Source organism: Paenibacillus sp. 2TAB19, from assembly GCF_052115185.1.
Lineage (GTDB): Bacteria > Bacillota > Bacilli > Paenibacillales > Paenibacillaceae > Pristimantibacillus.
Map to the genome: position 1 here is coordinate 1 of NZ_JBFRGE010000017.1, position 57,221 is coordinate 57,221.

Annotated in this window: 59 protein-coding genes (1 of these 59 running past the window's edge); 24 read left to right on the forward strand and 35 right to left on the reverse strand. The window is 48.6% G+C overall.

All coding sequences use genetic code 11. The features are described 5' to 3' along the window. Nucleotides 1-89: 89 nt before the first annotated feature. Together AB4Z33_RS09955 and nspC are read left to right on the forward strand one after the other, a co-directional pair. Nucleotides 90-1,328 (forward strand): saccharopine dehydrogenase family protein, encoded by a 1,239-nt coding sequence (locus AB4Z33_RS09955; protein ID WP_442049790.1) that lies wholly within the window; start codon nt 90-92, stop codon nt 1,326-1,328. A 1-nt stretch (nt 1,329) separates the two neighbouring features. After that, entirely contained in the window at nt 1,330-2,457 is a 1,128-nt protein-coding gene (gene nspC, locus AB4Z33_RS09960; RefSeq protein WP_442049791.1) for a carboxynorspermidine decarboxylase, read from the forward strand. A 75-nt stretch (nt 2,458-2,532) separates the two neighbouring features. Here the strand turns inward: nspC and AB4Z33_RS09965 are convergent, their stop codons facing one another. The 6 genes from AB4Z33_RS09965 to AB4Z33_RS09990 all read right to left on the reverse strand — a co-directional run bounded on the left by AB4Z33_RS09965 (nt 2,533) and on the right by AB4Z33_RS09990 (nt 8,047). Next, complete coding sequence (locus tag AB4Z33_RS09965; protein WP_442049792.1) at nt 2,533-2,967, reverse strand: SRPBCC family protein; 435 nt, start codon at nt 2,965-2,967, stop codon at nt 2,533-2,535. After that, nucleotides 2,964-3,470, reverse strand: a complete 507-nt coding sequence (locus AB4Z33_RS09970; RefSeq protein ID WP_442049793.1) for a MerR family transcriptional regulator — start codon at nt 3,468-3,470, stop codon at nt 2,964-2,966. Before AB4Z33_RS09970 ends, AB4Z33_RS09965 begins: the two co-directional genes overlap by 4 nt. 121 nt (nt 3,471-3,591) lie before the next feature. Then, the gene (locus AB4Z33_RS09975; RefSeq protein WP_442049794.1) at nt 3,592-4,053 is read right to left on the reverse strand and encodes a phage tail protein; all 462 of its coding nucleotides are present in this window, start codon (nt 4,051-4,053) and stop codon (nt 3,592-3,594) included. Between the two features lie 212 nt (nt 4,054-4,265). After that, nucleotides 4,266-5,690 carry an L-arabinose isomerase gene (gene araA / locus AB4Z33_RS09980; RefSeq protein ID WP_442049795.1) on the reverse strand — a complete coding sequence of 475 codons (1,425 nt, stop codon included), beginning with the start codon at nt 5,688-5,690 and terminating at the stop codon, nt 4,266-4,268. A gap of 42 nt (nt 5,691-5,732) precedes the next feature. Continuing rightward, on the reverse strand, nt 5,733-6,428 hold the full coding sequence (locus tag AB4Z33_RS09985; RefSeq protein ID WP_442049796.1) for an L-ribulose-5-phosphate 4-epimerase: 696 nt from the start codon (nt 6,426-6,428) through the stop codon (nt 5,733-5,735). A gap of 2 nt (nt 6,429-6,430) precedes the next feature. Further along, entirely contained in the window at nt 6,431-8,047 is a 1,617-nt protein-coding gene (locus AB4Z33_RS09990; RefSeq protein ID WP_442049797.1) for a xylulokinase, read from the reverse strand. 324 nt (nt 8,048-8,371) lie between these two features. Between AB4Z33_RS09990 and AB4Z33_RS09995 the strand changes: the two genes are divergently transcribed. After that, nucleotides 8,372-9,463, forward strand: coding sequence for a GntR family transcriptional regulator (locus AB4Z33_RS09995; RefSeq protein WP_442049798.1), 1,092 nt, complete (start codon nt 8,372-8,374; stop codon nt 9,461-9,463). 69 nt (nt 9,464-9,532) lie between these two features. On the opposite strand, the gene AB4Z33_RS10000 is transcribed toward AB4Z33_RS09995, so the two are convergent. Then, nucleotides 9,533-10,348, reverse strand: coding sequence for an alpha/beta fold hydrolase (locus AB4Z33_RS10000; RefSeq protein ID WP_442049799.1), 816 nt, complete (start codon nt 10,346-10,348; stop codon nt 9,533-9,535). Further along, complete coding sequence (locus AB4Z33_RS10005; protein ID WP_442049800.1) at nt 10,342-11,607, reverse strand: YbfB/YjiJ family MFS transporter; 1,266 nt, start codon at nt 11,605-11,607, stop codon at nt 10,342-10,344. Before AB4Z33_RS10005 ends, AB4Z33_RS10000 begins: the two co-directional genes overlap by 7 nt. An 80-nt stretch (nt 11,608-11,687) precedes the next feature. Here AB4Z33_RS10005 and AB4Z33_RS10010 point away from each other — a divergent pair, with 80 nt between their 5' ends. Next, nucleotides 11,688-12,623, forward strand: a complete 936-nt coding sequence (locus AB4Z33_RS10010) for a LysR family transcriptional regulator (protein ID WP_442049801.1) — start codon at nt 11,688-11,690, stop codon at nt 12,621-12,623. A gap of 48 nt (nt 12,624-12,671) precedes the next feature. Here the strand turns inward: AB4Z33_RS10010 and AB4Z33_RS10015 are convergent, their stop codons facing one another. Beyond that, nucleotides 12,672-13,475 carry a potassium transporter TrkG gene (locus AB4Z33_RS10015; RefSeq protein WP_442049802.1) on the reverse strand — a complete coding sequence of 268 codons (804 nt, stop codon included), beginning with the start codon at nt 13,473-13,475 and terminating at the stop codon, nt 12,672-12,674. A 230-nt stretch (nt 13,476-13,705) separates the two neighbouring features. Beyond that, the gene (locus AB4Z33_RS10020; protein WP_442049803.1) at nt 13,706-14,059 is read right to left on the reverse strand and encodes a DoxX family protein; all 354 of its coding nucleotides are present in this window, start codon (nt 14,057-14,059) and stop codon (nt 13,706-13,708) included. A 161-nt stretch (nt 14,060-14,220) separates the two neighbouring features. Here AB4Z33_RS10020 and AB4Z33_RS10025 point away from each other — a divergent pair, with 161 nt between their 5' ends. Next, entirely contained in the window at nt 14,221-14,832 is a 612-nt protein-coding gene (locus tag AB4Z33_RS10025) for a TetR/AcrR family transcriptional regulator (RefSeq protein ID WP_442049804.1), read from the forward strand. Between the two features lie 160 nt (nt 14,833-14,992). Here AB4Z33_RS10025 and AB4Z33_RS10030 read toward each other — a convergent pair whose 3' ends face one another. The 3 genes from AB4Z33_RS10030 to AB4Z33_RS10040 form a co-directional block, all read right to left on the reverse strand. Beyond that, complete coding sequence (locus tag AB4Z33_RS10030; RefSeq protein WP_442049805.1) at nt 14,993-15,460, reverse strand: phage tail protein; 468 nt, start codon at nt 15,458-15,460, stop codon at nt 14,993-14,995. A gap of 40 nt (nt 15,461-15,500) precedes the next feature. After that, nucleotides 15,501-15,980, reverse strand: coding sequence for a GyrI-like domain-containing protein (locus AB4Z33_RS10035; RefSeq protein WP_442049806.1), 480 nt, complete (start codon nt 15,978-15,980; stop codon nt 15,501-15,503). A 125-nt stretch (nt 15,981-16,105) separates the two neighbouring features. Further along, a complete protein-coding gene (locus tag AB4Z33_RS10040) occupies nt 16,106-16,528 on the reverse strand; it encodes a DoxX family protein (protein ID WP_442049807.1) in 423 nt (140 codons plus the stop codon). A 90-nt stretch (nt 16,529-16,618) separates the two neighbouring features. On the opposite strand from AB4Z33_RS10040, the gene AB4Z33_RS10045 reads away from it, so the two are divergent. After that, nucleotides 16,619-17,584: a helix-turn-helix transcriptional regulator gene (locus tag AB4Z33_RS10045; protein WP_442049808.1), complete on the forward strand. Its 966-nt coding sequence runs from the start codon at nt 16,619-16,621 to the stop codon at nt 17,582-17,584. A gap of 37 nt (nt 17,585-17,621) precedes the next feature. On the opposite strand, the gene AB4Z33_RS10050 is transcribed toward AB4Z33_RS10045, so the two are convergent. Further along, nucleotides 17,622-18,182, reverse strand: a complete 561-nt coding sequence (locus tag AB4Z33_RS10050) for a TetR/AcrR family transcriptional regulator (protein ID WP_442049809.1) — start codon at nt 18,180-18,182, stop codon at nt 17,622-17,624. 167 nt (nt 18,183-18,349) lie between these two features. Between AB4Z33_RS10050 and AB4Z33_RS10055 the strand changes: the two genes are divergently transcribed. Next, on the forward strand, nt 18,350-19,303 hold the full coding sequence (locus AB4Z33_RS10055) for a DsbA family protein (protein ID WP_442049872.1): 954 nt from the start codon (nt 18,350-18,352) through the stop codon (nt 19,301-19,303). A gap of 108 nt (nt 19,304-19,411) precedes the next feature. On the opposite strand, the gene AB4Z33_RS10060 is transcribed toward AB4Z33_RS10055, so the two are convergent. From AB4Z33_RS10060 to AB4Z33_RS10085, 6 genes are all read right to left on the reverse strand, one after another. After that, nucleotides 19,412-21,721, reverse strand: a complete 2,310-nt coding sequence (locus AB4Z33_RS10060; protein ID WP_442049810.1) for an S-layer homology domain-containing protein — start codon at nt 21,719-21,721, stop codon at nt 19,412-19,414. A 172-nt stretch (nt 21,722-21,893) separates the two neighbouring features. Beyond that, nucleotides 21,894-24,974, reverse strand: coding sequence for a BTAD domain-containing putative transcriptional regulator (locus AB4Z33_RS10065; RefSeq protein WP_442049811.1), 3,081 nt, complete (start codon nt 24,972-24,974; stop codon nt 21,894-21,896). A gap of 120 nt (nt 24,975-25,094) precedes the next feature. Further along, complete coding sequence (locus tag AB4Z33_RS10070; RefSeq protein ID WP_442049812.1) at nt 25,095-25,793, reverse strand: SDR family oxidoreductase; 699 nt, start codon at nt 25,791-25,793, stop codon at nt 25,095-25,097. Nucleotides 25,794-25,833: 40 nt separating this feature from the next. After that, a complete protein-coding gene (locus AB4Z33_RS10075; protein WP_442049873.1) occupies nt 25,834-26,826 on the reverse strand; it encodes an NADP-dependent oxidoreductase in 993 nt (330 codons plus the stop codon). An 86-nt stretch (nt 26,827-26,912) separates the two neighbouring features. After that, a complete protein-coding gene (locus tag AB4Z33_RS10080; RefSeq protein ID WP_442049813.1) occupies nt 26,913-27,491 on the reverse strand; it encodes a TetR/AcrR family transcriptional regulator in 579 nt (192 codons plus the stop codon). 447 nt (nt 27,492-27,938) lie between these two features. Then, the gene (locus AB4Z33_RS10085; protein WP_442049814.1) at nt 27,939-28,250 is read right to left on the reverse strand and encodes a hypothetical protein; all 312 of its coding nucleotides are present in this window, start codon (nt 28,248-28,250) and stop codon (nt 27,939-27,941) included. 161 nt (nt 28,251-28,411) lie between these two features. On the opposite strand from AB4Z33_RS10085, the gene AB4Z33_RS10090 reads away from it, so the two are divergent. The 5 genes from AB4Z33_RS10090 to AB4Z33_RS10110 are packed head-to-tail and all read left to right on the forward strand — an operon-like array spanning nt 28,412 to nt 30,726. Beyond that, nucleotides 28,412-28,654, forward strand: a complete 243-nt coding sequence (locus AB4Z33_RS10090) for a spore gernimation protein GerQ (protein ID WP_171644152.1) — start codon at nt 28,412-28,414, stop codon at nt 28,652-28,654. Nucleotides 28,655-28,666: 12 nt separating this feature from the next. Further along, the gene (locus AB4Z33_RS10095; RefSeq protein ID WP_442049815.1) at nt 28,667-29,053 is read left to right on the forward strand and encodes a spore coat protein; all 387 of its coding nucleotides are present in this window, start codon (nt 28,667-28,669) and stop codon (nt 29,051-29,053) included. After that, nucleotides 29,050-30,186, forward strand: a complete 1,137-nt coding sequence (locus AB4Z33_RS10100; protein WP_442049816.1) for a zinc-dependent alcohol dehydrogenase — start codon at nt 29,050-29,052, stop codon at nt 30,184-30,186. The genes AB4Z33_RS10095 and AB4Z33_RS10100 overlap by 4 nt, the downstream gene beginning before the upstream one ends. A 31-nt stretch (nt 30,187-30,217) precedes the next feature. After that, on the forward strand, nt 30,218-30,418 hold the full coding sequence (locus tag AB4Z33_RS10105) for a hypothetical protein (RefSeq protein ID WP_442049817.1): 201 nt from the start codon (nt 30,218-30,220) through the stop codon (nt 30,416-30,418). Nucleotides 30,419-30,429: 11 nt separating this feature from the next. Further along, complete coding sequence (locus tag AB4Z33_RS10110; protein ID WP_442049818.1) at nt 30,430-30,726, forward strand: spore coat protein; 297 nt, start codon at nt 30,430-30,432, stop codon at nt 30,724-30,726. A 618-nt stretch (nt 30,727-31,344) separates the two neighbouring features. Here the strand turns inward: AB4Z33_RS10110 and AB4Z33_RS10115 are convergent. Next, complete coding sequence (locus tag AB4Z33_RS10115) at nt 31,345-31,977, reverse strand: NAD(P)H-dependent oxidoreductase (protein WP_442049819.1); 633 nt, start codon at nt 31,975-31,977, stop codon at nt 31,345-31,347. A gap of 137 nt (nt 31,978-32,114) precedes the next feature. Here AB4Z33_RS10115 and AB4Z33_RS10120 point away from each other — a divergent pair, with 137 nt between their 5' ends. The 4 genes from AB4Z33_RS10120 (at nt 32,115) to AB4Z33_RS10135 (ending at nt 35,539) form a co-directional block, all read left to right on the forward strand. After that, nucleotides 32,115-32,474, forward strand: a complete 360-nt coding sequence (locus AB4Z33_RS10120) for a winged helix-turn-helix transcriptional regulator (RefSeq protein WP_442049820.1) — start codon at nt 32,115-32,117, stop codon at nt 32,472-32,474. A 134-nt stretch (nt 32,475-32,608) separates the two neighbouring features. Next, the gene (locus tag AB4Z33_RS10125) at nt 32,609-33,778 is read left to right on the forward strand and encodes a sensor histidine kinase (RefSeq protein WP_442049821.1); all 1,170 of its coding nucleotides are present in this window, start codon (nt 32,609-32,611) and stop codon (nt 33,776-33,778) included. Beyond that, nucleotides 33,765-34,451: a response regulator gene (locus tag AB4Z33_RS10130; protein WP_442049822.1), complete on the forward strand. Its 687-nt coding sequence runs from the start codon at nt 33,765-33,767 to the stop codon at nt 34,449-34,451. Before AB4Z33_RS10125 ends, AB4Z33_RS10130 begins: the two co-directional genes overlap by 14 nt. 200 nt (nt 34,452-34,651) lie before the next feature. Further along, nucleotides 34,652-35,539 (forward strand): CPBP family intramembrane glutamic endopeptidase, encoded by an 888-nt coding sequence (locus tag AB4Z33_RS10135; protein ID WP_442049823.1) that lies wholly within the window; start codon nt 34,652-34,654, stop codon nt 35,537-35,539. A 169-nt stretch (nt 35,540-35,708) separates the two neighbouring features. Here the strand turns inward: AB4Z33_RS10135 and rlmH are convergent, their stop codons facing one another. Next, nucleotides 35,709-36,188, reverse strand: a complete 480-nt coding sequence (rlmH, locus tag AB4Z33_RS10140) for a 23S rRNA (pseudouridine(1915)-N(3))-methyltransferase RlmH (protein ID WP_337103875.1) — start codon at nt 36,186-36,188, stop codon at nt 35,709-35,711. A 165-nt stretch (nt 36,189-36,353) separates the two neighbouring features. Between rlmH and AB4Z33_RS10145 the strand changes: the two genes are divergently transcribed. Beyond that, nucleotides 36,354-36,740, forward strand: coding sequence for a DnaJ family domain-containing protein (locus tag AB4Z33_RS10145; protein WP_442049824.1), 387 nt, complete (start codon nt 36,354-36,356; stop codon nt 36,738-36,740). A gap of 63 nt (nt 36,741-36,803) precedes the next feature. On the opposite strand, the gene AB4Z33_RS10150 is transcribed toward AB4Z33_RS10145, so the two are convergent. Together AB4Z33_RS10150 and AB4Z33_RS10155 are read right to left on the reverse strand one after the other, a co-directional pair. Continuing rightward, nucleotides 36,804-36,971: a CxxH/CxxC protein gene (locus tag AB4Z33_RS10150; RefSeq protein WP_307204279.1), complete on the reverse strand. Its 168-nt coding sequence runs from the start codon at nt 36,969-36,971 to the stop codon at nt 36,804-36,806. 445 nt (nt 36,972-37,416) lie between these two features. Further along, nucleotides 37,417-38,769 (reverse strand): S1C family serine protease, encoded by a 1,353-nt coding sequence (locus AB4Z33_RS10155; RefSeq protein WP_442049825.1) that lies wholly within the window; start codon nt 38,767-38,769, stop codon nt 37,417-37,419. A gap of 191 nt (nt 38,770-38,960) precedes the next feature. Between AB4Z33_RS10155 and AB4Z33_RS10160 the strand changes: the two genes are divergently transcribed. After that, entirely contained in the window at nt 38,961-39,182 is a 222-nt protein-coding gene (locus AB4Z33_RS10160; protein WP_337103872.1) for a hypothetical protein, read from the forward strand. Here AB4Z33_RS10160 and AB4Z33_RS10165 read toward each other — a convergent pair. From AB4Z33_RS10165 to AB4Z33_RS10195, 7 genes are all read right to left on the reverse strand, one after another. Beyond that, the gene (locus tag AB4Z33_RS10165) at nt 39,151-39,957 is read right to left on the reverse strand and encodes an MBL fold metallo-hydrolase (protein WP_337103882.1); all 807 of its coding nucleotides are present in this window, start codon (nt 39,955-39,957) and stop codon (nt 39,151-39,153) included. The two genes, AB4Z33_RS10160 and AB4Z33_RS10165, sit on opposite strands and share 32 nt — an antisense overlap. A gap of 245 nt (nt 39,958-40,202) precedes the next feature. Continuing rightward, complete coding sequence (gene yycI, locus AB4Z33_RS10170; protein ID WP_442049826.1) at nt 40,203-40,952, reverse strand: two-component system regulatory protein YycI; 750 nt, start codon at nt 40,950-40,952, stop codon at nt 40,203-40,205. A gap of 42 nt (nt 40,953-40,994) precedes the next feature. After that, entirely contained in the window at nt 40,995-42,458 is a 1,464-nt protein-coding gene (locus tag AB4Z33_RS10175) for a YycH family regulatory protein (RefSeq protein WP_442049827.1), read from the reverse strand. Continuing rightward, a complete protein-coding gene (gene walK, locus AB4Z33_RS10180; RefSeq protein WP_442049828.1) occupies nt 42,455-44,302 on the reverse strand; it encodes a cell wall metabolism sensor histidine kinase WalK in 1,848 nt (615 codons plus the stop codon). Before walK ends, AB4Z33_RS10175 begins: the two co-directional genes overlap by 4 nt. Next, on the reverse strand, nt 44,299-45,069 hold the full coding sequence (gene yycF, locus AB4Z33_RS10185) for a response regulator YycF (protein ID WP_337103881.1): 771 nt from the start codon (nt 45,067-45,069) through the stop codon (nt 44,299-44,301). Before yycF ends, walK begins: the two co-directional genes overlap by 4 nt. A gap of 209 nt (nt 45,070-45,278) precedes the next feature. Further along, the gene (locus tag AB4Z33_RS10190) at nt 45,279-46,856 is read right to left on the reverse strand and encodes a peptidoglycan DD-metalloendopeptidase family protein (RefSeq protein ID WP_442049829.1); all 1,578 of its coding nucleotides are present in this window, start codon (nt 46,854-46,856) and stop codon (nt 45,279-45,281) included. Nucleotides 46,857-46,994: 138 nt separating this feature from the next. Continuing rightward, on the reverse strand, nt 46,995-47,678 hold the full coding sequence (locus AB4Z33_RS10195; RefSeq protein WP_442049830.1) for a hypothetical protein: 684 nt from the start codon (nt 47,676-47,678) through the stop codon (nt 46,995-46,997). Between the two features lie 167 nt (nt 47,679-47,845). On the opposite strand from AB4Z33_RS10195, the gene AB4Z33_RS10200 reads away from it, so the two are divergent. Genes AB4Z33_RS10200 through AB4Z33_RS10225 form a run of 6 tightly spaced genes read left to right on the forward strand, consistent with a single transcriptional unit; the run spans nt 47,846 to nt 53,372 of the window. Then, nucleotides 47,846-49,420, forward strand: a complete 1,575-nt coding sequence (locus tag AB4Z33_RS10200; RefSeq protein WP_442049831.1) for a spore germination protein — start codon at nt 47,846-47,848, stop codon at nt 49,418-49,420. Then, nucleotides 49,417-50,613, forward strand: a complete 1,197-nt coding sequence (locus tag AB4Z33_RS10205) for a Ger(x)C family spore germination protein (RefSeq protein WP_442049832.1) — start codon at nt 49,417-49,419, stop codon at nt 50,611-50,613. Before AB4Z33_RS10200 ends, AB4Z33_RS10205 begins: the two co-directional genes overlap by 4 nt. Then, entirely contained in the window at nt 50,610-50,828 is a 219-nt protein-coding gene (locus AB4Z33_RS10210) for a hypothetical protein (protein WP_442049833.1), read from the forward strand. The genes AB4Z33_RS10205 and AB4Z33_RS10210 overlap by 4 nt, the downstream gene beginning before the upstream one ends. Before the next feature lie 34 nt (nt 50,829-50,862). Then, on the forward strand, nt 50,863-51,996 hold the full coding sequence (locus AB4Z33_RS10215; protein ID WP_442049834.1) for a GerAB/ArcD/ProY family transporter: 1,134 nt from the start codon (nt 50,863-50,865) through the stop codon (nt 51,994-51,996). Further along, complete coding sequence (locus AB4Z33_RS10220; RefSeq protein WP_442049835.1) at nt 51,993-52,214, forward strand: hypothetical protein; 222 nt, start codon at nt 51,993-51,995, stop codon at nt 52,212-52,214. The genes AB4Z33_RS10215 and AB4Z33_RS10220 overlap by 4 nt, the downstream gene beginning before the upstream one ends. A gap of 36 nt (nt 52,215-52,250) precedes the next feature. After that, entirely contained in the window at nt 52,251-53,372 is a 1,122-nt protein-coding gene (locus tag AB4Z33_RS10225; protein WP_442049836.1) for a GerAB/ArcD/ProY family transporter, read from the forward strand. Nucleotides 53,373-53,432: 60 nt separating this feature from the next. Here AB4Z33_RS10225 and AB4Z33_RS10230 read toward each other — a convergent pair whose 3' ends face one another. From AB4Z33_RS10230 to AB4Z33_RS10245, 4 genes are all read right to left on the reverse strand, one after another. After that, nucleotides 53,433-54,716 carry an adenylosuccinate synthase gene (locus AB4Z33_RS10230; protein ID WP_442049837.1) on the reverse strand — a complete coding sequence of 428 codons (1,284 nt, stop codon included), beginning with the start codon at nt 54,714-54,716 and terminating at the stop codon, nt 53,433-53,435. A 190-nt stretch (nt 54,717-54,906) separates the two neighbouring features. Beyond that, nucleotides 54,907-56,268, reverse strand: a complete 1,362-nt coding sequence (gene dnaB, locus AB4Z33_RS10235; RefSeq protein WP_337103859.1) for a replicative DNA helicase — start codon at nt 56,266-56,268, stop codon at nt 54,907-54,909. Between the two features lie 37 nt (nt 56,269-56,305). Continuing rightward, a complete protein-coding gene (rplI, locus tag AB4Z33_RS10240; RefSeq protein WP_442049838.1) occupies nt 56,306-56,749 on the reverse strand; it encodes a 50S ribosomal protein L9 in 444 nt (147 codons plus the stop codon). Beyond that, nucleotides 56,746-57,221: the 3' portion of a DHH family phosphoesterase gene (locus tag AB4Z33_RS10245; RefSeq protein WP_442049839.1), read on the reverse strand. It continues 1,486 nt past the right edge of the window; the window shows 476 of its 1,962 coding nt (coding positions 1,487-1,962); the start codon falls outside the window, past its right edge; its stop codon occupies nt 56,746-56,748. Before AB4Z33_RS10245 ends, rplI begins: the two co-directional genes overlap by 4 nt.

Genomic DNA, 57,221 nt, shown 5'->3' on the forward strand with positions numbered 1-57,221 from the left:
GTGTGATGCGCATGGGTGCGTGTTTCGCTTGCTTTTTTTTGTTGGTTTATTTTGAATTAAAAAATTCACTTGGGTCAGGAGATCGAGAAATGGGAAAAGCACTAGTCATTGGCGCCGGCGGCGTAGCAGCAGTAGCAATTCATAAATGCGTTCAAAACAGCGAAGTATTCGAAGAAATTTGTATTGCCAGCCGTACGAAGTCCAAATGCGATGAACTGAAGGCGAAATTGGACGGCGGCAAAACCAAAATTACGACAGCACAGGTCGATGCAAACAACGTAGACGAGTTGATCGCTCTGATTAACGAAGTCAAACCGGATATCGTCATGAACTTAGCTCTGCCTTACCAAGATTTGACGATCATGGATGCTTGCCTGGCTACTAAGACTCACTATATGGATACAGCTAACTATGAGCCGGAAGATACGGCGAAGTTCGAATATAAATGGCAATGGGATTACCGCGAGCGCTTTGAACAAGCTGGAATCACAGCTCTGCTCGGCAGCGGCTTCGACCCAGGCGTAACTGGCGTATTCTCCGCTTATGCGCTGAAGCACTATTTTGACGAAATCGAATATATCGATATTCTAGATTGCAACGGCGGCGACCACGGCTATCCGTTCGCGACGAACTTCAACCCGGAGATCAACATCCGTGAAGTATCCGCTAACGGACGTTATTGGGAAAACGGAGAATGGATCGAAACGAAACCGATGGAAATCAAACGCAGCTATAACTTTGCTGAAGTCGGCGAGAAAGATATGTATTTGCTTTACCATGAAGAGCTTGAATCTCTTGCGCAAAACATGCCTGGACTGAAACGTATCCGTTTCTTCATGACATTCGGCCAAAGCTATCTCATGCACTTGAAGGCGCTTGAGAACGTAGGAATGACTTCCATCGAGCCGATCGAATACGAAGGAAAACAAATCATTCCGCTTCAATTCCTTAAGGCTATCCTGCCGGACCCAGCTTCCCTGGGACCACGTACGGTTGGCAAAACGAACATCGGCTGCATCTTCAAAGGCAAAAAAGACGGCCAAGACAAAACTTATTATGTCTACAATATTTGTGATCACCAAGAGTGCTATAGAGAAGTGGGCTCCCAAGCTATCTCCTATACAACTGGCGTACCTGCCATGATCGGCGCGGCGATGGTCTTGACTGGCAAATGGAATAAACCAGGCGTATACAATGTTGAAGAGTTCAATCCTGATCCATTCATGGAAGAGCTGAACAAATGGGGACTTCCATGGGTAGAAGACTTTAACCCGGTGCTAGTTGACGCATTGCCTGAAGATACAAAAAAACCGGAGCTCGTTCGTTAATATGCGGTTCGAGGAATTACCGACACCCTGTTTCGTAGTCGATGAAGCGCTCATCGAGAAGAATCTAACCATTTTGAACGGCGTCATGCAGCGTACGGGAGCTAAGATCATACTGGCGCAAAAAGCTTTTTCAATGACCGCGATGTATCCCCTAATCGGACGATATTTATGCGGCACGACCGCGAGCGGATTATACGAAGCGCGGCTTGGTCACGAGGAAATGGGCAAAGAAAATCACGTCTTTGCCCCTGCCTATCGTGAAGACGAGATCGACGAAATTATAGCCATTTGCGACCATATTATTTTCAACTCCTTCTCGCAGCTGGAGAAGTATAAAGCCAAAGCTCTTGCAGCCGGCAGAAAAGTGGGCCTTCGCATCAATCCGGAGTGCTCGACTCAAGAAGGACATGAAATGTATGACCCTTGCTCGCCAGGATCCAGATTCGGCGTGAATCTTGAGAATTTCCGGCCAGAACTGCTGGAAGGCGTATCGGGACTGCACTTCCATACCCTCTGCCAACAAAACTCGGATGCTTTGGAGACTACGCTGAATGCGGTCGAAGAAAAATTCGGGCAATGGTTGCCGCAGATGGAATGGATCAACTTTGGCGGCGGTCACCATATTACAAGAGAAGACTACGATATCCCGCGACTCGAGGCTTGCATTCGGCGAATGCAAGATAAGTACGGCTTAAAGGTCTACCTTGAACCCGGAGAAGCCATCGCGCTTAACGCGGGTTATATGGTCACCTCCGTTCTGGATATCCATAAGAACGGCATTGAGATCGCTATCGTGGACACATCGGCGACATGTCACATGCCGGATGTTCTGGAAATGCCGTACCGTCCGCCGCTCTTCGGTTCGGGCGAAGCAGGCGAGAAGCCTTACACTTATCGACTTGGCGGTCCAACCTGCCTGACGGGCGATGTCATTGGAGACTATTCCTTCGATCAGCCTCTAAAGAACGGCGACAGACTCGTGTTTGGAGATATGGCGATTTACTCCATGGTCAAGACCAACACCTTCAACGGCATGCCGCTGCCGGCCATCGCCGTGCAGGACAAAGACGGCAATTGCCGCGTCGTTCGCGAGTTTGGCTATGATGACTTTAAGACAAGACTAGCTTAATGAATAACGAAAGCCTTAACCCTGCTGCATAAGAAGGGTTAAGGCTTTTTGCGTTCCACTCACGTATGTTTATAATCAGGCCACTGCTTTACCCAGTGCGTCCAACATGATATTTGTACCGTGCTCCCGCACTTCCGCCGTATCGTGTCCGTCAAAGAACGCCCCTTGCTCCGTGAAAATCAGCTTCGTACCGCTCTCCACCTTAATAAGCTCGACCGTTGTAATCGAGACGGAGATACGCGTGTCCCCCGAATCCAAGCTGTATGTGTAAACAATGCGCTGCTCGGGAACAATCTCCTGGTAGTAGGCGTCGAAGGTAAAGATCGGCCCTTCGGGCGGCCCTCCGCTGCTGTACTCGCGCCCGCCAACCCGGAAATCGAAGATATCCGGCTTCGAGAACCACTTGGCTTTGGCAATCGGATCGGCCCAGGCCTGATAAACCTTCTCCGGCGAAGCGGCATAAGTTCGCTCGACGACGAAAGTGCCATGCTTGACGAATCGTTCGTTCATTGATTTTCCTCCTCATGTTTCGGAATTCCGCTTTCCTGAACTAGAAAATCTCCCAATAGATCCAAATGCCGTGTCCAACTCGTTTGCCGTTCTATGATCGGTTTGTCAAATCCCGTCTTCATCGCTTGCAGAAGGCCGGTGAAATCTTCAACCGTTAATTCCGCCTTGCCCTGCATCAGCTTGGATACATGTCTGAGCTGCTCCAAAAGTTTTTGCTGCTGTTTGATTTGTTCGTTGATTTGGTTGATCTGCAGGCCCACGATCTCAAGCGGACTGTACTGCCCGCCAACCAAAACCGACTTAATCTCCTCGAGCGACAGGCCCAGCTCCTTCAATGATAAGATCTGGTGCAAGCGCGACAAGTCCCGTTCATTGTACAGTCTGTGGCCGGATTCCGTTTGCCCGGACGGAGAGAACAGCCCGATTTGATCATAAAACCGCAAGGTTCGTACGGTAAGACCCGTCAACTTGGCGAGATCTCCGACCTTCCAATTTCTCTTCATGAACCATCTCCACTCTTTGGCGCTAGCTAAGTCCCGGTAGCTCCATTGTAAAACATGACGTAACGTAAGGTGCAAGCACAAAAAACGGTTGGCAGTGAAAACATTGAAAGAAGGCGGCTATCTAATACTCCCCTTTAATTACAAAAAACGAGCCCCGAATCGTTCCGGCTAATTTAGACTTCTGCCTTGCAAACTTAAACTTCCCTTCCAACTCCTGCGGTACCTCCATGCCTTCAGAAAGCTTAAAACCAATCGCCCGCTTCTTAGGGTCATCCACCGTATACATGACATTGACCGAAAGCCCGTCCTCATAAAAGACGTAGGTAAATTGGATATTTTCCACTTGAAAACGCGACGTTTCTAAAGGCTTGGCCGCAAACGTAATATTACGTTCCTTCAAAACTCGGTTCACATAGTCAAGGCTATCCTGACTTTCGCTAGCCGGTACTACCGTAAATTCATGCTTGTATTTGGTCATAAAGTAACGGGCTTCATTGGCACGTAAACCAGCAAGCGCTTCTACAACAGGCGAAGACTCTAAACCAACCGTAGACACATTTTTAAAATCAACGATATAGGACATTTCCATCCTCCAGCTTCAAATTAATCCACTTATCTACAAATAATATAACAAATACGATTCAAATAGAAAATTTTTACTGGTGAAATACAAGTAAGAATAATCCGAATACCCTTCTTGCATATGAGAATATTCTAAAAAAAACCGTTTCTTTGCAAATAGGCATACAATCGCCCATTTACGAAAGAAACGGTTTTTCAACCTTTATTTATAGATTACTTAATGACGACGTATTCCAAGTTAACCAGCTTGGCGTAAGTCACGATCTGGTCTGTCGTCAGGTTCAAGGAAACGACGGTATGGTGGCCGCCGCCATTCTCGATCCAAGCTCTTACGCCATCCTGGAAGTTCGGCTTCACCGTCCACAGGACGCGAGCGACAGGAAGGTTAGGAGCCGGAACCGTCGGCTCGAATGCGGWAACCTCGTTGATCAATAATTTATAATGAGTGCCGAAGTCAGCCATGGATACAACGACGCCTTCGCCGGCTTTACCGTCGAATACGAGACGTGCCGGATCTTCGCGATCGCCGATTCCGAGCGGGGAAACGATGATTTTCGGCTTGTTGCTTGCCAGACACGGATCTACCTCGAGCATATGGGATTGCAGAATGGCTTCTTGACCGGCTGCCATCTCGTACGTGTAATCCTCCATAAAGCCCGTGTTTTGATTGCGGCTCATCACTTTCATTAAGCGATCAAGCGCAGCCGTCTTCCAGTCGCCCTCGCCGGCGAAGCCGTAGCCTTGCGCCATCAAACGTTGGACAGCAAGACCAGGAAGCTGTTTCATGCCATGCAAGTCTTCGAAGTTTGTCGTGAAGGCATTATAACCTTTCTCCTCGAAGAAACGTTTAAGGGCGATTTCATAGCTTGCTTGGACTCTGACGCTTGCTTCCCAAGCTTCTTTGCTGTTCGTGCCGTAATCGAAGTCGTAGAGCTCCGCATATTGGCCCATCAGATCATCGATTTCCTGCTCCGTAACGCCATTCACGTATTGTACGAGGTCGCCGATGCCGTAGTAGTCGACAGTCCATCCGAATTGAATTTGAGCCTCGACCTTGTCGCCTTCCGTTACGCCAACGTTGCGCATGTTGTCGCCGAAACGGGCTACTCTGATGTTGAAGCTTTCGTTATAGGCAACCGCTACGTCCATCCAATCCGCAATTTGCTGCTGCACTTCCGCACGTTCCCAGTAGCCTACAACGATTTTGTTTTGTTTCTTCAGACGGGCATTGATGAAGCCGTATTCGCGGTCGCCGTGAGCGGCTTGGTTCAGGTTCATGAAGTCCATGTCGATCGTTGCCCAAGGAATGCTCTCATTGAACTGCGTTGCCAAGTGAAGCAGAGGCTTCTGCAGCAATTTCGTACCGCGAATCCACATTTTTGCAGGCGAGAACGTATGCATCCACGTGATGACACCCGCCACTTCGTCGCGATAGTTGACCTCTTTCATAATGCTTGTAATTTTATCCGCGCTTACCGCCAGATCTTGCAAGACAAGCGGATATGGGAGCACCCCGCTATTATTCAAGGCATCCGTCATCGTCTGCGCATGAGCTTTTACTTCAGCGAGCGCTTCTTCTCCGTACAGATGCTGCGAACCTACGACGAACCAAAATTGTTTAGCTGCTGTTGTTGACATCTTAATCATCCTCTTTTCTGTATTTTATAATGGCTAAAGCTATTACTTCTGCCCGTAGTAGGCATCTTTTCCGTGTTTGCGAAGGTAGTGCTTATCCAGAATGCCTTGCGGAAGCTCTTTGGCAAAATGGTTCAATTGCCGCGMGTACAGATTCATTTTGCACACTTCCTCCAGCACGACGCTGTTCACGACCGCCGACTTCACGTCTTTTCCCCAAGTGAAAGGCGCATGACCTTGCAGCAGAACAGCCGGAATCGCCATGACATCCAATCCGCGCTTCTCGAACGTTTCGATAATAACGTGACCCGTCTCCGCTTCGTATCCACGGTCAACTTCCTCTTGGTTCAAGAAGCGTGCGCATGGCACAGCGCCATAGAAGGTGTCCGCATGCGTCGTTCCCATGACGGGTACATCGAGTCCCGCTTGCGCCCAGATGGTTGCCCAAGTCGAGTGGGTATGCACGATACCGCCAATTTGCGGATAATGCTTATACAACACGGCGTGAGTCGCAGTATCGGAGGAAGGTCTCATATCACCCTCGACCACCTTGCCGTCTAGATCTACAACGACCATGTCGCTCGGCTTCATCTTTTCATAGCTGACTCCGCTCGGTTTGATGACGAACAGGCCGCTATCCCGATCGACGGCGCTCGCATTGCCCCAAGTGAATTTCACGAGTTCGTGCTTCGGCAAGTCAAGATTCGCTTGGTATACCTCTTCTTTCAGTTGTTCTAACAACGTTAGTCCCTCCCGTTCTCTAGCAGATGGTCTACAGCGGCTTGTTCAATGGCAAGGCCTGCTTGATATCGTTTGATAAAGGTTTGGAAACCTTGTACATCGGTGGCGTCAGGAGCTATCTCCTGTCCTTCGGCATCTTTGAACACTTTCTGCTCGAGGAAGTCCGACAAGCTCTCTCCTTGATCCTTGCCCGTCATGTACGAAGCTAGAAGCGCCATGCCCCATGCCCCGCCTTCTCCGGCCGTGGACATAACCGAGATCGGAACGTTCAGCGCAGCGGCCAACGCTTTTTGTCCAACGACTGGAGTTTTGAAGAGTCCGCCGTGAGCCAAGATGCTGTCGATAGCCACCTGTTCGTTTTCCGTCAAAATATCCATGCCCAGCTTGAGCGCTCCGAAAGCCGTGAATAGATGCGTTCTCATGAAGTTGGCTAGATTAAAGTTGCTTTCAGGCGAACGAACGAACAACGGGCGGCCTTTATCCAATCCCGTAATATTTTCGCCAGAGAGATAGCCGTAGCTAAGCAAACCGCCGCCGTCCGGATCGGCTTCGAGAGATTTGCCCAACAGCACGCTGAACAATTTGCCCGAATCCACATTGAAACCCATCGCTTCTGAGAATTCACGGAACAGTCCCATCCAAGCGTTCAGATCACTGGAGCAGTTGTTCGCATGCACCATGCCGACCGGACTGCCGTCCGGCGTCGTGACCATATCGATCTCCGGATACACCTTGGACAATTCTTTCTCGAGTACGATCATTGCAAAAACCGAAGTTCCCACGGAAATGTTGCCCGTACGCTTCTTGACGCTATTCGTCGCTACCATGCCTGTACCGGCATCGCCTTCAGGAGGACAGAACGGAATGCCGGACTGCAGATCCCCGGCCGGGTCCAGAATGGCAGCTCCCGCCGCCGTGAGCTCGCCAGCTTGCTCGCCGGATAGATTCACTTTCGGAAGAAGGTCGTTAAGCTGCCACGGATAACCTTTCGCCGCGATTAACTCATCGAATTGCTTAACCATCGTTGGATGGTAATTATGGGTTGACTCATCTATAGGGAAGACGCCGGAAGCATCTCCAATGCCAATTACTTTATTGCCAGTCAGCAGCCAGTGGATATAACCAGCCAGCGTCGTTACGAAATCAATGCGAGGCACATGCTCCTCTTGGTTTAATATCGCTTGATACAAATGGGCGATACTCCATCGCTCGGGAACATTGAATTGGAACAACTCCGTTAGTTCTCTTGCTGCCGCGCCGGTCGTTGCATTGCGCCAAGTCCGGAATGGTACCAGCAGTTCACCTGTGCTATCGAAGGCCATATAGCCGTGCATCATAGCGGAAAACCCGATTGATCCGACGGTTTGAAGGGTAACTCCGTATTTTTGTTGTACTTCCTGCTTCATTTCGCGATATGCGGTTTGGAGGCCTGTAATAATATCCTCCTGATTGTATGTCCAATATCCGTCTTTCAAACGATTTTCCCACTCAAAGCTTCCCGATGCGATCGTCTCGAAACGACGATCGATTAGAACCGCTTTAATCCGCGTAGATCCGAATTCGATACCGAGCGAAGTTTCACCCTTGGTTATCGCTTCTTTCAAGTCTACATGATTCATGATCACATATATCCCCTCTCTGTTCGCGGTTTGCATGATATGAACCCGCTCCTATCGCTATCTTCGACCGGAAGAAGGCGCTTTCTCTCGCTGACAGCCTTAGTATATTTTCTGTACGTACATTTGTCAATATAGTCTAATAGTTATACTAACATGAGTCACTGTCCCGTCTTTACTCGCCTAATCATGGTCGATTCCTAAGATCAAGCACGGAACTTGTACCATTAAAATCGCAATTGAGGCCAGTGTATTTGCATTCTAGGCAATTCATGCTAGAATATGTACGTACAACTTTTTCAGCCAATAATGAAAGAAGTGAAATAGATGAAGCCAAAGTACCAGCTCATTATTGAAGATATCAAAAGTGATATCCTCTCTGGAACGTACAAAGCAGGGGAGAAAATCCCTTCGGAGCTTGCTTTGCAGGAGAGCTATAACGTTAGCCGGCAGACGGTTCGAAAAGCTTTACTGGAGTTGCAAAACGAGGGTTTTCTGCGAAGCGAGAGGGGTTCCGGCACGTACGTCAGCAGCCAGTACCGTTCTAGAACCGGTGCGAAGGCCACAAATAAAACGATCGGCGTCATCACGACTTATATCTCGGATTACATCTTTCCCTCCATTATCCGCGGCATTGAAAGCCGATTAAATGAAGATAACTATTCCTTGCTGTTAGCCAGTACGAATAATAATATCACCCAAGAAAAAAAAGCGTTGGAAATGATGTTGTCCTACGGCGTGGATGGACTGATTATTGAACCTACCAGAAGCAATGTATATAACCCTAATATCGCATACTACCTGTCTTTTAAGGAACAAGAGGTTCCTTTCACAATGATCAATGCCTATTATGAAGAATTGGAAGTTCCTTTCTTCTGCCTGGATGACGTGCAGTCCAGCTATCTCGCAACCCGGGAGCTGATTGCCAAAGGACATACCCAGATCGGCATCATTGCGAAAATGGATGATTTGCAAGGGAAGTTTAGAATGAAGGGATTTATTAAAGCTCTTGGAGAAGCCAAATTACGGTTCCAGCAAGAGCATGTGCTTTCTTTCGATACGGAGACGAAGCCGGACTTGTCCGCTAACTTGGAAGTGTATCTGAACGACAATCGGGAGGAATTGACTGCGCTTGTGTGTTACAACGACGAAGTAGGCTTGGAAGTCGTACATGTCTGCAGAAAACTGGGCATTTCCATTCCGGACGAGCTATCCATCATTGGCCAAGACAATTCCTATATCGCCAAAAACGCAAATATCCAGCTCACGACGTTAACGCACCCCCAAGAACAAATGGGACGTGACGCAGCGGACTGGGTCATTAAAAATTTACAAGGCAAAAAGGACTTGCCCACCACCACCTACTACCAGCCCGTATTAATCGAGGGCGAAACGGTAAAAGCCATCGAAGTGGAATAGTAGTTGTTCCAAGCAGGGGCGTCACTCCAAAGGGTGACCTCCCCCTCCTTGGAAGGACCATATCCTCCCTTATTTTAATTCCATTAGAAAATCGTTCACTGCGTGATAATAACCGTTCAAATCCTCGGAGTGGACACCGTGTCCGCATTGTTCGAACACGATAAGCTTAGTGCCAGGTCTTCGCTCTTCCATTCGTCTTGCTTGCTCGGTATCCAGAATGAAGCTCTTACCGCCATGAATAAGCATGATTGGGCATCTCGAGCCGAGCCAATCATCCCACCACACCCCGTTGGACTGAGGAACGGATACTTGCAGTCCCTTCAGATCCGTTCGGAATCCCCAACCGTGTTCATCCTCCAACACGCTTTCGGCGAAATAGTCGATCGCCCTGAGCCCTACGCTTGCAAGCGATTCTCTCAGCTCCTTTAAGGAAGCGCAGCGGAAGGGAAGCTTGTCGGCAAAGGAAAAGTTGGCATTAATCTCCGCTCCGATATCCTCCACGATAACGGCTTTGACCAATTCCGGATAACGAGCCGCGAACTGATAACCATTCAACCCGCCCAAGGAGTGCCCCAGAATCGTGACCGGCTGCCCTCCAAGCTCTGACTGAATCAGATTCAGAATGTCATCCACGTAATCCTCTCTTGCGTATTCCTTCCCAGGAGGATGGTCGCTCCAACCGTGTCCTCGTTGATCCATAGCAATAACCCGCCAATCTTTAAAGCGCACAGCCAGCTCCGAGAATGATCTTGCATTAGCCATATACCCATGCAACATCACGAGCACTCGCTCGCTATCCCCGCCAAAATCTAGATAAGACAGCCGAATATGATCGGAGTAAAAAAATTTCCTTATTGCCGAGCCGTTTTGACTAGAATTCACCATTTTGTCGTCTCTCCTCTTTGTTCAACTTTAATCTCCCGAGTAACACCTTGGCTATTAAGCTTTCGTTGTCGATATCCATATACACCAGCCAGCGCTGCGGCTATCGCCATAAAGATCGCACTGGATGCGACGCCGATTTGCAAGCCGTACCTTCCAACCGCAACACCGCCAACGATGGGACCCATAATCTGACCGGAAGCAAAAAAGGCAGTGGCTAAGCTGAGGCATGCCGCATAAGCGTGTTGAGGGACATGACGCCGAAGAAGCGCGGTCGTCATCAGCGGAGGGGTAATAAAGGAGACCAGCCCGATCGTAACAGCGCCCAATGCCGTAAAAACCATATTGTTGGTGGTTACGCCAATCACACCGATCGTCCCCAATGTTAATCCCGCAGCAAGCGTATATCCACTCGGCCAGCGGTCKATGGCCTTCCCTCCGATCCATCCGTTAAATAAGCCCGCAAAGCCTATACCAGACCAGATCAATCCGGCATAGAGAGACGGAATGCCTTTGCTCACCAAGTAGGGAATCAAATACGTGAAATAGATGATGTATCCAGCGCCAAAGAAGAAATAAGAACCGATTAAGAACAAATGCTTCTTCGGATTCAACAAGAGACGGTACACATTCACGCGTTCTTGGTCTTGCGGATCCGATTCCGCACTCGAGCGTATTGATGCGTATCCCCGCTTCCCTGTAACGAACTCAAAACCGAATGCGGCAATGACGCCAAACACGCCCATGGCCATCCAAGCATACCTCCAGCCCTCCAAGTGTGAAGGGTCTATGGTGAAGGGGGCGCATAAGCCCGTCGCTAGAATGCCGGCGGAACCGCCCAGCCATATTAGACCCGACGCCACTCCTCTTTCCTCCGGTCGAACGGTTTCCATTGCAATAGACAGGACTAACACTGTGGCGATAGCCGATAATAAGCCAATAACGAACCGCCATAGCCCGAGCTGAGCGAAATGATCACTAAATGCCGAGCCAATCATGGCCAATCCGAGCAGGTAACAAGTCACCCGATTAATGACATGCTTTCGATGCGGGAACCGCGAGATCAAAGGCGATAGACCTATTGTTCCGATCAAATAACCAATAAAGTTGACCGTGCCTAATATACCCAGTTGACTGTAGCTTCCTCCGATCTCCCTCTGAATCCCCGGCAAAAACATGCCATAGGAGAGTCGAGAAAAACCAAGAATGACGACAAATAAAAGTGATGCCCACAAAGTAATCCAGTTGAATGCCGACCTCATCCCCATTGCTCCATTCTCTCAACAAATAACTTGTTGTCCCAAGTGTACATTTGAGGGAATGTTTTGTAAAATTGAATTATATGAATGAATTATTCATAATTATTAAACCAAAGGTGATGAAAATGGATCTTCGAGCTTTAAAAACCTTCGAAGCTTGCGTGCGTCTTGGCCATTTTCAGAAAGCTGCCGAGGAACTCCAATATGCTCCTTCTACGGTAACTCTCCAGATTCAGCGCCTCGAGGCTGATCTGGGCGTTTCATTATTCGTGCGCGACGGCAAGCGCGTGAGCGTGACTGAAGCAGGCCGATGGCTCCATCATGAGGCCTCGGCTTTACTGAAGTCGGTCGGATCCATGAGACAGACCGTCTCCGATATCGCGGCCGGTGATGACGGATCCGTTCGTTTCGCCGCCATCGAGCCTATCGCAAGCCAGAAGCTGGCGACCGTTATAGCCGACTTTTGCAAGACACGTCCGAAAGTGGACTTAACCATGGAAGTGGGCGGCAGCAAATCGATCATGGACAGGGTTCGAGCCGGCGAGCTGGACTTCGGCATATGCTCGGCTCCGCCCGCCAATCTCATGCTGGAGTTTGAGCCTCTGATCGAGGAACGATTAGGTGTTATGTTACATGTGAATCATCCCCTAGCCGAACGAGATAGCATCACAGCGAGCGACCTCGCGGGGCTAACCGTTCTGGTCAAAGAACCGACTTGTGTCTATCGAGAGCTTTGGGAAAGGGCGTTTTGTCCAACCGGTCAGAACGTTTTCCCGTGCATCGAGGTTGGAAGTTTCTTTGTGATTCAACAAATGGTTAAAGCAGAGTTTGGTGTAGGCATTGTTCCGATTTACAGCGGTCTGGAGCTCGAGGGCTCCTCGGTCATCAGACCCTTCGTCGACCTGAACCCCGTCCTCGGCGTAGGCATCGTTTATAAAGATAAAAACCTTTTGGGGAAGGCAACGTTATTATTAATGAACGCCATAAGAGACGTCTGCGTACCCCATCCTACCGCATAAGTCTGTAACGACAAGCTTAAGGCCATCCTTTGGGGGATGGCCTTTTCTTTAACCCGTCATTACCCTCTCTACAGGATAGTGGAATTTTGCATCGTTTAAGCCGCCGCCAATGAAATATAAGCAGGTCGTTAAGCCGATTCTTCCGAGAAACATCAGAATCATGAGTATACATTGCGCAATAATGCTAAGGTCCGGAGTAATCCCCGTAGACAAGCCAACCGTGCCGAAGGCGGAGCAAACCTCGAGCACAATAGCAATAAGCGGATGCTGCCTGTCGGTAATGCAAATCGAGATAACCGATAAGCAACATAAGACAATCGCGAGTAACGAGATCGCTAGCGACTTCAATATATCGTCCGGATGAAGCTCACGGTTAAATACTCTGATGGAGCGGTTTCCTTTTGCAAAGTGATAAATAAACAATATGTTCAAAGCGAAAGTGGTCGTCCGGATACCGCCGCCTACGGAATTAGGGGATCCCGATATAGCGAACTGATTATTATCCACCATGATCAGACGGCGCTCGCGCAATCCGATTTTCCTACCAAACAGGAGCCAAAAAAACGTGCTCATCGCCATAATGCCGATACCCCCGAATTGCAATACAAGTATAATGACGAAATATCCGAATACGCTGTAGGTTTCCGTAACATTAAATACGCCGAGCCCTGTGTCGCTTACAATACTGACGGCCGTAAAGACGGTGTCGAAAAAAGTAACGGTAACGCCAGGTTTACGAACAGCCGGGATACTGAACAATAGAATCGATACGATAACTGCCCCTAAATAATACCCAGTAATCACTTGGGCAGGCGAACGCTTATTGACCCAATCCCTCATTTGACTCCACATAGACAACCTATTCCTTTCGTATTCCCATCGCATCTCATGGTGAATTTTCCAAGTCTATTGTTCGCCCTTGTTGCGGAATGAATACGCCTAGAGAATAAATTGTTCGTAAGTCGCTGGTCATCATTCATAAAAAAACCGCCGGATTGCCTCGGCGGCTTAAGCATACACATAATGACGCCCGATCGGTACGATCAGCGGAGAATCGGATACGGGTTAGATATACTACTCAGTCAGCCATTCTCCGCATTCATGATGGTTAAAACAATGATTAACAGAAGAAACACAACCGGAGGCATTGTTTTGCCAATCGAATCTTTGACCCTTAGGTGCGCGAGAAGTGCCCCGATCATCGTAATTCCAAGCCAAATAGCTCCCCAAGCGATTACATCTTCAGCCCAATAGCCCCAAACAAGTACTACAGCTCCGACTAACTGAACGATTCCCGTGACAACGCGAAACCATTGTGGAATTCTCAGATTGTTGAATATATCAACCCAGTACTTGGCCCCAGCAATCTTAGCAGAACCCGAAAAGACATAGTACAAAATTAACATGCTTTGAATCACGATCGAAAATATGGTCATATGAATTACCTCCCTTTAATAACTACTGACCAAATGGTAAGTTATAACTTTACATATGTCAAGTTATAATTTGATATCTGTAAAGTTATAACTTGACGCCCTTTCAATAATGGACTACGATGGCTTTAACTTTAATAGATCAGGTATGGAGGCTCAGCCGTATGGGAGAAGTACGTAATGCGGAACGCACGCAAAAAAATATTCTTGAAGCTGCACAAAAAGAGTTTTTCGCCAAGGGGTTTAAGGGGGCGCGGATCGAGTCGATCGCGGAAAACGCTGGGGTAAAGAAACAATTGATCTATCATTACTTCAAGGGAAAAGCAGAATTGCTTGAAGCCGTTCTGGCTAACTCTGCAACTAGCGAGCCAGAGTGGGTTTCGCAAATCCCTGATAACCCCGTTAATATTGCCGAGCATCGTTACAGGGTCAACAGCCAGGCGAGAGCAGACTTTATTAGGTTCGCTGCTTGGGAAGCACTTGAATCTTGGGCAGAGCCAACGTCTTGGAATAAAGGAGGGGAACTTGCCCTTCAATCTTACGTCGAGTACTGGAAAGTTCAAAAGGAAAAAGGGATTGTTCCGTCGGAGATCGAACCTGAACTTTTGACGCTGGCAATAACCTCTTTAACTATTTATCCCATTATATTCAGCAATATCACCAAGTTCATTACCGGATGCGATGCGACCGATCACGATTTTCAAGCTAGGTGGTCAACATTTCTAACCCAAGTAAGCGATCGCCTCTTGAACAAGCAGCAAGACTCTAATAGTTAATGCTACTTGTTGATCCGTTAGTAAAAAAACGCATTTGAAGTAATCCGTTCAACCTGAGTCCTATCTTATACTTTCATATATTTCAATAAGCCCCTGCTCATGGAGCAAGGGCTATATCGAACGCACAGAAGTGGTCGCTTCATTCTAAGTGTTGCTTGCTTCAGTATTCTCTTTTGATGACAAAAAACGAACCTCGAATTGTCCCAGCCAGCTTGGACTTCTGTCTAGCAAATTTAAACTTCTTCTCTTCCAACTCCTTAGGCACTTCCATCCCCTCGGATAGCTTAAAGCCAACTGCCCGTTTCTTAGGGTCATCAACCGTATACAAGACGTTAACCGCTAGACCATCCTCATAAAAGACGAAGGTCCATTTAATATTTTCCACTTGAAGCTGCGACGTCTCTAAAGGTTTAGCCGCAAACTCGATATCACGTTCTTCTTTCAAAATTCGATGTACGTATTCAAGCGTCTCATGGCTCTCGCTGGCTGGTACAACCGTAAATTCATGCTTATATTTGTTCATAAAGTAACGGCCTTCATTCGCACGCAGTCCCGCAAGCGCTTCTGCTACCGGTGAAGATTCCAGACCAACCGTAGACACATTTTTAAAGTCAACGATATAGGACATTCTCATCCCTCCTAAAATTTTTGTGAGCTTTACATCTCGTTTACTTTTTAACAACGGGAATCCACATTTCCCCATATACGATGCCGTCTCGCTGTCCCATCTCAACCGTTGCATTGGGTCCGCCAACATAGGCGAAATTCTGGGCTTCCGGTAAGGCTTGGCCAAAGGCAATGCCGGTAAGCTTATTGCTCATCTCTTCGGCCGTATTTCCTTCGCCTTTAACGACTAGATATTGACCCTTCGGGAATTGAATAACTCTGTGTTCTTCCGGTACCGATCCTTCTGTCATGACGCCGGCATAATACATCATCTTGTGATTTACAGCTTCATTCACGGCAAAAATGTAGTCATTCGTGGCAATGGCCTTCAAAGCGCCAAGCCTTCCATCCTGCTCCACTGCCTGCCAAAAGTTTTCCTTCTCCTTGTTCATACCGGCATAATCCGTGTAATCGCTCTTCAGCTCCGTGCCGATTCCTAGAACGATAAAACTGTCTTTTTCCTCAAGGGTATACGCTGCCATAATCAAACACTCCTTTTTTTGAATTGATTCATCGATTTGTTTTTCACTTGATAAATCTATAATAACTATAAATCATGTCAAAATGTGATACTGTTTATTAGATTCTTTGAAAAAATCGCTGCCCATTAAAGTTTGCGGCTTTTTGGACGCAGCGCCCAGGAGGCGATGCCAAGCGCAGCATAGAAAAGCGGAAGAATAACGTGGAATCCACCATCACCGTAATCATGAGCGAACGCGTGAGATAAGGCCGCACCCGTCATTAGAAAAAAGATACCGCTATAAGCCCATTCCTTAAGGCGGGGAAAACCTGGCATGACGATCGCAATGACGCCAAGCAATTTCCAAGCTCCGAGAATGTTCGTGATATATAACGGGAAACCAATATCGGTCACTAAATCGACATTGCCGCCATATCGCATCAATTGTCCGATCCCGCTTAATGCAATAGAGAATGCGAGAATGATCGTGACGGTCCAATAGGCTGCCGTCCTTCCAATAGTGCGTGATTCAACCTTCGCCATTTTTTCATTACCAATGATCGTACTCATTTTCATTCCTCCAAGTGATTTGTTTTTTTACTTGATGGGTTTATAATAACGATAAACCATGTCAAAATATGATACTGTTTAGAGGTCGCGATGAAAAAAGTAGAACGGATTAACATCATCATGCGGTACATCAACAACCGCGCCCATTTTACCATCTCGGAAATCATGCATGAGTTTAATATCTCCCGTTCGACGGCAATTAGAGATATTAGGGAAATTGAAGCAATGGGAATGCCTCTAGTCGCCGAAGTCGGGAGGGACGGGGGATATTTTGTGATGAAAAACTCCGTGCTGCCCACTGTCCGCTTTACCGACAATGAGATTAAGGCTCTTTTTATCGCCTTCATGGCCACACGAAATCTGCAACTCCCGTATCTCAAGAGTCGCCACTCTTTAGCTGAAAAATTGCTCGGTCTCATCTCTCAGAACCAGCAAGATGATCTTGTTCTGTTAAATCAAATCTTGCTCTTCGAAGGTACCAACCCCCACAATCCTGACCTGCTTGATCTATCGGATCTGCCCCATCCCATGCTGGAACAACTCATCCAAAACCTTCTTACTGACTGCTACTTAGTGGTTGCCGTTGAAGAAGGTAGGGAAATAAAATCTTATCCTATCTATCTCATGCGCCTATATCGTGAAAAAAACTCTTGGCAAATTGAAGGCTTCGATCTAGTGGATGAAAAGAGGCGGATTATTCCAGTCGACAACCTCACCGATGTCAAACCATACCCCGTGAAAAAAAGAATAAGCAAGAAAAAGATTGTAGAACAACTAAGCAAGCAGGAAGAAACGATTAACCTCATCCTCGAACTTGGTCCAAAGGCGATTGCCCAGTTTAAAAAGTACCATCCTTTAAAAATTTCCATTTCCTATACGAATCCTTATCAAACGACGGCTATTCTAAAAACTTTCGTAAATGTTCATCATGCGGAGGAATTGACTGAAATAACAAATTGGATGCTTTTTCTAGGTGAAGATATCAAGGTTAGGGAGGTGCCAAAAAAGGTTTTGGAAGGTTTGCAGGAGAGGATGGATGTTTTGAGGAATAGTTGAATGCCATCGCTGCATTTCATCCCCAGGCTTCAAGGTCTCATACGTGTTTGATCCCAGACATCAGAAAAGGAATGGCCGGCTTAATAAATTCCTCCGGCAGTAATTCCTTACTATTTCTCCTCCACTCGACAGAAGCACCATAAACGCCCCAACTTAAAATGATAGCAGTAATTCTCTGAGATTTATCCTCTTCTACGGAATGTTGCTTTTGCAACATTCCGTAGAAAATGATTTCAAGCTGTTCCCTAATAATACGGGCTATGGTCTCATCGTATCCTCTATGACACCGACTAGATAACGATTTCTGAAAATCCGTTACGGCCACAAAGATATCAATAATTGATGTTTCATTTAATTCGCTTTTCTCAAAGTCTATGGCATTCAAATTAATCAATAAAACTTCCGACAATACCTTGTTCAACAAGTCATATATATCTTCAAAGTGGTAATAGAACGTTGCACGATTAATCTTAGCCTCTGTTGTAATATCCTTAACGGTAATATCCTTGAATTCTTTTTTCCCTGAAAGTTCAATAAAAGAGTCCATAATTAACTTGCGAGTTCGTAAAACTCGGGGATCTGTCTTTGATTGTGTCATATCATGTCCCTCCAACTATTTAAACAATTGTATCCATGTGTTGCATAAACGACAAATGGAATGATCTATTGGTGTTCCGATACATTTTTAATAGCTAGAATATGATTGTAAAACAAAGAGATGTTACTAACAACGATTGTTTATGACACTTTAGGGAGGCAGCAATGATGGGAAATGGGGATAAACGAATGATAAATGATAATCCTATGATTTGTGATTTAGAAACAGGTATATGCGGAACAGCCGGGGAGGAAGAGTTGGAGATTATCGATTTTAATCACCCTCAAAAATCCATTGAAGTTTATTATGTAACGGATCCCATTTGCTCTCACTGCTGGGCGCTTGAGCCTGTTCTTCGTCGTTTTAAAGAGCAATATGGGCATTATTTCAACTTTCATACGGTTATGGGTGGATTGCTGGAAAAATGGAGTGATGAGCCTGTCGACCCACGTAACGGTATATCGGGACCTGCTGACGTCTTCGGCCACTGGAGAGAGGTTGGAGAATATTCGCGCATGCCGATTGACGGTTCTCTGATGCTCGACAATCCGGTTCAATCCTCCTTCCCGCCTTCTCGTGTATTTAAAGTGATTCAAAAAATTTATAACGATGAATTAGCCTATGATTACTTAAGACGATCGCGAGAAGCTCTATTCGCATTTAATCGAAACATTGCCGATGAAACCATCATGATAGACATCTTAAATCAGCTTGGACTTGATGGAGAAGCTATTGTTCAAGATGCCGAACAACAGACCGGCCAACAATTATTGAATAAAGATTTTAGTCTCGCTAGAAGCCTTGGAGTTAGAGGTTTCCCGACGATTATTATAATGAACGAGGAAAATAAAGGAATGAAAATCACGGGCAGCCGTCCGTTAGAGTCCTATGTTGAGGGCTTAAAGCAAATTCTAAATACGGAAGAAATACTACCAAAAAAACAGCCATCCCTTTCTAACTTGCTTGAAAAAGAAAAGCTGTTATTTTCTAAAGAAATTGAGGTTATGTATGATATTGAAAAGTCGGAAATCAAAGCTTTTATGGAAAGAGAGCTTTCACCAAGCAGTTATCAAGCGAAGGAACTTCTAGGGGAATCCTATTTTACAACCACCAAATCATAATGGAGAAATTTTAGATAGGAGAACCCATTTATACAACAAAGAAGGTATTGCTCTCAATAGAATTGAGCAACAATACCTTCTTTAGCTTGGCTCAAATGTAAGCTAAAATCAGAATGCGGTAACGGTTGTCTCGAATACCGTTGTCGTTAGAGGGACATTATTCGAATCTATCAAGGCCCCTGGAGCGAACGTAACCTTTATCGTATCACCGGGTTGAAGGAAAGTTGATGGATTATTCAGTGTAATGATGAGCTGCGGCATACCTGGCATTAATGTATTCCATTGAACTTGAGTAACCGTTAGCGTTGTACTTGAGCTGCCACTATCTACAGCCACTAAACTAATAAGAGTCGATATATTCTGAAGTGTTGTTTGACTCAGTTCAGGTGAATTAAATGTTAATGATAGTGACGTTACAGGTCCAGCTTGCACCGGCGTAAATGTCACATTTGCATCTTCCGGCTGAGGTTCAGGTTGCTGTAGCGTGCCGCTCATTGGCGGCGTCGTTGCGAATGCTACCACTTGACCAGAAGCATCCGTTGCTGCGAATGCAACATAATACGTTTCACTGCTATAGCTATAGTTACAATATCCTTGTAGCACGTTTCCTGACATGGTACAAGACGTGTATCCGGACATGACCTCACCGACCGTTGGAGTCGCAAATGGCGAACTGCTCGTGCTAATCATCAACTGGGTAGCCCCCGCTGGCAACGTAATGACTCCCGCAATATTTCCGAAGCCTGGCCCATTAGATCCAAAAGAGATGTTACTAATATTCAACAATGGTGCTGGCTCCGAAGCCGGAGGTGTTGGTGTTGGTGTTGGTGTTGGTGTTGGTGTTGGTGTCGGTCTTGGTGTTGAAGTTGGTGCCGGTGTTGGTTGTGGCGGCTCAGTCACAACATGGAATTTCAGTGTGACAGACGAAAAGCCTCCGTAAAGATTAATGGCGTATTCCCCGACTTTACCCTCTCTCGGCATTGTGAAAGGTACCGAGAAGGTGCCTGGTTCACCAGTGGGCGCCGTATTTATCGTTCCAATGGAAGCTGGAAGATTCGGGACGACTGCGGCGTTAACCCCAGACAACAAGTTAGACGATGGCAGCAATATTAAATAACCATATTGATCAAACGCATCGAAGTTCACATGATAATTACGAGACCATTCAGCTTGCGTTACTTCTTGACCGTTCAAGTCACGAAGCGAGCCTCTCAATTCCAATTTTGTAATAAGTTGCGCATCCCCAACTTTAAAGTTTTTAGTGACAGTAACCTGGTTGTCTGTAGCAATTAAAGTTATAGGTACAACCGAACCCCGCTCGATCCCCGGTTCCGTGGTATCCGCTATGACTGCCATACGATCGAGATCAATCTTGGCAGTGACATTAGTATATAGATCTAGTTTGGGAGCTTGAACCGTTTCGCCATACTGATTGATAGCCTTAAACGGAATAGCGACCGCTTTGGAGTTGGCAAGCGTGTCGGACGCAGAGGCAAATTCAATCTTGGTGACTGTCTCGGCTTCTACTGTCAAACTTGCGGTAACCTTGTCCACATCCGCAGCATCAAGACCAGACAAAGTAACGGTATACTCCCCTGCCACCAAACTGTCCTCAAAGGTCAAGGTAGTACTCTTCTTATCATCCGACCACGTGACCGAGGCACTCCCCTTCGAGACAGTGAGTTTCGCCTTTTGTGTGTCGACAGGCTTATTGAAGGTCACGTTGATCTTCTTTGCTCCGACCGCTTTCGCTCCCGTGAGGCTCACTTTCCCAGGTGCAACGTACTGTTGCTTGGCTTCGTATGCGCCTGTAAGGAGCAGATCGCGCGTTGCGTTGGCTTGGCCGCCGAACGTTCCGTCTGTGCCATTTGGCAATAGTTTTAGTTGCAACGCCTCGGCGACATAACCCTGCGCCCAGTCGGATACCGTACTATCGTCGCCAGTCTTCGCTTTTGCTTCCGCGTCCTTGCCTAACACTCGGACCAAGAACGCGGCCAACTGCTCTTTGGTTACTTTTCCGGCCGGATTGTATGTGCCTTCGCCATAACCAGCCGTAATGCCGGCCGTTTTGAGCGCTTCAATGTAAGGCAACGCATAACCGTTGGCATCATCTGCCTTGACGTCGCTGAAACTGGACGTCTTCAGATCTTTATTGACTTCAATGCCCGTAATCAATGCCGCAACCTTTGCGAACTGTGCGCGGTTCATCTCCTCTTTGAGCCCGAACGTCGTATCGCTGACGCCATCGAAAATCCCAGCGCTGATCATGGCATCGAACTTCGCTTTCGTTGCCGCATCCAGATCCTTTAGATCGGTAAAGTCGGCAGAAGTCTTGGTTGCCGCGTTAGCGGGAAAGCCAAAGGCAACATTTAATCCCAGTAGAGCCGCTATCGAGAAACTCAAAATTCTTTTTTTCATCGGATTCATCCCTTCTGATGTTCACACAATCTTTTCGGCAAAAATATTGTCGATTTCTGCTACACCATATCACAGCCAGTCTAAACAAATCCTAAACAAGTGCTAGTGAAAAGGAGTATCCCTCCGTTATTTTTCATAACTTTGGGATACTCCCTATATGGAGCAAAACGATTCAATTCGTTTCCAGCAATCTCCTGGCCGTTTCTTTCGGCTCAATCCCGAACTCCGTCAGCAGCAGCATCCTTAACGCCTCATATTGCTTGATCGCCGCAATGCGGTCATCCGACAAAACCAGCACGCGAATGAGCCGTTCATGAATGGACTCATTCAGCGGATCATGGACAAGCGCCTTCCTCAGCAGATCCGTAGCCGCAGCATATTGCCCCTTCTTCTCCTCACGTTCATGAAGGCGTAGCAAGCTCGCGACATACTCGCTTTCCAGGCGAACTCGCGCCGGCTCTGCCCATTCGTACGAAGTGCTTGCCATATAGCCCTCTCCGTATAATTGAACGAGCTCAGCGGCATAGTCACGCAGCTTTAGGTCGTCAATTTGCGCATGCGTGGCCAGCATACGATCCCACTCATTAAGATCACAGTGCAATTGGCTCATATCGATTCGGTAACCGCCTTCCACGTGCTGAACGATACCTTCAAGCCCGATTTGACTTAAAGCTTTGCGCAAATAGTGAGTCGTTGTATTAAACTGCGCCCCTGCCCGATCTACCTCTACCTCTCCCCACAAACGATCGAGAATTTGGTCTCTGCTCACCACCTCGCCGCGATGGTGAATGAGAAATGCCATCAATTCCTCGGTTTTGGACGTTCGCCATTTGATCGCAGTGCCGTTCTCTGTCTCCACGCGCAGACGCCCGAAGCATCGGATTTTCATTCGCGGATGTGCTTTATGAACATGGAACGCTTGCAGCAAGAGACTCGCATAACTTGATGCATCCATCGATCCCGCATCTTTGTCTCCATACGACTGCACATAAATAGACAACAGCTCTGCCATAGCGGAACCCTCTTCTACGAAGCTGCGAATGAACCCTTGAGGTTTGGCCAGACGCAAAGCCGCACCCAGCTTCGCAAGCGCCGACTCCAGCTGGTTGTCGCGATAGTACGTCATGCTTTGTACGATCAGAATGTGAATGCGGTCCCTCAGACGGTCTTCCTTCTTTAACAGATGATAGATTCGCTCTGCGAGAGATAACGCCGATTCGAATTGTTCGCATGCAGCCAGCACGCGAACAAGCGCCAATTGTTCAGAAACTTGGTCCAGCGTTGCTTCGTCCGAGTGCGACATCCCGCATTGCTTCAACCATAGCTGAGCAGACGTGATATCGCCTTCACGCACCGCCAAGCTCACCTGCTCCGCTTCGATTTTGCGTATGAAGATTTCATAGTCGGGTGAATCAATCTTCAGCTTCAGTTGTTCTAGCAGCGCCGCTGCCTCTAGTGAGTTCCCCTTTGCATGCTGAATTCTAGAAGCAGCCACAACGAGCTGATACCGATTGCGGGGAACCGGATCGAATCCGTCTGCATGCATAACGCGGCTCAGCCATTCCTCCGCTTCCTTCAGCCGATTCCACTCGTACAATACCTTGGCATAGGAAGCATACATCGGCGTCGCATACGGATGGTTAACGTGTTCCCGCCAATACTCGATCATTCTTATGAAAAATTGTGCCGCACCCTGGTAATCGTTAATGTAACTCAGATGGTCTTCAAACTCTTCAACCGAATAATGCTTATTGTTTCCGCCTTGAATAAACAAGCTTTGTTCATGTGCGGGCGCAAACGTATCTCCACGGATAAAATAGTCAGCCGTGCTCTGAAGATCTTTTTTCACATAGGCAGCCGTACCGCAGACATAATAGATGTCCCCCATGGTCTTACGCCATACGTCAGCATCCATTTGATCCTTCAAAGCTTCGAAACGAATACGAAGCCGTTCCGCTCGATCCGGAATGTGATGAAACTGCCGAACGCCGACCATCACGAACAAATAAAAAAGCTCAACAAGCGGTCTACTCGCTATATATTGCTCAGGCACTTGCATCACCCAACGAGCAACGACGGTGTTCTTGCCTCCAAGAAGCTCGTACAGATGCAATTCGATTAGGCGAGCGACATCCTCATATTGCCGTCCCACCAAAAAATGTTCCGCCGCTTCTACAATATACCCGTTATGTTCGAGCCATTGCGCAGCACGCGTATTCGACTGAACCCATAGCTCGGGTTGTTTTCGAGCAAGCATCGACTGCAGGAAATCAGACAACAGATGGTGATAACGATACCAGTTGCGCCCATCGTCCAGAGGAATGATGAATAGCTGAAGCTGCTCCAGCTGTTCCAACTGCTRCTGACCTCTCGCTTGACCGGTTACCGCCTCGCACAATGCATAATTCATCTGGCTTAACACGGAAGTTTGCAGCAAAAAATCGCGCATCGCCTCCGGCAGATCGCGAATGACTTCCTCCAGCAAGTAATCGGATATGTGCTGCTGATGGCCGCTGAATTGACGGATGGATTCCGTCATATTTCCGCTTCGTTTCAGTGAAATGGCCGCAAGCCGCAAGCCGCAAATCCAACCCTCGGTTTGGTCATACAGCATATGGAGCTGCTCAGCCGACAGTCGCAACTCCGTCGTCTCTCGGAAGAAATCGTTGGCTTCTTCTAGTCGGAACCGCAGCTGCTCGATCGTAATCCTCCGCATCTCGCCTTTCGCAAATAATCTTGCTGTCGGGAAGGGGAGGTCGTTGCGGCTTGCAATATATAAATGAATATGGTTTGGGAGGTGTTCCAGCAAGTAGCTCATCGACTTCTGGATTGCCGGCATTGTCGCCAGATGATAATCGTCGAACATGACGACCAGCTCGTCCGGCAATTGGTTCAACTCGTTGATCAGCGCAGTCATCGCCGGCTCCATCGATGCGGAAGATGCAGAAGGCCCCTCCGCCAGCAGAGGCAACACGGTCAGGCCAAAGGCGTCGACATGATTCTGGATCGAAACGATGACCATGTTCCAGAAGGTGATCCAATCATCGTCCTGCTTGCTCAGTGACACCCAAGCGACAAGCTTGCCGCTTTGTTTAGCCCATTCGCTTAGAGCCGTCGTTTTCCCATAACCAGATGGAGCAAATAAGAGCGTCAGCTTCGCGTCCATGCCCTCGTCAAGCAGACGAAGCAGATCGGCACGGGCAAGCAAGGTATGCCGTTCATAAGGGATGTGTATCTTCGTTGCGGCAATCATCGAAAGCCCCCCATAATACAGAAAATGAGTAATTAGGAGTAACTTCGACATTCAAGTCATAAATTCCTGTGCTTAGGCCGTGCAGAATATGCCCCGTAGACGCATGTGCATGGTGTTGTGTTATGCCAAATTCGGATAAATCGCAGCTACACCGCCGGCCAACGCGCTTTGGATCATGCGGCTTAAATCATCGGCAAGAATCTCAAAGCTTCCGGATTCGATTCCATCAATAGCGATTTTTGCGATCTCCGCAGGGTTTGACTTAGGAGCATTAACGCCTGAGGTCATATCTGTCTCCATGTATCCAACATGCAGGCCGGCTATTCGAATTTTTTGAGGATACAGACTGATGCGCAGATCGTTCGTCAGTGCCCACTCTGCCGCCTTCGCAGCCGAATATGCTCCTATGCTTCCCGTGCTTAACCAAGATAAGGCGGAGAGAATATTCAGTATGGACCCTCCCCCGTTATTCGCAAGGATAGGTGCGAAAGAACGAATCATGGACAGGGTGCCGAAAAAGTGCGTATTGAATTCTAGATGGATGTGATCGAGATCGCCGTCAAGCAAGGAAGCGCCTGTAGATACGCCTGCATTGTTGATCAGAATCGTTACATCTTTCGCGGTAGCAGCAGCTTCAGCTACTTCTTGTGGGTTAGTGATATCCAATTTAACTGGAATTACGCCTGGGATGTCAATGGACTCCAGATTTCTAGCCGCGGCATACACCTTAGCTCCTCTGGATACAAGCTCAATAGCCAGATGGCGGCCAAAACCTCGGTTCGCGCCTGTAACAAAGGCAACTTGTTCAGAAATTTTCATAATTATTCGCTCCTTAGCATGGTTTGTTTTAAAGCGGAGGTTACCTGATTTTTACGATGATCTTCCCTTTTGCTCTGCCTGATTCGGAGTGCTCAATCGCTTTCTGGGTGTCTTCAAAAGGATAAATTCGATCAATAACGGGCTTTATTTCATCGTTTTCGATCCATTTGGTGAGGATCTCTAATTGTTTGCCGTTTGGTTTCATAAACAGGAAGCTGTACTTGACCTTATATTTTTTCTCTAATTTAGTAATCTTCCGGGCAACCAATCGAAATAGATTCGTTTTGACGAAGCCGGCCCGCTCCTCTTCTCCGAAGCGCGCATTGGGCGGTCCTACGACGGATACGATTTGACCTTGCTTTTTGACCATTTTAAAAGCCTTCTCTAAAGTCTCTCCGCCTTTGGTATCGAAGACGGCATCATAATCTTGTAACAGCACATCGAATTGTTCTGTTTTGTAATTGATGATGCGATCAGCTCCAAGCGATTCGACCAATTTGGCTCCAGCTTCGCTCGTCGTTGTTGCGACATAAAGTCCCATCACTTTGGCAAGTTGGATAGCAAAAGTACCGACTCCGCCGGAACCCGCTTGAATCAATACCTTCTGTCCGGCCTTTAATTTCAATTTTTCATGCAATACTTGATAGGAGGTAAGCCCAACCAATGGAATGGACGCCGCTTCCTCGAAGGTAAGGTTGCGAGGCTTTAGGGCAATATCGTATTCATTCACGGAGATATATTCAGCGAAGGTTCCGCCCTTGCTTGATCGGCCGTATACTTCATCACCGACCTTGAATTTTGTAACCCTCCTTCCCGCTTGAAGAACAACACCCGCAAAATCATATCCTAATACATGGGGCATATCGTATTTCAGCAGGACATTGATTTTACCATCTCGCACAAGAAGATCGAGGGGGTTCACGCTGGCCGCATGGATTTCCACCAGCAAATCGTGCTCGCCTACTGCGGGAATTGGAATGTCAGTTGATCTGAGCGGAAATTTCCCGTATTTGTCAATTACCATAACTCTCATCTTCGCTTGATTAGACATTGATTGTTCCTCCTTGTTAGTTTCGGCACGTTTTTGAGAATGATCGTTCTAATATAACTAAAAAAACATCACCTCTCTAAAAGTTTCATAGATGTATGTGCGGTACGGTGAAGTTTTTCTTTGGCAACCGACATTCTTGCCATTGCCCTTAAACCAACCCACACATTATGCAGGTATTCTGCCAATTCTCCGGCATCGTAATCCGTGTTGAATTCGCCGTCACGCTGCCCCCAGACAATAATTTCCTTGAGCTGCTGCTCTGCTATTGTAAACGCCTTAGTCAGCTTGGCATCAACATCGGCATCGCGTACTGCCAATTCTACTGCGGAATTCACCATTAAACAGCCGGAAGGCGAGTCTGCTTGTCCATCAATCATGAAGCCAAATATAAACTGAAGAGCTTCCGTCGCAGTGTTGGAACGTTTAATTCCAGATGCAAGCTCGGCATTGATTTTCTCGCCAAAACGATCCATCGCTTTTAGAAACAACATATGTTTGTCTCCAAATGTGTCATACAAGCTTCTTCGATGGATTCCCATGCGCTCGACCAGATCGGTCATGGACGTCTTCTCGTAACCTTGTTCCCAGAAGAGTCTCATCGCTTTATCCAATACCGCGTTCTCTTCAAACTCTTTGCTTCTCGCCATTTATATCTCCCTCCAGTTATCAATATAGCATATTGAGAACGATCAGTAAAGAATTGACGTCTTAACGACTCGTCACATCACGAATTCGCCCTACTTGTGGTAAGGTTCGCCGTAACGGGGCTAACGGCGAAATTTCGACAGATTCTTGGCGGAGCTGGTTTTGAACTTGTTAGGGAGATAAATAAGCCGCCAATCGCATTTTACGTGGCGGCTTATCACACTTCCGTATGAAGTTTTTCTGAAAATGTCCGAGACATCGTAAGAAACAAAAAGCTTCGGCGCAAGCCGAAGCTTTCTGACGGAGACTCTCCGTGTCTATGGCAAATACGTTCCTCCGTGCGGCAACGTAGGTCATGTGCCCATGCGGAGAGTATCGGCGTAAATTCGGAAAACATCATCCGACGCGTATTTCTCGACATAGACAGACGACCATACCTGCGCCAAGGCCTATTGTTGGTCCGGCAGACGTAATGCGTTTGCCGAAGTTTGCGCTTGATCTAAAAATTCCTCTGCTTGGGTCAACTGCTGCCGGGCCGTCTCCAAAGCTTGTGAATTTGTTGCCGCATTAGATTCACTTATCGAGCTTATCGCCTGATTTAAAGCCGTTTGTGCCTCAGAAACCGCGTTAGATGAATGCTGCTCCAGCGTATTGCCGCTCGAGTTAAGTGTACCACCTGCCGGTTTTCTTGCATTTTCGGTAGCTAGATCAATTTTGTTTTCATTGGGCAAAGCGAGTTCTCCTCCCTTGAGCAAGATCATTAATTTAAACAGAAATAAGTATGCGGTTGAGATTTTATTTATATTCCTGAGACTGCATGGGAATATTCGGATCCTACATTTCCGGCAATCCATTTTAGTATAAGATCCGATGCGTCGGAAAATCTAACGTTGATGAAAAAAAAGGAGGTGATAATTTCTCCATGAATACGCCAACGCTAGCGCCGCACGAATCGATGGAACTGCATGAAGCATTAAACTTTAAAACGCTTTGCCTCGCTAAGTCAAAACTTATGCAAGGCTTGGTCTTTGACCAAGAGCTAAAAGCGTTAATGCAGAAAGACGTCATTCAATCCACACAACAGATCGCCGAGCTGCAAGCAATCTACGCAAGAGCTCCTTTCCAAGCGCCTGTTCCGAATAGCCCGACACCTATAACACATTAAAGGGGAACGCAAATGAATTCCGATTATTTAGACCCGATTAATTCATTAAATATGCCGGAAATGGCCGATATGACTTTTGCAATGGACTTCCTTCTTCGTGCCAAGGAGGGTGTGCGAAATTTGTCCATCGCCCTTACGGAAACGGCTTCTCCGGATGTAAGAGCATTGCTGCGCAATCATCTTAAGCAGGGTATTGCAATGCACCACGAAATTACGGAGCTCATGATTCGCAAAAAGTGGTTCCACCCTTACGAGCTGAACGAACAGTACCAACTCGACCAGCTTTCGGCGAAAAATACGGTGATGATCGGGCAGATGAATTTGTTCCCAGGCGATACGTCACGTAAAGGGATGTTTGATCGGATCCCAGATGAACATATTGGAGGACATAAAGCATGAAGGCGGTAACTTATCAAGGGATTAAAAATGTCGTGGTCAAAGAGGTGCCGGATCCGAAGATTCTGAAACCGGACGATATGATCGTAAAGATCACCAGTACCGCTATTTGCGGTTCCGACCTTCACCTTATTCACGGGATGATCCCTAACCTTCAGGAGAATTATGTCATCGGGCATGAACCGATGGGGATCGTAGAAGAGGTAGGCCCCGACGTGACAAAGGTAAAGAAAGGCGACCGTGTGATCATCCCGTTTAACATCGCATGCGGAGAATGCTTTTTTTGCAAAAATCAGCTGGAAAGCCAATGTGACAATTCAAACGAACACGGGGATATGGGCGCATATTTCGGCTACTCCGGAACGACCGGCGGATATCCTGGCGGGCAAGCCGAGTACTTACGAGTCCCGTTCGCAAATTTTACCCACTTCAAGATTCCCGAAAACTGCGAACAACCGGACGAAAAGCTAAGCTTGATCGCCGATGCCATGACGACGGCATTCTGGAGCGTAGATAACGCCGGCGTAAAGAATGGAGATACGGTCATCGTGCTCGGCTGCGGTCCGGTCGGACTTCTGGCCCAGAAATTCTGCTGGCTTAAAGGAGCAAAGCGGGTCATAGCCGTCGACTATGTCGATTACCGCTTACAGCATGCGAAGCGAACGAACAATGTGGAAATCGTAAACTTCGAACAGGATATGAATATCGGCAACAATCTCAAGGAAATGACCAAAGGCGGCGCCGATGTCGTGATCGATGCGGTAGGAATGGACGGCAAGATGAGCGATCTCGAATTTCTAGCCAGCGGTTTGAAACTGCAAGGTGGCACCATGAGCGCATTTATCATTGCGTCTCAGGCTGTCCGCAAAGGCGGGACCATCCAAGTTACCGGGGTATACGGCGGACGCTATAACGGATTCCCGCTCGGCGACATCATGCAGCGCAACGTGAATATCCGTTCCGGACAAGCTCCGGTCATTCACTACATGCCGTATATGTACGAGTTGGTTACGTCGGGGAAAGTGGACCCTGGAGACATTGTTACGCACGTCATTCCGCTCAGCGAGGCCAAACGCGGCTATGAAGTGTTCGATACGAAAACGGACGATTGCATCAAAGTCGTCTTAAAGCCTTGAATATGGATAGATACATGGGAGGACAATCCGAATGAATTCCAATTACGCTTTGCATGAGATGCTGGAGGTTCATGAAATGGCTGCGTTCAAGACGGTTTGCATGACCAAATCCAAAACCATGCAAGCTCTGGTAACCGACCCAGAACTCATGCAAATTTTGCAGCAAGACGTTCAATTATCACAGCAGCAGCTTCAGGAGCTCGGTGGAGTGCTGTCTAAAGTGACCCAATAGGAGATAAAAACATGAACACAATATTAGAACACATGACAGGGCTTAATACGCTGACCGATGACGTGATCGCAATGGATTTTTTTATGAACGCCAAGAGCGGAGTCAGAAACTACGCCATGGCCGTGACCGAATGTGCCACCCCCGAAATCAAGCAAATTTTGATGAAACAGCTCGACGAAGCCATAGACTCCCATGAGAAGATAACAATCTACATGATGCAGCGGGGCCTATACCATCCCTACCATATTCCAGAGCAAATTCAGATCGATCTGAAAAACATTCAGACCGCTATGAACATTCCGTCCTGACAACGTATTTCGTCCCGGCAAAACGCGCAAAACCATAATGGTTCAGGCGCGTTTTTGCTTTAGCCGGAGACTTGGAGAGTATATAGATAATCATCCTGCCCCCTATCAATAATAGTGATCCTTGTATTACAATGTTACCGTCTTTGGCAACRAGAACGACACCGCTGAAGTTATCCTTTTTGGCCATGAATGTATCCAATTTCTTTTGTAGATCCCCCGGCAGTTTAGATGGATTGGAGTTATTTCCGTTATTTGTGTAAGTTGTTCGTAAAGTCGCATTACTCGAGTCAATTCCATTCATTATGATTTAGTCCACATACGTCTTGAAGCGGCCACAGCACCTGCTAATAGTACGGCAATAAACACGATGGATAGAACTATCGCTAACCACATATCCGTATCACTCTGACGGCGAATTTAAAGGGATACCCTTTTGAGCGCCTTATAGTTGTCACAAATAAGCCCGTTTCCCAACAGGAACACGGGCATCAAAAAGTTTTAGAATCCTTCCACCGCTAGTTTAACAATCACTCTTCTTGCGGTTACTTTCTCATATGCGATCCGAAGATTGGCCGCGTGAATCGGCTGTAGCTTAGGCTCGAGAACGATGCCCCTCAGTTAGAAACGTTTGGCAAAATCTGTAGCATGAGCAATTGCTTTTTCTTTAATAGCTGGAGCTTGCTCTAATGATGCCGTTCCTTCAACAAAAATTGCCTCAATAGATTGAATCCCATAGAACTGTAAAATCTTAGTAAGATAGCTGTATCCCATTTCATATGCAGCAAGAGGACCTTCCGAATAAACGGAACCACTAGCTTGAATGTGTAAGGCTTTCTTGCCGGACAACAGACCTAAAGGACCATCTTTGGTATATTTGAACGTCTTACCCGGAATTGAAGTTACATCCGTGTATGCTTTCAAAACCGGCGGGATCGAGAAATTCCACATGGGGGAAACATACACGTATTTATCGGCAGCCACGTATTGATCAACAATCGCCTCAAGACGAGCTACTTTTGATTTCTCGGCGTCAGACAGTTGATCGAAAGACGAACCCGATCGAAGCTTTCCCCAACCGTGTAAAACATCGGCATCAAATTGTGGAATATTCTCCTTGTACATATCCAAATGAACAATTTCATCAGTTGGATTTGCCTCACGATACGCTTCAATAAATGCTTTGCCTACCGCGAGGCTAAAAGATTCCTGAGTATCAAGGGGATGCGCGGTGATGTACAGTACAGTAGTCATGAATAATCAAAACTTCCTTTCTATAATCAAATGAAGTACACTTTCAAGGTTGATCATATACTATATACTTACTTATCGTAAGTAGGCACAATAATGTGGTATAGTATTAAAAAAGGTACTGTAACGGAGGCCAACGTATGCATAAGAACCCTGTCCAATGTCAATTCGTTGCGGCGCTGGATTCGATCGTCGGCAAATGGAAGCCGATTATCCTTTATCATTTGCTTCAAGGTAAACCTTTGCGGTTCAATGAGCTAAGAAGATTAATGCCCGATATTACTCAAAGGATGCTTACGCTCCATCTGCGCGAATTGGAGGAGGAAGAGTTGGTTAAACGAGTCATTTATCCGCAAATCCCGCCGAAAGTGGAATACTCCATCACGGAATACGGCATGAGCCTGTCTCCGGTGTTGGAAACCTTACATCAATGGGGGTTGGCCCATGTTGAGCGAAAACAGTTGAAAAAGGCGAAAAATGAACAAACAGAAACGGACTAGCGCTCAACATTACGCTAGTCCGTTTCATTCTGCACCGAGTCACAAAATATAACGAAAGTGATTACGAGGCTCTGAAACTTAATGTATATTTGAGAAGAAATCATTCATTATGCTTGGGTAAAGGACGGATACCTGTGAAAAAAGTTTTTTATTTCATGGATTGGGGTATCTTTGGGCTCCGCTCCTATAATTATATTTTGCTGTTATTACATATTGTAATGGAGAGTGAATTTTCACCCCGATTGCTCGTAGACGTCGTTTGGCTCTTAGCGGCCTTTACTATTCCTATTTTATTCTGGTTTCCGCAGCTAAGGAAGAACAAGGAATGGTTCATCTTACTTGAACTATTGCTAGGAGGATCTTATTATATTAAATCGTTCACGCAGGCGGATCAGTTGGGAAGTGTCGATTATCTTATCCCGAGTCTTACAATCGGTTACTTATTGACCAGAAAGACGGCCTGGAGCATGCCGGTACTATTGTTAATGCCCTTTACCAGCATGTTATTCGGAAAAGTTACATGGGACCTGGCGCTCGGTTCAAGCTCAGATAACCTTCTTTTCTCTTTTATCGGAATTTGGGTCAATTTCATTGCTACAGCCTATCACGAGAAAAATAAATTAGCTAAAGAAATTGACGAACAAAATAAATTGTTAACCCAATATGCTGCCGAGATCGAAAGGATGACTCTGCTGGAGGAACGAAGTCGTATGTCCAAGGAGATGCATGACACGTTAGGACACTCTTTTATTTCCCTTATTATGAGTCTCGATGCTGCTATTGCGCTTCTAGACAAAAAACCAAATCTAGCCAAGGAGAAATTGATTAGTATAAGAGGACTGACGGAACAAAACTTGGATGAAATGAGGAACATCGTGCACAAGATGGGGGAGGAAGAGAATATAAGTCTAGTAAACCAAGCACAGGGACTCATCAACAACTTTCGAGAATATACCGGAACGGTCATTCGCCTCACGCTGAAGGGAACAGAACGGACAATTAGTTTCGATGTGCGGCAATCGATAATTCGGGTGATACAAGAGTCTTTTACGAATGCACTAAAGCATGGAAATGCATCGGAAATTGAGTTGGAGCTCCAGTTTACTCTATCAACTTTGTGTGTTTCCATTCGAAATAATGGAAAATCTCCAGAAAAGCTTGAGTATGGGTTCGGCCTGACAACAATGAAGAATCGGATTGAGATGCTGGGAGGTACCTTTTCAATCTCCGCCTTGGCGATCACTGGTGCTGAAGTCAGATGCGAAATACCACTGAAARGAGATAAGTTGTATGCCAAWAATTAAAGTACTCATCGTTGATGATCAGGAATTGATCCTTGAAAGTCTAAATATCGTACTAGAGATGGAAGACGATATCGAGATTGTGGGATTGGCTAAGAATGGTGAAGAAGCTATCAACTATTGTGAAAGATCCCAACCGGATATCATCCTCATGGATATAAATATGCCTATTATGGATGGCGTTGTTGCTACAGAAAAGATCAAACCCCGATTCCCGTTAACGAAAATTATTATTCTAACTTCGTACAAAGAAGTTGAATATGTTCTGGCAGCATTAAGTCATGGAGCTGAAGGCTTCCTACTCAAAGCCATCCATCCCAAAAACCTTATAGCCGGCATACGAGTGGTTCACACAGGAGGCACACTCATTTCGCCAGAAATGGCAGACAAAATGATTAAAAGCATGCTGAAAAGTGGTATTTCATCGACTATGGATACAAGGGCCTTGGAACCCGGATTGCTTGAGAAAAACAATGAATTCGGACTTAGCGTCCGCGAAGTCGAAGTTCTTCACAAGCTGGCGTTAGGTTTGCGCAATCAGGATATCGCTAAGGCATTATATCTTAGTGAAGGTACGGTTAAAAATTACATCTCGAATATTTATTCGAAATTGAATGTGAAAGGAAGAAGAGAAGCTGCCTATAAGGCTAAGGAAACAGGGATTATAGATCCTTAAAGAACACGCCATTAAGAAGAATGAGATCATACAATAGATCTGCTCACAGCCGACCGACACCGTAATGGATGTCGGCTTTTATTTGGCTAAAGTCATATGACCAAGATATGACGAAACGGCACTGCTGACGCATGACTTTTTTAACGTATATTGGAACATAAATAGATATCCTGTCAGAGGAAAAGGAGCGATCACTGATAATGAGAAAAACGAATACACCTAACAATGAAGCGCTTAGTGGTAAGAGAAGGTCTACGTTTGTTGCGTTCTTTCAATCCCCCCTCATCTGGATGCTCGTGGGAGCGATTGGGATCATTCTCGCCAATGTGGCATTCAACTTGTTAACCAAAGATTTAAAAGCACCAGGGTCCGTCATACTGACACTTGTCGGATGTGCCGTTGCAATCGTTATCTATTGGCTTGTGATGAAGTATCTGGCGCGGCGTCCGGTTCCCGAGCTTCTGTTCCAACGGCGTGCGATATCGGAAGTTATTGTCGGTGCTGTCGTCGGTCTTATCTTTATCATCGTTTCAACAGCCCTCATCGTCCTATTTAATGGGTATTCATTCAAGTGGGCAAACGAAAACATCGGCTCTATCGTTTGGCCTATCATCATCACACAACTCGGCGGTGCCTTCATAGAAGAATTAATCTTCCGGGGGCTTGCCTTTCAAGCAATTGAAAAAATGGGTGGAAGCCTGCTTGCACTGACCCTAACATCCCTCTTCTTTGGGGTCGCTCACCTAGGCAACCCCGGAGCTACGGCTTGGGGAGCCCTCTCTATTGCCATTGAAGCTGGTGTATTGCTGGGTGCAGCCTTCCTTTGGCGGCGCAATGTTTGGTTTATCATAGGCCTCCATTTCTTTTGGAATGCAATAGAGGGACTCTTAGGCATTCCCGTATCAGGCCATACCTCCCCAGGTCTTTTCACGGTCGAAGTTACGGGCCCGGCCCTTCTCACTGGAGGCAAATTCGGTCTTGAAGCTTCGATAATACCCGTAATAATCAGTCTGTTGATCGCCATCCCTATGCTGATTTTTGCTCGCCGCAAAGGGCATCTCCTATCTCTCCGTCAAGATCCAAAATAATATTCGAACCTGTTGCAAATAATTGAATTTTCGCCCGCCGCAGTGCGGATGGTAACATCTATGAGCGAAATCGAAAGGCACCGTTCAGGTGCCTTTTACTCATCTCGGTATGATTTTCTGGACAGGCATTGGTCATTAAACCCCTGCAAGTTCTTGTCTGAATTTCGCCCTATTTGTGATACGGTTCCCCCCGATTTATCTTCACCGCCCGATAAATCTGCTCCACCAGCACCAGCCGCATAAGCTGGTGCGGCAGCGTCATGCGCCCGAAGCTGAGCTTCTGCTGSGCGCGCTGAAGAACAGCGGGAGCGAGCCCGTTGCTCCCGCCAATAACAAAGGCCACATGGCTCCGCCCGTATGTGGCCAACTTGTCGAGCTGCGTCGCGAGATCCTCGCTCGACCACAGCTCGCCATCAAGGGCAAGCGCGACGACATGCGCGTCCGGCTTCAGCTGCGCCAGAAGCCGCTCGCCCTCGCGGTCGCGCACAATCGCTTCCTCCGCCGGACTCATCGTCTCCGGCGCCTTCTCATCGGGCACTTCCGTGAGCGTAAGCTTCACGTAAGGCCCGAGCCGCTTGGCATACTCCGCGATGCCAAGCACCAAATATTTTTCCTTCAGCTTGCCAACCGCCGCTATCTGTATATGCATAAATTACGTTACACATCCTTTTAAATGTTGCTCCCAGCATAGCAGAAAATAACCCGATATGTGAAGCGAAGCCCCTCATCGCCCAACTGCCCTGCAAATCCTTTATTCTGCTTATTTGACTAGCATTGATTTGTGATAAACTACTGCTAAAGGAGTTGATTGAAGATGGATATTTTTCGTACGTTAGCCGAGGAGAAGATACGCGAGGCCATGCGCAAAGGGGAATTCGACAATCTGCCCGGCGCCGGCAAGCCGCTTCCTCCAGACGATATGGATAACGTGCCAGAGGAGCTCCGAGTTGGCTACAAGCTGCTCAAGAACGCCGGAGTACTTCCCGAGGAAATGCAGCTTCGCAAAGAAATGATCACGCTTGGCGATCTCATATCCGCCTGCCAGAACGATACCGAACGCAAAAAGCTTCAAGGCCAGTTATCCGCCAAGAAGCTTCGCTATCAAACTATAATGTCCGAACGCGGCTGGGCATCATCCGAAGCGTTCATCGATTACCAGCGTCAAATCATACAGAAGCTGCTCGACAAGGACGAGGATTGACTCATAGCACCACGACCATCCATTCCTTCCGTAAACAACAGCCGCCGACCGAATATATACCCGTTACACCACCAGGAAAGTGGCTGCTTCTTCACACAAATCGCACTTGCGCGGCGGATCCCAATCCGCGAACTGCGTTTCCTTTAAATCGACCACGTCCGGCGCATCCTCATACTCATCTACGAATCTATCTAACGCGTTCTCAATATGAGCTTTACATACACAATACATAATCTGCTCGCTTCCTATCCCTAGTTGATAATTTGATTTTGTTCGCTATCTCCAGCATATCAGAAAATGTCGTATGCTGTGAAGTTAAGAAGTACGTTAGAAGTTTCCAATCCAACCACACGATCGCTAATCACTTAACAATCATCATGTTTTTTAGCCCAGTAACGAATCGTAGAACGCTTATTCGCTGTTTCACCCTATATTCGGCATCCTTACGAATCGAGCGAACCTTATTCACCCAAGTACGATGCATTAGAGTGCCATTTCAGAGAAATAAGTGTTTCTGGATTCGCTAACGACCAAATGCCCTCTCCTATCCAACAATAAGCGCTTCTGAATTCGTTAGGCAAAAGCAAACAAACAAAAAAACAGGATCCAAACGGTTGCCCGTTCGAATCCTGCATTCTTTATCATTCATATACATCCTTACTCTCCGCTCAAAGGCTTACTCCTCGTCATCCTTCACGCCAAGCTTGAACTTCGTCGTCTTCAGTTCGCCCTCGCGGTAGAACGTGACCTCGATCTCGTCGCCGATTTCCTTCTGGTCGTACAAGTATTTGCGAAGCTCCATTGTACTGCCGATCGACTGGCGATCCAGCTTCACGATTACGTCGTTGAACGCAAGGCCGGCATCCAGAGCCGGACCGACCGCCTCAAGGACGATGACGCCGTCATACACCTCATCCGGCAGTCCAAGCTCCTGACCGCCTTCTTCAGTTGCCGCCTCATCCTTGTCTTCCGCCTTCGGCGCTTCGCCGCCGTCCTCTTCTTCGGACAATTCGCCTTCGAAAGCTTCCGCCATGCTCTGCTGTTCCCAATATTGCTCCAGGTCCATCGTATACACGCCCAGGTACGGACGCGGCACGAAGCCGTTTTTCAGCAGGCTCTCGATAACCGGCATCGCGTTGTTGATCGGAATAGCGAAGCCGATGCCTTCTACGCCAAAGTCGGCGATCTTCATGCTGTTGATGCCAACCACATGGCCGTTCATATCGATCAACGGACCGCCGCTGTTGCCTTGGTTAATGGACGCATCGATCTGAATAACCTCTTGCTCCCAGTCATACACGCCATCTTGGTTTAGCGAGACAGGAATGATCTGATGCGTCCGGCTGACGATGCCCTGCGACAATGAATCGCCAAGTCCCAGCGGATTGCCGATTGCAATGACGAACTCTGCTGCGCGTAGCGCCGAAGAGTCGCCAATCTCTGCCACAACATCAATGCCCTTCGCATCGATCTCCAGTACCGCTAGATCGGTAATCTGATCTTTGCCGACAATACGCGCCTCGCGCTTCTCGCCATTCATGAGAACCGCCTTCACGGATACCGCTTTGTCGATCACGTGATGATTCGTCACGATGATCGCCTTGCCATCGTTCTTCGATATAATAACGCCCGAACCGACGCCAGCCTCGCGCAGCGTGCCCTTGTCTTCGCTGCCTTCCTCTAGCGCCTCGCCGCCGAGCGAATACATTTGCTCGTTCACAATACTAACGACGGCTGGTCTTACTTTAGCCGACGCTTGAATAGCCCGCTCCGACGCGTCCATCGTCTGGATGACCCCGGCTGCAGCCTTCGCGGAAGGACCGCTTCCGCTATCTCCGCCGCCGCCGAAGAATGCTCCGAACAATAGAGTCGCAGCGATGGCGCTGGTGAAAGATGATACGAAGGCGACCTTTACATTTGACCATTTTCGGCCGCCACTTTTATAAGGAAACGCAAAGTCTTCTCGCTTGCTGACACGCGCGCGCCGAGAAACCTTTGTCGAGTAGAAATCGTCGTCGAATAAGCCCATCGCTATCGCTCCTCTCAATGTCTACCGACATCAAGACTATTTTTTGGTATCTAGGAATGTTTTCGGAAGAATTGACTAAAATAATAATAGATTCGTTAGGAAGCACAATCATTTCTACAGTTTTTGCTGCATCATTTTTCATAGCGATAACGTTCATGTAACTATTCATTCATTGAAGGAGAGAAGCCATTATGAAATCCAAATCCCCCGCTTCATGGGAGCATGTTCAGCTCGTTGCCAAGCTCGCAGATCTGAAGGATGACCACTACCGCACCGTCCTCGCTCTTAGCGCCATGCTAGAGCTGTTCATAGAGAAAGGTCTGCTAACGAGAGAAGAGCTTAGCGCCAAGCAAGAAGAGCTTGATGCACAGATGGAATCGCTTATTTCCGCCTCACTTCATCCCATGGGGTAGGTTTGTCATGGTGCGTCTCGCGCAGCGGATGCTCTTCCTTCTTATAAAATATTCCGTGGTCTTCCAATATAGAATTGACCGTTAATTTCGCTAAGTCCATTACATTATGGTCAAGGCTAAGGTGAGCCAAATAGACGCGTTTCGTTCGATCCGTCATGAGCTCGCACAGCGCCTCGCCTGCCGCTACGTTCGATAAATGGCCGACATCGCTCAATATTCGGCGCTTAATATTCCAAGGATAACGCCCCATGCGGAGCATTTCCGTATCGTGGTTCGATTCGAGCACCAGTACATCGGAATCGATGATCTGACGCTTCACCTTCTCGCTTACATAACCTAGGTCTGTAGCCAGACTCAGCTTCTCGCCCCGCTCTTCGAACGTGTACCCGACCGGCTCCGCCGCATCATGCGAGATCGGATAAGACTGCACCTTCATCGGGCCAAAATCAAGCGCCTCGCCCGTCTCCATAATGACGCGCTTCTCAGGTGCGATATTGCCGACGTGACGCTCAAGCGCGCCCCACGTTGCCTCGTTCGCATAGATCGGCAGCTCGTATTTGCGCGCGAACGCGCCTAATCCTTTAATATGATCGGAATGTTCATGCGTAACGAACAGCGCGTCTATATGATGCCCGGCTATTCCTTGCTCCCGCATGACCTCATCCAGCTTCTTCATGCTGAGTCCCGCGTCGACAAGCACCGTCTTCTCACTGCCTTGCACGATTGTCGCATTTCCCGTTGAACCGCTTGCCAGTACCGTGAATCGTAATCCCATAACCGCCCGTCCTATCCCTTCTGCCCATACATACGGCATACGCACGTATCTATCTATCATTTCTCTCTAGTTTCGCAATATCCTGTCTATCAACGGCATTTACTAGAAATTAGCAGATAAATTCCCGCTAATTGGCTACTTTATTTGATTTTCGCTTCACTTCTTAATAAATAAATGGACGAATCCCCTATATTCTAAACACTAAACACAGGAAGGACTCCCCACCTGCGCTGCGAACCCACTCGCTACCTAAGTCCTACCGTCTCTACTTGTTCCTCATCCGTCGTAACTTCTCCGCTGATCGCATGAACATAATAGATTTGACCGTCCTCCAGCATGACCCGCCAGGAAGGCGCGGACACTTGCTTCTCGGAGTCAAAGATTTGTCCGTGATAGCCCAGCTGTATATCGGTAATAACCGCGCCGTTCGGCAAGTACGTCTCTATCAAGCTGGCAACGACCTTGGCCGCAGGCAACACCTGCTTCGCATCGCCCCTGCTTAGAATCTCGATCCGATCCTGCTGATAACCCGTTATTTTCTGAAAGCTATGATGCAGCTCCAGCTTCACATCGAACATCGGCCGCCCTTCCGTTATACGATGCAGGACGAACACGCCGTCATCGCTAACGAGCTGGTCATAAACATATTGATTCAGCTCAGGAATAATGCTCCCGAGCGTCTTTACCAGTTCCGATTGCGTGAAAACAATCCGGCCGTCGACCGCCGTCTCCAGCATAATCGGCTGGGCATTCTTCCTGCTGTCCGAATGCAGCAAATACGTAATATCGCGAAGCTCCGGGGTCTCCAGCGGCAGATTGGCACTCAGCGATATGCCCTTTTGCTGCATAAGCAGCACCTTGTCCTGCGGCAGCTCTGCCGAATTGACGTTCACGTTCACCTGCTCCCGAATATCGAGCCATAGCTGATAGCCTAACAAAATATTAAGCAGCAGGAACGAGAAAATAAGCACGCTCTTCGCTCTACTCCAATCCACTCGCCTTCACCTCCATAACCGCTTCACCGGTCAATTAATTGTTCAATTCGGCTCCCCGCCGGCCGCTTTATTCGCCAGCAGCCCCGCATTGCTAAGCGAGCTCAGCGAACCGGTCCGTCCATTTCCTGAGCTGCCGCCGAGCGTAAGATTGCCCGAGTTCTCCGCATTGCCTTCCTTCTTCGGTTCTTCCTGCTTCGGAGGCTCATATCCGTATGGATATGCATTCTCGAGTAAATGCTCCGAACCATCCTGCAGCCGTACGGCCCATACAGGGGTGAAACGCATCTTCTTCTCTTCCACCGGCAGGGCCTGCAATGCAGGGAATAACGCAATGACTTCGCTGCGTCGCCCGAACGATTGCAGCGTTTTGCGAAGCGGCTCGCCTCCCGGCAGCCAGCGTTCCTTCCTGCTCTCTTCCTTCACGCCGAGCGTAATCAAGGAACGTGCATATTCGGTAACGACGCCCTGTTGAAGCGCCAATCTCATATAACCGTAATGGAACGGCGCCGATTCAATGACCGGGTAATGCTCGATGTATTGCTGGAACAGCACAAGCTTCCCTTTACTCGATAAGCCAGGATTGACGAAACGATGCACACCGTCCCAGCCGCCATGGTCGTTAATGAATTCAACGGACGCGAACACATTGTCGCTAAGCGCATTTTCAATATTTTGCGGGGCGGCAGGGTCTGTATAACTAATCCACATGCCATTTTGCTCAACCTGCAAGCCCCGTTTGCCGTCCGTATAAATTTGTGAGCCGTTGCGGTCCTCCCAAGTTCTCGTCGTGCTAGGATCGAAGAACAGGTTGCGCTGCATCAGGTCGGGCGAATACGTCTCGTAAGGGTATACGATCTCCGACGCGACGATCGGATTGTCCGGATAATACAGGCCGTCGGCCGTCATCGTATACGTCGGCTGGTATTGGCCGAAGCCTACATAGTCCTGCACGTCGCGCACCGTCAAGTCTGCGCGTACCGATTCATACACCATTTGCCCGTCATCCGCGAAGAAGAACGTACGCACCTCTTCCGTACCCGTCGTCTTGAAGATCCAGATTCGGTTAATCGTCTCGTTCAAGAACAGCAGGTCGCCCTCCAGCTTGAGCAGCTTCTGGAGCAGCTCCACCGGCACGCCGCTATCGAAGCGCAGCTCGATGCCGATATCGTTCTTCCGAACCTCGTCCCAATCGAGCATGTTCGCCGGATTGCGCTGGAAGCCCTTGAATTCCCGCCCCTTGATCCGTTGATTCAAGATCATCTCATAGAACTGGGTACCCGGCAAAATAACCGTATGCTTATTGTCGCCCAAATGAACGATAAGCTGATCCGGAAAGATCACGCTCTCTACACTCATCTCGCGTCCCATCGGTTCAGAGTTTGCATAGTTCTGATCGCTTCGGACGGTGGCGTTAAGACCGGGCATACTATAGGCAAGCAAATAGCTTTGTATCAGGCTGATTGCAACAAGCGCAATTAGCGCCCCCGTTTTGAATCTCTCTATCATGCAATCTCGCCCCCTTCCTGCAGCAATGGAAGCGTGAATGTTACGGTCGTTCCTTCATTGAGTTCGGAATCCAGCGCGATTGAGCCGCCATGCGCCTTCACAATTTCCCGGGCAATCGATAGACCGAGTCCCGTGCCGCCCATGTTCCGCGAGCGAGCCTTGTCCACCCGATAGAAGCGGTCAAAAATACGGCTTAAATCCTTTTTCGGAATACCGATCCCCGTATCCTTCACACTAATAGCGATCGTCCCAGAGCTTTGCTGCTTCCGGGCCGTCAGCTCAATCTTGCCGCCATCGAGCGTGTACTTAATTGCATTCGATATGAGGTTATCGAGTACCTGGTCGATCTGATCACGGTCCAGCCACGCGTCCTGCAAGCCGGAGTCCACGCGGACGGTTGCCTTAATCGACTTCTGGCGCAGCTGGAACGAGAAGCGATCCGCCACCTCGTCGAGCATATCATGCACGTTCGTCTGCCTCCGTCTAAGCGGCGCCTGGTTGGAGTCAAGCCGCGACAGATGCAGCAGATCGGTGACGAGGCGAATCATCCGCTCCGTCTCGTTGCTAATAACGCCGACGAACCGCGACGACAGCTCGCGCTCCTCGAGCGCGCCGTCATTAAGCGCCTCCGCGTAACTCTTGATCGTCGTGAGCGGCGTCCGCAGCTCATGCGAGACGTTCGCCACGAACTGGCGGCGCGAATGCTCCAGCTTCTCTTGCTCCGTTACGTCCTGCAAGACGGCTATCGTGCCCGTAATACCMTTGTCCCGGCGGTGTATCGGCGTGAACGTCACGCGCAGCACATCGCCCTCTTCATCGCTGAGATGCTCCACATCCTGTCCGCGATCGAGCAGCAGCGTCTGTCCGCGTCCTTGCTGCAGCTCTTGCAGCTTCTGCTCGGAGAGGCCCAGCAGCGTGGGAAGCTCATATCCCTCGCAGGAACGTACATCCAGCAACTCTAGGGCGCGGCGATTCCATACGATGATTTTGCCATGCTCATCCGCAGCAACGACGCCGTCGCTCATATTGGAGAGAATCGAAGCGAGCTTCTCGTTCTCCTCCTCGTTGACCGATAACGCATCCTTAAGCCGAATCGTCATATCGTTGAACGCCATGCTCAGCCTGCCGATCTCGTCATCGCCAAGCACCGGCACCTGGAAGTCGAATTTGCCCTCCGCTACCGCCTCGGCTTGCTTCGTCAAGCCTTGAATCGGACTTGTAATCGTATGCGCGAGCAGCACGCCTAGAACGCCGGTAAGTCCCAGCGCAATTAACGTACCCGAGAAAAAAATCTGGTTAACCCGGTTCACCGTGTCATACAGATCGTTCATGGAGGCAACAATATAGACCGCGCCTACGACCTTTTCGTTCAACACGACAGGCTGGGCAATCATCTTCTTATGCATATTGTCTTCATCTATAATTTCTTCTTCATTGTCTCGAATGTTCTGCAAGGCACGGCTAACCGCAAGCTCATTGTTCTTCTTGCCGATATCCGACTGCTGCATCTGCTGCGACGTGGCGACGATCTTGCCGTTCGAGTCCAGCACCTGCACCTCGGCGCCGCTAATACTGAACAAATTGCGCACGACAAGACTAAGCGTCTCGGTCGTATTCTCCGAGCTATCGCTATCCGCTTCCAGCTTCGGCGACAAGCTAGGCGCGGCGAACTTGGATAAGATATCAGCCTGCTCCTTCAAGTTGTTCGTGAAGCTCTCGATCAGCGAGTTTTTGACCGTACTAATAAAGTAGACGCCAATCAGCTGCATCGCCACGAGAATAAGCAGCAAATAGATAATAACGAGCTTTACTTGAATGGTGCGAAAAAAGGATTTCCCTTTCATCCGTAACCAAATCCGCCGGACTTCGGATTACGCATCACATAACCAAGTCCGCGCCGCGTCAAAATATATTCCGGACGGCTAGGATCATCCTCGATCTTCTCGCGCAGACGACGGATCGTCACGTCTACCGTCCGAACGTCGCCGAAATATTCGAAGCCCCATACCGCCTGCAGCAAATGCTCTCTCGTCATGACTTTACCGCTGTTGCGAGCCATGTAGTAGACAAGCTCATATTCGCGGTGAGTCAGATCAAGCGGCGTATTGTCCTTATAGACGACATACATATCCGTATCAATGAACAGGTTGAACAGCTTAAGCCCCTGCTTCTCTTGTTCCGGCGCGGCATTCAGATCGATCTGCTGTCCTCCCGCTCCCGCATCGCCATAACCTGTCGCAGCCGGCTTATTGTGGCGGCGCAAATGCGCCTTCACGCGAGCAAGCAACTCCCTCGTGCTGAACGGCTTCGTTACGTAATCATCCGCTCCAAGCTCAAGACCAAGCACCTTGTCGATCTCCGTATCCTTGGCCGTCAGCATAATGATCGGCATCTGCAGCTTCGTGCGCACCTCGCGGCACACATCCATGCCATCCTTGACCGGCAGCATCAGATCCAGAAGAATCAGATCAGGCTTCTCCTCGAACGCCAATCTGACCGCTTCACCGCCGTCGAAAGCGCAGATGACCTGATGGCCTTCCTTCTCCAAATTAAACTTTATTATATCTGCAATCGGCTGTTCGTCRTCGACCACTAATATTTTTCCGTGCATCGCTACACCGCCCGTATCTTGTCCTTGTAATCCCTTATATTCTAACATACACCCACTCCTCGTTCACAATGAAACTTCGCTCATGATATAAAACGCCTCTAGAGTAAATTCAAGGATGATCGAACCCACAAAAAAAGGAACGTCAACCCCGCTGTGTGCAACAGCGAAGCTAACGCCCCTTTATCTCTATTGGTATGAAATTATAAGTATTATAAGTACCCTAATGGATTAACCTTCGTGCCGTTCTTAATGATTTCGAAGTGAAGGTGGACGCCAGTGGAGTTACCTGTGCTGCCCATTACCCCGATCTTCTGGCCCTTCTCGACAATCGCGCCTTCCTTGACGCTGTAGGAGCTTAAGTGTCCGTATAACGTCTTATAACCGTTCTTGTGGTTAATAATAATTGTCTTACCCGTGCCCGACTTGCTGCCGATAAATTCGATAACGCCCGTATCGGATGCAAGAATCGATTTGTTGCCCGTTAAGTCGATACCCGTATGCATGCGKCCCCAACGCTTGCCGAACTTGCTGGACAGCCTGCTGCCGGAAACCGGCATTGCGAAGTTGCCTGAGCCTTCGCCAAGCACAACTTTCGTGCCCTTCATGACGATCGAAGCTACCGCTTCCTTCAGTACTTCCTTAGTGAGCAGCTCTTCGCTAACGACGTAGCCGTTCTGCTTCACGATCTTATACGTGAGGCGCTTCGAGCCCGGAACGCCTTCCTTGATTACCTTCGATTCGCCGAGACGCATGCTCGCGTTCTTCTGAATCTCAACCGCCGGCGCGATCGGCTCAATCTCAACCAGATTCTCCGACGTTGTAACGGTGAGCTCTGGCTGCAGTACGGTCAGATCAAGCACATCGCCGATCGTAATCTTATCATCCTTGATCCAAGTATTGTTCTCATAGATGACTTGCGGTGAAATATCGAACTTCTGTGCGATACAGCCGACACAGTCGCCTTCTTGAACCGTGTATTTCGTCGGCTTCACGCTGCCTTGAACGAGCAGCTTGTACACATCCTCGGCTTGCATAATGTCGTCCGGCGCGATATCCACCTCGTCGACCACTACGTCTTCTACGAAGCCTACGTCCGTTACTTCCCGGCCAGGCGTCTTCGAAGGCGTCTCCGCCTTGGCATCCGCCTCTTTCTGCTCCGAATCGGAGTTGAAAGACAATACGGATACTTCATTTTTCTTCTTAAGCGAGGCGGCCAGCTCAGGTGCATACTTGCTCTGCACGCGAAGCAATACATCATTTGCCGTCTGCTGATCCTTCACGATTCCGATTACTTTGCCGTCAATCTTCACTTCCACGCCGACCGCGTGTGTCGTGAACATTCCTTCCAGCTTACCAAGCGTTGCCTCGGTCTCCGCGACTGCCTTGAATGCACTTTCACTGGCGTATGTAATCGTGCCGGTATCCAATACCATTTTGATGTCCGGATTCGCTTCTTGCATTTTCGCTGTTTCTTGCTGTATTAGCAGCTCGACTGCCTCAGGTTGGTCTACCGTGCCAACGGCTGTACCATTCATATATACGTTGTAGAATTGAACTGTGTTTGCTTTTACATATTGGCTTCCGCTAAATCCGGCTACAGTGAGGAGTACAAGCGACCCAACGACGATTACAAACGGCTTCTTGCGCCAAAACGGCGAAGTCGTCTGAACGCTGGCGGGCTGTTGCTGCTTCTTGCCATTCAAGTGTTCTGATCGTGCAGGTCTAAAGTACTGGGTCGTCTTGTCCCATACCTTCTGCAGTCGACCCTTGTCCCTGAAAACGGTCATGATCGTCTCCTTTTCGCGTTAAAGCTACTATTTTTTTCTTAATCAACCAAAAAAAGCGAATTATCCTGTCGGATCACTCGCCTAATACTTTAACATATGCCTAACAAATGGGGCAACCTTTACAAACTGTTAAGAAGATTAATATTTTTTCAGAATATTCATCATCTGCTCGTATTCCGCTTTGTCGAGATGCTGTGCCATAATCTGTTGAACGCTTGTCAGCTCTTGTTCCGTTAGACCATCTTCTACATAGCCGGAGATCAATTGCATCGATTCTTGCGGTAATTTGCTCATGAGAAGCCCGAATAACGTTTCCTTGTCGTCATCCGACATTTGCTCCTTCGTTTCTGTCAAATCTTCGGTCGATATTGCCGTCTCTGTTCCGTCGATTTCCCCGCTGTCATCGACTTCCTGATCGGGCTGCGACGGCGATCCTCCCGCTTCCGTTCCTCCTCCGATACCGATATCCGTAAGCGGTGGATTCTCGATTTCTCCGAAAGCATCTTCCGTTACAGGCTCATCGTCCTGCTCGCCGTTGCCGCTTGATGCGGTCGTGTCCTCCGGAGAAGATGAAGCCTCCGGCTTGTCCTGCCCGCTTCCGCCTTCCGCAACATCCTCCTTCGCAAGCGGAGGATCGCTGCCCCACAGCTTGCCCCATACACCCGACATCGCTATTGGCGGCACCTCAAGCGGCAGGTTGAATTGCTTCAGGAGCGTATCTACGTAACTCGTAACAATATAACCCGTCGTCCATATCGATAGAAAGCTTAAGATAAGCCCCGACGCGATGAGCTTGCCCAGCCACCCTACTTTTTTCATCATCTCTGCCTCAATCCCTTCTTGAGCCGCAATCTGTTATCTATCATTATGGTCAACTATAGAGAGAGACATTCCTCATTCCCCTTATAAAAATGGAATTGTCTGCATGTTTTTACTCCCTGATGCGCATTCTATTTGGTAGTTGCTCTGTCAGGAGGTGCGCAATCGTTATGACCGACAATAAGGGTCCCCAATCGCAGCAAAACAGCAAATCGGGGCGCATCTCGCCGCTGCAGCAGTTAGATGAGCAGCGCAAGCTGCTGGCTAGGCCGCTTACCGGCGGTCTCAAAGAAGATATCGACTGTCTGCGGCAGCTATATGCAAGCAGCAAGGACGTCATTTTCCATGAATTCCAGACTCATAGCGGAGTCAAGCTTGCCATTGTCTATATCGATGGCATGACCGACATTAAGGAAATCGACGCGGAGCTGCTGCGACCGCTTAAGAACAATAAGCCGCCGGAGGACGCGGTCGGATGGGAAAGCGTTATTCGGGTCGTGACGCTCACCTCCTCCAAAAGCATTGCGACGATGGATGAGGCTTGCACGCATATTTCAGCCGGGGACAGCGTGCTGCTACATGACGGAGAGCCGACGGCACTCGTATTCTGCATGCCGCTTTGGGAGTCAAGAGCGATCGAAGAGCCCGAGGCAGAAATTGTCGTACGAGGACCTCGCGAAGGCTTCGTAGAGACGCTTAGAATTAATACGGCTATGCTGCGGCGCCGTTTGCAGTCGCCAGCCTTTCAGTTGAAAACATTATCGATTGGCCGATATACGAAAACAAAGGTCGCAATCGCATATATGGAGGGGATAACCGATCCGAGCCTCATAGAGGAGATGGAGAATCGACTCAGCATCATCGATGTGGACGGCATCATCGATAGCAATATGATCGAAGAGATGATAGAGGATGAGCCGCTCTCTCCGTTTCCCCAGCTGCAAACAACGGAGCGCCCGGATGTCGTCTCATCCGCCTTGCTTGAAGGGCGAATCGCCGTCCTTATAAACGGTACGCCGATTACATTAATAGCACCTGCAACGCTAGTTAGCATGATGCAGTCGCCGGAAGACTACTATCAGCGTTCAATCGCCATGACCGGCATTCGCTGGCTGAGGTTCTTGCTGGCCGCTATCGCGATCTTCATGCCGTCGCTATACGTTGCCATCCTATCCTATCATCAAGAAATGATTCCGACGACATTGCTGCTGACGATCTCCAAGTCGCGTGAGCAGATCCCGTTCCCGGCGCTCGTCGAGGCGCTGCTCATGGAGATTACGTTCGAGGCGCTGCGCGAAGCCGGCATTCGCCTACCGAAGCAGGTCGGTGCCGCCGTCAGCATCGTTGGCGCCCTCGTTATCGGCCAAGCCGCTATATCCGCGGGTATCGTCTCCTCGCCTATGATTATGGTCGTCGCGATCACTGGCGTCGCTTCTTTTCTCATACCGAACTATTCGCTCGCGATTGCGCTGCGTATCATTCGTTTTCCGATGATTTTAAGCGCGGGCATTCTTGGGCTGTACGGCATCGTGTTGTCGACCGTTCTCATCATCGTTCATCTGCTCTCGCTGCGCTCATTCGGCGTTCCGTATTTGTCACCAATCTCGCCGTTGCAGCCGGAGCAGTTGAAGGACACGCTTATTCGCGCGCCGCGCTGGGCAATGAATACAAGGCCGCACTTTACCGGCGGGCCATGGAATAAATACCGTCTCAGGTTGCCAAAATCACGCTTGAAGAAGGAATGATACACGTGTACGCCTACCGGCTTGTCCGCCCTGCAGCCGTGCTGCTTACGCTGCTTATCGCAACGTCGTGCCTGACCGCCTGCTGGGATCGGAACGAAATTAACGATCTGGCTATCGTAACCGCTGCGGGCTTTGATCTGGCTGATGACAATAAGATTAAGCTCAGCGTTCAGATCTATGTCCCTGCCAGCTCAAGCTCCGGACAGTCGCTTGGCAGCCAGCCGAGCGGGGAAATAAAGCAAGCTTTCGTCGAGAGCGCGATTGGCGCCAATACGTCGGAAGCAGCATCCCGGCTGCAAGAGCTGCTGTCCCGCAGGCTGTTTTGGGGACAGTCCGACGTATTCATTTTTAGCGAGAAGCTGGCCAAACATGGCTTGAACGATCCTTTGGACTTCCTTATTCGCCATCCCGATCCGCGCGAGCGGGCGAATATATACATATCCAAAGGAAACGCCGACAAGCTGCTGGCCTGGAAATCGAATATCGAGCGCAATAGCGCGGAAGCGTTGCGGGAAATGTCCGTCATTCAGACGGGACTCGACGTGTCGCTGCTCGAGGCGATCGTCGATTTATCGGATGAGGCCCACACGACTCTTATTCCATGGGTACGGATGAAGAAGAGCGGCAATAAAACATCCCCCTACTTCGGTGGTATCGGCTCAATCAAAGCACAGAAGCTGAACTATTTATATGACATCTATCAAGCACGTGGACTGCTATGGCTGCACGATCAGATTGAGATAGCCACTCTTACGACCAAGATCGAAGACAGCAATGGGTATGCCTCAATGGAAATCGTGAGCGGTGACACTAACTTGAAGCCCATCGTGCAAGGCGACAAGCTAGCCGTGAGCGTTCAGATCAAAATAGCGGGCAACATTAACGAGAATACGACGAAGCTTGATGTGACGAAGCCAGAGAACGTGAAGATGCTTGAGAAGCAGTTCAGCCTGGAAATAATGGAAAGGATTGAGGGGGCAGTCAAGATTGCGCAGCAAACGAATACGGACGTGCTAGGGTTCGCCGATCAATTCCATCGCCATCATCCGCAAGTATGGAAGAAGAACAAGCCGGATTGGGACCATGTTTTCCCCCAGGTAGAGGTGAAGTATGACATCGACGTAACGATACTGCGGATCGGCTTGGTAGGTAAGAATAAAGTGCTGAACGACGGGATGGAACAATCACAATGAGCATAACCGGGCTGGTTTATATTACTGTCGTAACGGCCGGACTGTTTCTTCTGCAATGGAAGCAATTGCGCGATCCGAAATCCAAAGCCGTGTTTGCCGCTCTCATGGTCGTCATGTGGGCTCTCGCGGTCGTCGTCGCGTATGATCCGACGTTGCCCGGACCCTATCAGCTCGTGGAATCGGTCATAGGAGCATGGATTAGGGACAGCAATTAATACTGCGCATTTATTAGAAAAGAGGGAACGATCTATGCCGAAAACGTTCATATCCGCCTTTCAGCTCTGTGTGCTCATGTTCCTCTCGCTCATGGGAACGGCATTCCTAACCGAAGTCAGCTCGGCTGCGCCAACTGCCGGCCACGACCTGTGGGTCGCTCCGATCTGGGGACTTGCCGGCGGTCTGCTGTGCATCTTTGCCTGGATCAGTCTGCATAACCGATATCCCGGCATGTCGCTAGTGCAATACGCCGATCGAATCGTTGGTCCGGTTGTCGGCAAGCTGTTGTCGCTGCTCTTTCTGTTTTACGTAACGTACGCAACCGCTTATATGCTGAGACAATTTTGTGATTTTATCAATATATCCTTTTTGATGAGAACACCGCCTATCGTGCTTGCGTTTTGCCTTATTTTGCTGTCCGCAATCATTATTTGGTGCGGCGTTGAAGTTCTCTGTCGTTTAGCCGTATTTTTTCTGCCGTTTCCGTTCCTACTTTGCGCCCTCATATTTTGGCCCTTGTACAGTGACTTGAAACCCGTCTTGCCCCTATTCGAGAACGGATTACTCCCTTCGCTTCAAGGGGCGTTTGTTTTGCAAACCTGGTATGCGATGTTCTCTTTGATAACCTTCTATTTGCCTTCGGTAGGAAGAAACCAAAAAATTAAAGGATGGAGCGTAACCTCGACCGTTATGTTATGTCTCATGCTCGTCATCATCAATTGGCATGTTGCTTCCTTCCTCCGGCATGCGACAGAGATATATCTATATCCCGTTATGGTCATTAGCCGATACTCCTCATTCAGCGAATTTTTTGAGCATTTGGAATCGATCGCGATGATGGTCTGGGTCGTCTTAGTCATTATTCGGGTTTCATACGGCTATTACTGCTTGGCCACGGGAATGGGACAATGGTTCAAGCTTCCCGATTTGAAGCCCGTTATCATTCCAATGGGCATGCTCCTTCTCATCTTCAGCTTTTGGGGAATGCAGAGCTCTCTTCAAGTAACACTTAATCGTTGGATCGTCCCTGTATTTTATATAACCTGCGCCATCGTGCTGCCGCTTCTGCTTCTGCTAATCGATTTATGCCGGAGAGGGCTTCACCCGAATAAAAAGGCAACGGAGTCTTCTCACTCTAAGGATGAAGCGGAAGGAGCCTCCCTTTGAGCACCTATATCGCCATTCTGTTGGTAGCTGCAGCCACTACCTTATTCGACCTGAAGTGGCTGACCAACAAGCGGCTCATTATCAGCTATGCCGTTGTTTATGCGCTCGGTCTTACTCTAGGCATCTATATCTTGCTATTTCCGCATACGCCAGGGCCAGCGCAGTGGTATATTCGGATATTCGGCGGATTAAGCCGCGCTATATTTATTCAATCGTAGCACCTACACACGGAATGACCGGGGGGAACGAACATCATGCTTGACCATGGCAAAATCCAATCTTCTCAGCTCGCGTGCATGATCTACTTGAGTACGCTAGCCACCTCTATGATATTAGCCGCGCAATTTGCGTATATCCAAGCTAAGACGGACATGTGGCTTTCTCCGGCGCTGGCCTCGGTAACAGCCTTTTACCTGATTGCCATCCTCGTCTATATGCATCGATTATTTCCCGGGCGATCGCTCGTTCAATACAGCGAGGAGCTGCTTGGCGTCTTTGCCGGCAAGGCAGTAGGCTTCATTACCCTTCTCGTGATGCTGTTGATGAACGCCAACCAGACGAGACTGTTCGGCGAAGTGATGTCGGCCTACTTCTTCCGCGAGACGCCGCCCCTCGTCATCAACCTGTCCTTAATACTCGTATGCGCGATTGCGGTTCGCTCCGGCGTAGAGGTCGTTGGCAGGCTCGCGCAGCTTTGCACGCCGATTATCGTCATTCTGATGCTAATTTTCTTTTTGCCTTTTTTATCTGAAATTGAATTTGACCGCCTGCTTCCGATGCTGCAGCAAGGCATTGTGCCTGTTCTAAGGAGCTCCGTCTATTTGCAAGTATGGTTTCCGATGTATATCTTCATGACCTTCTTCCTGCCTTATGTCAGCGATATCGGCAAGGCGAGAAAACACGGCTTCATCGCCGTATGCGCCACGACGGCTTCACTCACCGGCATGATGCTTCTCGTATTGCTCATTCTCGATCAATCGACGTCACTCTTTAGCCACCCCTTTATGATCCTTGCCCGATATGTGGAGGCTTTTGATTTCATCGAGCAATTCGACGTCTTCCTCATGATCTTTTGGGTGCTTGACGTGCTCATTCGGACCACTGTCATCCTTAGCGCCACCTGCCTTGCCGTTGCGCAGTGGTTAAGAATGTCCGCTTACAAGCCGTTCGCCTTCCCTCTAGGTTCCCTTACGCTGGCTATTAGCGGATGGGGCACGCCTCGTATAATGGATTATAACCAAAGCGGGAATTATATTATGTTCATCTACATCATTGGTTTCTTACTCATTCCAACGCTTTTGTTTTTGGTATCCCTCATTCGAAAGCCGCATTCGACGACTAGCGATAATGCGCAAGCAACYGCCGATTCCGGGTAAAAAAAGAGCTGCCCATATCGTGTATGGGCAGCTCTTATATTCACATTAAGCGAACTATTATTAGTAGATCGAACGCACAATGTTCGTTTGCTCGCGATTACGGCCTACCGAGAAGATTGCGATTGGAATGCCTGTCAGCTCGGATACGCGGTTCAAGTAGTTGCGCGTATTTGTCGGCAGATCATCAAGCGTCTTCGCGTTCGTAATATCTTCGGACCAGCCTGGATATTCCTCGTACACCGCTTCGCACTCAGACAGCATCTTAAGGCTCGCTGGGTAATGCTCGATCAATTCACCGCGGTATTTGTACGCCGTACAGATCTTAACCGTATCAAGTCCGCTCAGTACGTCAAGCGAGTTGAGCGACAAACCTGTGATGCCGCTAACGCGGCGCGCATGGCGGACAACAACGCTGTCGAACCAGCCGACACGGCGCGGACGGCCTGTAACCGTACCGTACTCATGTCCTTTATCCCGGATCAATTGACCAATCTCGTTATCTTGCTCGGTTGGGAACGGACCATCGCCGACACGAGTTGTGTACGCTTTGGCAACGCCGATTACTTGTTGAATCTTCGAAGGGCCTACGCCCGAACCGATACATACGCCGCCAGCCGAAGGGTTGGAGGATGTAACGAACGGATAAGTACCTTGGTCGATGTCGAGCATAACGCCTTGAGCGCCTTCGAACAACACTTTGCTTCCAGCATCGATCGCATCGTTCAGAATAACGGATGTATCCGTTACATAAGGACGAAGCACTTCAGCGAAACCAAGATAATCAGCTACGATCTTGTCAGCATCAAGCGGTTCTCCGCCGTATACTTGTTGGATCAGGTGATTCTTCTCCAGCATAACAGCGCGTACGCGGGTTTCGAATTCTTCCGCATCCATCAGATCGGATATCCGAATACCGTTGCGAGCCGCTTTGTCCATGTAGCAAGGACCAATGCCTTTGCGTGTTGTACCGATTTTATTGTCGCCCTTGCGATCTTCCTCAAGGCCGTCCAATACGAGGTGATACGGCATAATGACATGCGCGCGATCGCTGATTTTCAAGTTTTCCGTTGAGAAGCCATTGTCATGAATATAGTTAATTTCGTCGATCAACGCTTCAGGATTGATAACCATCCCGTTGCCGATGACGCATACTTTATCGTTATTGAATATACCTGACGGAATCATCGTCAGCTTATATTTTTTATTATCAATGAGAATGGTGTGTCCGGCATTGTTACCACCTTGGTAACGAGCGACGACATCGGCTCCCTCAGCCAAATAATCAGTGATTTTGCCTTTCCCTTCGTCTCCCCACTGCGTACCGACAACAACAACCGTAGACATAATCATACCCCCGTCCGGCGTTTAAGAACACCGAAAATTACCGTCTCACAGCCTATACCAGCTATGATGCCCTGAGGCAGCCCAGCTGATACAAAGCAAAAAGACAGCATTATTAGTGTAGCAGTACGTCATAGATAAGTCAAACGAAAAACGAACAATTGTACAGTCGCCCATACAATTGTTCGGATATTTACGATGCTTGCGACGGATCCTGATGAGCTCTGTCAATACTAACAAATTTATTGTAGTTTTTGAGAAACACCAGCTCGACCGTTCCAACCGGTCCGTTACGCTGTTTGGCAATGATGATCTCGATAATATTCTTTTTCTCGGACTCTTTGTCATAATAATCGTCACGATATAAGAACGATACAATGTCGGCATCCTGCTCGATCGATCCCGACTCCCGAAGGTCGGACATCATCGGTCGCTTGTCCTGCCGCTGCTCAACGCCACGGCTGAGCTGCGACAGCGCGATAACCGGAACTTCCAGCTCACGCGCGATATGCTTAAGCGTACGCGATATTTCCGATACTTCCTGCTGCCTGTTCTCTCCCGCTTTGCCGCGGCCTTGAATGAGCTGCAAGTAGTCGATCAGAATCATGCCAAGCCCTTTCTCCTTCTTCAAGCGACGGCACTTGGCGCGGATTTCCGCTACCGTAATGCCGGGCGTATCATCGATGAAGATTTGCGCTTCGGACAAGGAGCCGATCGCCATCGTAAGCTTCTCCCAGTCGTCGCCCTCGAGATGACCGGTACGCATCCGGCCGGCATCGACGTTCGACTCGGCGCAGATCATACGTTGTACAAGCTGCGCCGCGGACATCTCCAGAGAGAAGATGGCTACTGTTTCTCTAGCCCGTACGCCAACGTTCTGCGCAATGTTCAGCGCGAACGCCGTCTTGCCGACGGATGGACGTGCCGCCACAATAATCAGATCGCTTCGCTGGAAGCCGGACGTCATCTTGTCCAGATCGACGAAGCCGGACGGAATCCCAGACGTTCCGCCCTTGTTCATATATAAGTGCTCGACCTTCTCGAATACCTCCATCAGCACATCGCGGATCGAGATGAACCCGCTGCTGGAGCGGCGGTTCGAGATTTCAAGAATTTGTTTCTCGGCATCGCTTAATAGGACGCCCACATCCTCAGAGTTTGCGTAGCCGTCAGAGACGATATTCGTCGCTGTACGAATCAGACGGCGAAGCATCGATTTCTCTTCTACGATCTGAGCATAATAGTCGACATTGGCTGCCGTCGGTACGGAATTGGCCAGCTTCGCCAAGTAGCTGACGCCGCCAATTTCCTCAAGCACTTGCTTATCCTGCAGATGCGCGGTTAACGTGACAAGGTCAATCGGCTGATTGGTCTCGCCAAGCTCGATCATCGACTCGTATATTAGCCGATGGGGACCGCTGTAGAAATCCTCGCTTCGCAGGCGCTCCATGGCGGTAATAAGCGCTTCAGCCTGCAGAAGCACGGCCCCGATAACAGCTTGCTCGGCTTCCACGTTTTGCGGCGGAATTCGATCAAATCTCAGCTCTTCTTCCATCACTTACCCTCGCTTCCTTCTTTCGATGTTGCTTTGCTTATTCTTCTGCTGCCTGTACGTTCAGCTTCGCTTTCACTTGCGGGTGGAGCTTAATCGGTACTAGCGTAACACCAAGCGTACGAATCSGATCTTCAAGCTCAATCTTGCGTTTATCAATCTTAATGCCAAGCTCTGCAAGAGCCTCGCCAATTTGTTTGCTTGTAATAGCGCCGAACAGTCTGCCGCCTTCTCCCGCCTTCGTCTTCACGACAACGGTCATCTCGCCAAGCTTCTTCGCGAGCGCTTCGGCATCTTCTTTCTCCTTGTCCTTGCGCTTCTGCTCGGATGCGTTCTGAACTTCCAGCGTCTTCAAGTTGCCGTCGGAAGCCAGCTTCGCTAGACCTTGCGGCAACAAGAAGTTGCGTACATAACCTTCGGAGAGCTCCTTCACGTCGCCTTTTTTCCCTTGTCCCTTAACATCTTTCAATAAGATCACTTTCATTCAAATAACCCCTCTTCCGCATCGATTTCTTTTAATACTTGCTTCAACTTCTCGGCCACTTCGCCTACGGTTCCTTCAAGCTGCGCGGCCGCATTTGTTAAATGTCCGCCGCCGCCCATTCTTTCCATTACAACCTGTACGTTCATATGGCCTAGCGATCTTGCGCTAATGCCGATTAATCCGTCGGCCCGCTCGCCAATGACGAACGATGCCAGAATATCCGTCATATTAAGCAGTGTATCAGCAGTCTGCGCGATAAGGAGCTGCGAATACTTGCGTCCGCTCTCCGTTACCGCAATAGCGACATGCTCATAGAGCACCTCGGCATGCTTAATAATTTCGGCCTTGCGTACGTATTCCTCCAGATCTTCCTTCAGCATCCGTTGAATCATCATGGAATCCGCGCCGTTGCGGCGCAAGAACGATGCCGCCTCGAAAGTACGGGCGCCGGTGCGCAGCGAGAAGCTCTTCG

What these genes read in the sequence shown, in the direction of transcription:
- AB4Z33_RS10115 (WP_442049819.1), bottom strand. Translation starts at nt 31,977, where the DNA reads ATGACTACTGTACTGTACATCACCGCGCATCCCCTTGATACTCAGGAA.
- AB4Z33_RS10020 (WP_442049803.1), bottom strand. Translation starts at nt 14,059, where the DNA reads ATGACCATATTTTCGATCGTGATTCAAAGCATGTTAATTTTGTACTAT.
- AB4Z33_RS10120 (WP_442049820.1), top strand. Translation starts at nt 32,115, where the DNA reads ATGCATAAGAACCCTGTCCAATGTCAATTCGTTGCGGCGCTGGATTCG.
- AB4Z33_RS10150 (WP_307204279.1), bottom strand. Translation starts at nt 36,971, where the DNA reads ATGTATTGTGTATGTAAAGCTCATATTGAGAACGCGTTAGATAGATTC.
- AB4Z33_RS10085 (WP_442049814.1), bottom strand. Translation starts at nt 28,250, where the DNA reads ATGATCTTGCTCAAGGGAGGAGAACTCGCTTTGCCCAATGAAAACAAA.
- AB4Z33_RS10070 (WP_442049812.1), bottom strand. Translation starts at nt 25,793, where the DNA reads ATGAAAATTTCTGAACAAGTTGCCTTTGTTACAGGCGCGAACCGAGGT.
- AB4Z33_RS10155 (WP_442049825.1), bottom strand. Translation starts at nt 38,769, where the DNA reads ATGGGCTTATTCGACGACGATTTCTACTCGACAAAGGTTTCTCGGCGC.
- AB4Z33_RS10105 (WP_442049817.1), top strand. Translation starts at nt 30,218, where the DNA reads ATGAATTCCAATTACGCTTTGCATGAGATGCTGGAGGTTCATGAAATG.
- AB4Z33_RS09990 (WP_442049797.1), bottom strand. Translation starts at nt 8,047, where the DNA reads ATGAATCATGTAGACTTGAAAGAAGCGATAACCAAGGGTGAAACTTCG.
- AB4Z33_RS10160 (WP_337103872.1), top strand. Translation starts at nt 38,961, where the DNA reads ATGAAATCCAAATCCCCCGCTTCATGGGAGCATGTTCAGCTCGTTGCC.
- AB4Z33_RS10030 (WP_442049805.1), bottom strand. Translation starts at nt 15,460, where the DNA reads ATGTCCTATATCGTTGACTTTAAAAATGTGTCTACGGTTGGTCTGGAA.
- AB4Z33_RS10165 (WP_337103882.1), bottom strand. Translation starts at nt 39,957, where the DNA reads ATGGGATTACGATTCACGGTACTGGCAAGCGGTTCAACGGGAAATGCG.
- AB4Z33_RS09995 (WP_442049798.1), top strand. Translation starts at nt 8,372, where the DNA reads ATGAAGCCAAAGTACCAGCTCATTATTGAAGATATCAAAAGTGATATC.
- AB4Z33_RS10045 (WP_442049808.1), top strand. Translation starts at nt 16,619, where the DNA reads ATGAAAAAAGTAGAACGGATTAACATCATCATGCGGTACATCAACAAC.
- AB4Z33_RS10230 (WP_442049837.1), bottom strand. Translation starts at nt 54,716, where the DNA reads ATGTCTACGGTTGTTGTTGTCGGTACGCAGTGGGGAGACGAAGGGAAA.
- AB4Z33_RS10200 (WP_442049831.1), top strand. Translation starts at nt 47,846, where the DNA reads ATGACCGACAATAAGGGTCCCCAATCGCAGCAAAACAGCAAATCGGGG.
- dnaB (WP_337103859.1), bottom strand. Translation starts at nt 56,268, where the DNA reads ATGGAAGAAGAGCTGAGATTTGATCGAATTCCGCCGCAAAACGTGGAA.
- AB4Z33_RS09955 (WP_442049790.1), top strand. Translation starts at nt 90, where the DNA reads ATGGGAAAAGCACTAGTCATTGGCGCCGGCGGCGTAGCAGCAGTAGCA.
- AB4Z33_RS10055 (WP_442049872.1), top strand. Translation starts at nt 18,350, where the DNA reads ATGGGAAATGGGGATAAACGAATGATAAATGATAATCCTATGATTTGT.
- AB4Z33_RS10110 (WP_442049818.1), top strand. Translation starts at nt 30,430, where the DNA reads ATGAACACAATATTAGAACACATGACAGGGCTTAATACGCTGACCGAT.
- AB4Z33_RS09965 (WP_442049792.1), bottom strand. Translation starts at nt 2,967, where the DNA reads ATGAACGAACGATTCGTCAAGCATGGCACTTTCGTCGTCGAGCGAACT.
- AB4Z33_RS10175 (WP_442049827.1), bottom strand. Translation starts at nt 42,458, where the DNA reads ATGATAGAGAGATTCAAAACGGGGGCGCTAATTGCGCTTGTTGCAATC.
- AB4Z33_RS10215 (WP_442049834.1), top strand. Translation starts at nt 50,863, where the DNA reads ATGCCGAAAACGTTCATATCCGCCTTTCAGCTCTGTGTGCTCATGTTC.
- AB4Z33_RS10195 (WP_442049830.1), bottom strand. Translation starts at nt 47,678, where the DNA reads ATGATGAAAAAAGTAGGGTGGCTGGGCAAGCTCATCGCGTCGGGGCTT.
- AB4Z33_RS10145 (WP_442049824.1), top strand. Translation starts at nt 36,354, where the DNA reads ATGGATATTTTTCGTACGTTAGCCGAGGAGAAGATACGCGAGGCCATG.
- AB4Z33_RS10135 (WP_442049823.1), top strand. Translation starts at nt 34,652, where the DNA reads ATGAGAAAAACGAATACACCTAACAATGAAGCGCTTAGTGGTAAGAGA.
- AB4Z33_RS10095 (WP_442049815.1), top strand. Translation starts at nt 28,667, where the DNA reads ATGAATTCCGATTATTTAGACCCGATTAATTCATTAAATATGCCGGAA.
- AB4Z33_RS10015 (WP_442049802.1), bottom strand. Translation starts at nt 13,475, where the DNA reads ATGTGGAGTCAAATGAGGGATTGGGTCAATAAGCGTTCGCCTGCCCAA.
- AB4Z33_RS10060 (WP_442049810.1), bottom strand. Translation starts at nt 21,721, where the DNA reads ATGAAAAAAAGAATTTTGAGTTTCTCGATAGCGGCTCTACTGGGATTA.
- AB4Z33_RS10050 (WP_442049809.1), bottom strand. Translation starts at nt 18,182, where the DNA reads ATGACACAATCAAAGACAGATCCCCGAGTTTTACGAACTCGCAAGTTA.
- AB4Z33_RS10010 (WP_442049801.1), top strand. Translation starts at nt 11,688, where the DNA reads ATGAATGAATTATTCATAATTATTAAACCAAAGGTGATGAAAATGGAT.
- AB4Z33_RS10040 (WP_442049807.1), bottom strand. Translation starts at nt 16,528, where the DNA reads ATGAGTACGATCATTGGTAATGAAAAAATGGCGAAGGTTGAATCACGC.
- AB4Z33_RS10205 (WP_442049832.1), top strand. Translation starts at nt 49,417, where the DNA reads ATGATACACGTGTACGCCTACCGGCTTGTCCGCCCTGCAGCCGTGCTG.
- AB4Z33_RS10025 (WP_442049804.1), top strand. Translation starts at nt 14,221, where the DNA reads ATGGGAGAAGTACGTAATGCGGAACGCACGCAAAAAAATATTCTTGAA.
- AB4Z33_RS10035 (WP_442049806.1), bottom strand. Translation starts at nt 15,980, where the DNA reads ATGGCAGCGTATACCCTTGAGGAAAAAGACAGTTTTATCGTTCTAGGA.
- AB4Z33_RS10100 (WP_442049816.1), top strand. Translation starts at nt 29,050, where the DNA reads ATGAAGGCGGTAACTTATCAAGGGATTAAAAATGTCGTGGTCAAAGAG.
- AB4Z33_RS09975 (WP_442049794.1), bottom strand. Translation starts at nt 4,053, where the DNA reads ATGTCCTATATCGTTGATTTTAAAAATGTGTCTACGGTTGGTTTAGAG.
- AB4Z33_RS10080 (WP_442049813.1), bottom strand. Translation starts at nt 27,491, where the DNA reads ATGGCGAGAAGCAAAGAGTTTGAAGAGAACGCGGTATTGGATAAAGCG.
- AB4Z33_RS10090 (WP_171644152.1), top strand. Translation starts at nt 28,412, where the DNA reads ATGAATACGCCAACGCTAGCGCCGCACGAATCGATGGAACTGCATGAA.
- AB4Z33_RS09970 (WP_442049793.1), bottom strand. Translation starts at nt 3,470, where the DNA reads ATGAAGAGAAATTGGAAGGTCGGAGATCTCGCCAAGTTGACGGGTCTT.
- AB4Z33_RS10075 (WP_442049873.1), bottom strand. Translation starts at nt 26,826, where the DNA reads ATGAGAGTTATGGTAATTGACAAATACGGGAAATTTCCGCTCAGATCA.
- AB4Z33_RS10210 (WP_442049833.1), top strand. Translation starts at nt 50,610, where the DNA reads ATGAGCATAACCGGGCTGGTTTATATTACTGTCGTAACGGCCGGACTG.
- nspC (WP_442049791.1), top strand. Translation starts at nt 1,330, where the DNA reads ATGCGGTTCGAGGAATTACCGACACCCTGTTTCGTAGTCGATGAAGCG.
- AB4Z33_RS10000 (WP_442049799.1), bottom strand. Translation starts at nt 10,348, where the DNA reads ATGGTGAATTCTAGTCAAAACGGCTCGGCAATAAGGAAATTTTTTTAC.